Genomic DNA, 57,671 nt, shown 5'->3' with positions numbered 1-57,671 from the left:
CAGCGCGTCGAGCAGGATCGCGCTTCGGGTGAAATGGACGAGGAAGACGCGGGCAAGGATGAAGACACCCTGCGCGCCGATTATCGCAAGATCGCGGAACGCCGCGTGAAGCTCGGCCTTCTGCTGGCCGAAATCGGTCGCACGAAGGAAATCACGGTCTCCCGTGAAGAGCTGATGCAGGCCGTTCGTCAGGAAGCCATGCGCTATCCGGGCCAGGAACAGGCCGTGTTCGAGTTCTTCAGCAAGAATCCGCAGGCGGCCGACGGTCTTCGTGGCCCGATCCTGGAGAACAAGGTCGTCGATTATCTGATCGAGCTGGCCAAGGTGACCGACAAGGAAGTGACGCCGGAAGAGTTGGCCGAGATTCCCCCGGCTGATCTCTGATCGCTTGATTCGCACCGCGACTCTTGGAGTCCGTTCGTTTTTTGACGGACGGGCTCTAGGCGTTCATGGTGGCCATACCAAGATGGAAGAAGTCACAAACCGGCCCGTTGAGGGCCGGTGGCAGTTAGGAACGGAAATGGCCATGAGGGATCGCGATCCTGTCGAGATCTTCAACAACGCGCTCGTACCGATGGTCGTCGAGCAGACGTCACGCGGCGAACGCGCTTTCGATATCTACTCCCGTCTCCTTCAGGAGCGGATCATTTTCCTGACCGGCCCGGTTTACGACCAGGTGGCCGCCGTCATCTCGGCGCAGCTTCTCTATCTTGAGAGCGTCAATCCGAGCAAGGAAATCTCTTTCTACATCAATAGCCCTGGCGGCGTTGTTTCAGCCGGTCTCGCGATGTACGACACCATGCAGTATATCCGCTGCCCGGTGAGCACCGTTTGCATCGGTCAGGCGGCTTCGATGGGGTCGCTGCTTCTCGCTGCGGGCGAAAAGGGTCGTCGCTTCTGCCTTCCAAATGCACGCGTGATGGTGCATCAGCCTTCAGGCGGCGCCCAGGGGCAGGCTTCGGATATCGAAATCCAGGCACGCGAGATTCTGGAAATCCGCAAGCGCCTGAACGAGATCTATCGTGGCCATACGGGCCGCACGCTCGAAGAGATCGAGCAGAAGCTCGAGCGCGATACCTATCTCTCGGCTGACGAAGCCAAGGAATTCGGTCTGGTCGACGAAGTCGTGCAGGCGCGTCCCAAGAGCATTTCCGAGCAGGGCTGAGCCTGCTCCCGGTTGTGAGGTCCGGCCCTCCTGCCGGACTTCACGCGGAGCAGGGGTGTTCCTGTCCCGCGAATGCCTTCAGGTATCTAATCATTGCCTCTTGCCGGAGGGGCTTGCCGGGCTCTCATCGCCTGGCTTAAGTTTGGAATTCCCCCTGTCGTGTCAGGTCGCATGGCCCAGCCGATCGGGGAGGAGGAGCAACGATGAATAACAAGACCGGCGATTCGAAAAACACCCTGTATTGCTCGTTCTGCGGTAAGTCGCAGCACGAGGTGCGCAAGCTCATTGCCGGTCCTACCGTCTTCATCTGCGATGAATGCGTCGAGCTGTGCATGGATATCATCCGCGAAGAACACAAGACGCATCTTGTGAAGTCGCGAGACGGGGTGCCGACTCCCAAGGAGATCTGCAAGGTTCTCGATGATTACGTGATTGGCCAGTTCATCGCCAAGCGCGCGCTCTCGGTGGCTGTGCACAATCATTACAAGCGTCTCGCCCATTCCCAGAAGAGCAACGATATCGAGATTGCAAAGTCCAATATCATGCTGATCGGGCCGACAGGTACGGGCAAGACCCTGCTTGCCCAGACGCTGGCGCGCATTCTCGATGTGCCCTTCACCATGGCCGACGCAACGACCCTGACCGAAGCCGGTTATGTGGGTGAGGACGTCGAAAACATCATTCTCAAGCTGCTGCAGGCGGCCGATTACAATGTCGAACGTGCCCAGCGCGGCATTGTCTATATTGATGAGATCGACAAGATTTCCCGCAAGTCAGACAACCCGTCGATCACGCGTGATGTCAGTGGCGAAGGCGTGCAGCAGGCCCTGCTCAAGCTGATGGAGGGCACGGTTGCTTCCGTTCCGCCTCAGGGTGGGCGCAAGCATCCGCAGCAGGAGTTTCTGCAGGTGGATACCACCAACATGCTGTTCATCTGTGGTGGGGCCTTTGCGGGGCTCGACAAGATCATTTCGGCACGTGGCAAGGGCTCGGGCATCGGTTTCGGTGCTGATGTGCAGAATCCCGATGACCGTCGCCTCGGCGCGGTGTTGCATGACGTCGAGCCGGAAGATCTGCTCAAATTCGGTCTGATCCCTGAGTTCATCGGTCGTCTGCCCGTCGTGGCGACACTTGAGGATCTGGATGAGGAGACACTGGTCGCCATTCTCTCCAAGCCCAAGAACGCTCTGGTGAAGCAGTATCAGCGTCTCTTCCAGATGGAAGGCGTGGCCCTGACGTTTACGGATGATGCGCTCACCCAGATTGCCCAGCGCGCCATTGCCCGCAAGACGGGCGCGCGTGGTCTACGTTCGATCATGGAGGCCATCCTGCTTGGCACGATGTTCGATCTGCCGGTCTCGATGGGGTCGAAGAGGTCGTCATCAACAAGGACGTGGCCGAGAACCGTGCAGCACCCGTCTATGTTTATGGCAACGGCAAGGCCAGTGAGCCTGCCGAGCAATCTGCCTGAGGGGCATGACGTAAAAACGAAGGACCGGCTTGCTGCCCCGGTCCTTCGTTCTCATATGAAAAGAAGCTGCCTTTCCCGGCAGTAAAGACGCGGCGTCGTTCACGCCAAATTTCGGGTGACATTGCCGAGATCGTCCTTAAGGAGATCAGAGTTTCATGAGTGAAAAAAAGAGGAAGACTGCGGCGAGCAAGCTCAACACCGCAGCAAAGGCGGAAGAGGCCAAGGCGAAGCCAGTCGAGACGATTGCCGTCCTGCCGCTGCGCGATATCGTTGTCTTCCCGCATATGATTGTGCCGCTTTTTGTCGGTCGCGAAAAATCCGTTCGTGCTCTCGAAGCGGTAACGCGCGACAACAAGCAGATCCTGCTCGTTGCTCAAAAGAATGCATCGCAGGACGATCCGCCAGCAGACGACATCTATCGCTTCGGCACGATCTCCACGATCCTCCAGTTGCTCAAGCTGCCTGACGGCACCGTAAAGGTGCTTGTCGAGGGCATCCGTCGTGCGCGCATCAAAGAATTCCACGATATCGACGGCCATTTCGAGGCCGAGATCGAGGAAGTCGCCGATGCACCCGAGACGGGTAGCGAAGTCGAGGCGCTCGGCCGCACAGCGATCTCCCAGTTCGAGCAGTATATCAAGCTCAACAAGAAGATCGCGCCCGAAGTCATGGTGTCGCTCAACCAGATCGAGGATCTCTCTAAACTGGCCGATACCATTGCGAGCCATCTGAATCTCAAGATCGCCGAGAAGCAAGATATCCTCGAGGGCGGCTCCGTCAGCCATCGTCTGGAGCAGGTCTTTGCCCATATGGAGCAGGAGATCGGCGTTCTTCAGGTCGAGAAGAAGATCCGTAACCGCGTCAAGCGGCAGATGGAAAAGACGCAGCGCGAATATTATCTGAACGAGCAGCTCAAGGCGATCCAGAAGGAACTGGGCGAGGGCGAGGATGGTCGTGACGAAACGGCCGAGATCGAAGAGCGCATCGTCAAGACGAAGCTGAGCAAGGAAGCGCGAGAGAAAGCCCTGGGCGAACTGCGCAAGCTGCGCGGCATGAGCCCGATGTCGGCGGAATCCACCGTCGTGCGTAACTATCTCGACTGGATCCTGAGTATCCCCTGGAAGAAGCGCTCGAAGGTCTCTCGCGATTTCGCGGCGGCGGAAGAAGTGCTTGAATCCGAGCATTACGGTCTGGAGAAGGTCAAGGAACGTATCCTTGAATATCTCGCCGTGCAGACGCGCTCACAGAAGCTCAAGGGGCCGATTCTGTGCCTTGTCGGCCCTCCGGGCGTCGGCAAGACCTCGCTGGCGCGGTCGATCGCTAAGGCAACAGGGCGTCAATATGTGCGCATGTCGCTGGGCGGCGTGCATGACGAGTCCGAAATTCGCGGACATCGCCGCACCTATATCGGCTCGATGCCGGGCAAGATCGTTCAGGGCATGAAAAAGGCCAAGACGTCCAACCCTCTTTTCCTGCTCGATGAGATCGACAAGCTCGGTTCCGACTGGCGCGGCGATCCGTCTTCGGCGCTGCTCGAGGTGCTGGATCCGGAGCAGAACAGCACGTTCAACGATCATTATCTCGAAGTCGACTATGATCTTTCGGACGTGATGTTCGTCACCACGGCGAACAGTCTGAACATGCCTCAGCCCTTGCTGGACCGCATGGAAATCATCCGTCTGTCGGGCTACACCGAAGACGAGAAGGTCGAGATTGCGCGCCGTCATCTGGTGGGCAAGCAGGCCGAGGCACATAACCTCAAGCCGCATGAATGGTCCATCAGCGATGCAGCGCTGCGCAGCCTGATCCAGCATTACACGCGTGAGGCCGGTGTGCGCAGCCTTGAGCGTGAAATTGCCAAGATTGCCCGTCGTGTCGTCAAGCGTCTCGTGACCTCATCGGTCGGGACCATTGCCGTGACGCCGGAAAATCTGGGTGAGTTCTCGGGTGTGCGCCGCTTTAAGCATGGCGAGACCGAAACCGAAGATCTGGTCGGTATGGTGTCCGGCCTCGCCTGGACCGAAGTGGGCGGGGAGATCCTGACCATCGAGAGCGTGATCCTGCCTGGCAAGGGGCACGTGAAGGCGACCGGCAAGCTGGGTGAGGTGATGCAGGAGAGTGTTTCTGCTGCTGTCTCCTACGTCCGCTCACGCGCGCAGTCTTTCGGTATCAAGCCTTCGATTTTCGAAAAGCGCGACATTCATGTGCATGTGCCGGAAGGGGCGACGCCAAAGGATGGTCCGTCTGCCGGTGTTGCCATGGCGACATCGATCGTCAGCGTCATGACCGGCATTCCCATCCGCCGCGATGTGGCGATGACGGGCGAAATCACGCTGCGCGGCCGTGTGCTCGAAATCGGTGGTCTCAAGGAAAAACTCCTCGCCGCGACACGCGCCGGTATCGCGACGGTCTTCATTCCGAAGGATAATGAGAAGGATCTCGCCGAGATTCCGAACAACGTCAAAGAGGCGTTGACGATCATTCCTGTTTCTCATGTTGATCAGGTTCTGGCGGCAGCTCTTGTTCGTCCGCCAGAGGCAATCGAATGGGATGAGGAAGAGGAAGTGCCTGCCGGTCGCGCTACTGGGGCAGTTTCCAGTCAGCTGCCGCACTGAGGTTTTTAAAATCGCCCTCGATCTGCTGTGCGTCTCGCCTGGCGGGTCGGGGCGAAGGTAAAGAATGGTTGCTGCTCTCACCTCCAGCTACCGACGCCAGGTGTCGAGCTGGAAACACGGTTATGCAAGATGGTCGCCCTGAAAGGGGCGGCCATTTTGTTTGGCATGGCATGAAAGACGCAGCCTCGACTAAAGCGTTAAATAGCGCCGCCCAGTCGTGATCTGCGCGGTTGACGTAACAAAAAACGCCTTCATAGTGCCCAGCAAGACAAGCCGAGCGATCCATCAAGGGTCGGATTTTCAGGGATTCTGTAAGGGAACGAGATGGAAAAGCCGCTGAACAAACAGGAGCTCATTGCAGCGGTCGCCGAAAAGACCGATCTGCCGAAGGCAAAGGCGGGTGACGTGGTCGAGGCCCTGTTCGCCAGTATCGAAGAAGCTCTGGCTCGCAAGCAGGAAGTGCGTCTGGTCGGGTTCGGCTCTTTCGCCACCGCTACGCGCAAGGCCGCCAAGGGCCGCAACCCGCGCACGGGTGAAGAAATCGACATCCCCGCGTCGGTTTCTGTACGTTTCCGTCCGGGCAAGGGCTTGAAGGATGCCGTAAGTTAACGTATCCCGACTTCCACGACAGGCGGCGATTCGACGCTTCCTGTCCTGAGGGCGATTAGCTCAGCGGTAGAGCGTCTCGTTTACACCGAGAGGGTCGGCGGTTCAATCCCGTCATCGCCCACCATTCCTCAGCATCAGGAAGAGTTATGAGCTTCCCCTGGTCCCTGACGTGCTATGAATCACTCGGGTCGACCTCCGATTTCTGCAAAAATCAGGCCGAAGAAGGCGCCCCAAACGGCCTCGCTGTGCTTGCGCGTCGTCAGACAGCGGGCAGGGGCACACGCGGTCGCGCCTGGACCGCGCCTGAAGGTAATCTTTCACTCTCCTTTCTGCTTCGCCATGAGGCGATAGAGACGCTTGTCCGGGTCATGCCGTTTTTGGTAGCGGTGGCGGTGCATGAGGCGCTCAGATCCTGTCTGCCTCAAGCGCGTTTGCAGCTCAAATGGCCCAATGACATCATCTGCGATGGTGCCAAGCTTTGTGGGGTGCTGATCGAACGGGGTGGAGAGCCGGGTTCTGCCTGGATCGTCACCGGTATCGGCGCCAATCTCATGACCGCCCCGGAGATCGAAGGCGGAAAACGGTCTCTGTTGCAGCTCTTGGCGCCCGGATTGCCCCTGAAGATCTGGCCACGCGTATTCTCGAACAATTCAGCCTCTGGCTCGATCGTTGGGAGCGCGATGGCTTCGAGCCGGTTCGCATGGCCTGGCTTGATCGGGCGCATGAGCCGGGCTCGCGGCTTGCGGTTCAGAGGGGTGCCGATTATATAGAGGGTTTCTTCGCGGGTCTCGACGCGAGCGGTCGGTTACTTCTCCAAACTGACCGGGACGAGATTCAGACGTTCGCGGCGGGGGATATTCTACTGCTTGGGTGAAGGAAGGTCTGTGCTCCTCGTTGTCGACGCCGGTAATACCAATATTGTTTTTGCCGTGCATGATGGCAGGGAATGGCGCGGCACCTGGCGTATTTCGACCAATGACCAGCGCACCTCAGACGATTATGCCGTCTGGCTTCTGAGCCTGATCGAACGCTCAGGTCTGCGCCCTCAGGCGATTTCCCGCGCGATTATCGGCACGGTGGTGCCCGCTGCGCTCTATCATCTCCGACGTCTGTGTCGCGAATGGCTGGATATCGAGCCCCTGATTGCCAATACCGCGCTCGACTGGGGTTATCCTCTCAAGGTCGATACGCCATCGGAAGTCGGAGTTGATCGTCGTCTCAACGGGCTCGCAGCGCAGCATTTTTACGGTGGGCCGCTCGTCGTGGTCGATTTCGGCACGGCCACGACCTTCGATGTGGTGGATGAGGACGGCGCATTTTGCGGCGGCGCTATCGCTCCAGGCGTCAATCTGTCGCTCGAGGCCCTGCATCAGGCCGCAGCGCGCCTGCCACGCATCAGTGTCGGTCGACCCTCCTCTGCCATCGGACGCAGCACAACCGTTGCCATGCGTTCGGGTCTTTTCTGGGGTTATGTCGGCCTTGTCGAGGGGATCGTCTCGCGTATCGCGCTTGAGATGGCCACCCCGATCAAGGTGATCGCCACGGGCGGTCTGGCCCCGCTTTTCTCTGAGGGAACAAACCTGTTCCAGCATGTTGCTCCAACTCTCACGCTTGATGGTTTGCGCCTGTTGGCTGCGCGCAATTCGACGAGTGAATTCATTCCGGCACCAGGATGACGGTGCATTTCTTTTGTTTGTTTTTAGGAATTTTGAATGTCAGTGACTGAAAAGGGTCTCGCATTCCTGCCGTTGGGCGGGACAGGTGAGATCGGCATGAATTTCAACCTTTACTGCCTCAATGGCAAATGGCTGGCCATTGATTGCGGTATCGGGTTTTCGGGCAACGATACGCCTGAGGCTGAAATTCTCATGCCTGACCCGCTTTTTATAGCGGAGCGCCACAAGAGCCTTTGTGGCCTCGTGATCACCCACGCGCATGAAGATCATCTAGGCGCCGTCGCCCATCTCTGGCCGCAACTGCGTTGCCCGATCTACGCAACACCTTTCGCCGCGGCGGTGCTGCGACGTAAACTGGGTGAGGCACATCTGCTGCCGCAGGTGACCATCCATACCATACCGATGGGCTCGCGCTTCGAGGTTGGCCCGTTCGATCTGCAATTCATCAATGTCACCCATTCGGTGCCCGAAGCGCAGTCTCTGGTGCTACGCACGCCCTATGGCACGATCGTGCATACGGGTGACCTCAAGCTCGATAACGAGCCCGTGGTTGGCCCTCTGACCGATCTCGATGCCTTTCGCAGGCTGGGAGATGAGGCGTGTTGGCCATGGTGTGCGACAGCACCAACGTGTTTCGTGAGGGGATCTCGGGGACAGAAGGGCAGGTTCGCGATTCCATGGCCGGTCTGATCAAGACCTTGCATGGTCGTGTCGCCGTCACCTGCTTTGCCTCCAACGTTGCCCGCGTCGAGAGCATCGCGCGTGCCGCGAAGGCAGCAGGACGCCAGGTCATGGTTGTCGGGCGCTCGCTGCGCAATCTCGAAGTGGCGGCGCGTGAGTGCGGTTATCTGCAGGACATCCCGGCTTTCCTCGATGAGCGTGAAGCCAATTCGGTCCCCGATAACCGCCTGCTGATGATCATCACGGGCAGCCAGGGTGAACCGCGCTCGGCGCTTTCGCGTATCGCCTCAGATGTGCACCCGAACATCTCGCTCGGCGAAGGTGACACGGTCATTTACTCGTCGCGCATGATCCCCGGCAATGAGCAGGCGGTCATGGCGGTGCAGGATAACCTGACCCGTCGTGGCGCTACTGTCCTCACCGACAAGGACCATCTGGTCCATGTGTCCGGTCATGCGACATCCGACGATCTGCGCCATCTCTACAGCCTCGTGCGCCCAAAGCTGAGCGTACCGACCCATGGGGAATGGCGTCACCTGACGGCTCACGCCGCGCTGGCGCGCGAAACCGGTGCGGAAGCGATCCTGCTGGAAGACGGTGATCTGCTGCGCCTCGGCCCCGATCATGCCGAAGTGGTCGATACAGCCCCCACCGGGCGTCTGGCGCTCGATGGCGGTCGTCTGCTGCCCATGACGGGTGGCGTTCTGGCGGCACGTCGCAAGATGCTGTTCAACGGCATGGTGATTGCAAGCTTCGCCGTCGATGACGAGGGCTACGTGATTGGCATGCCCAAGATCAGCGCACCGGGCCTGCTTGAGTCGGAAGACCCCGAGAGCACGCGTATCTCCGAAGAGTTCGCCGATGCGATCGACGAAATTCCCGATGATCTGCGCCGCGACGATTCAGCTTTCCGTGACGCTGCAAAGACCGCGCTGCGCCGCGCCTTGGGGCGCAAGCTGCAGAAGCGTCCGCTGGTCGATGTTCATCTGCTGCGGGTCTGACCCCGCAGCCACTGCTCCTGAACGCGCCGTAAGAGGCGCGCGCTTTTTCTACAGAATGGTTTAGCCCGATGCGTCTCTCCCGCGGTTTTCTGCCCACCCTCAAAGAAGTGCCCGCCGAGGCCCAGATCGCCTCGCATCGTCTGATGTTGCGCGCCGGTCTGGTGCGTCAGACATCAGCCGGTATTTATGCATGGCTGCCTGCGGGTCTTCGTGTTCTGCGCAATATCGAGCAGATCGTGCGTGAAGAGCAGAATGCCATCGGCGCTCAGGAACTGCTGATGCCGACCGTGCAGTCTTCCGAGCTGTGGAAGCGCTCAGGTCGCTATGACGCATACGGGCCGGAGATGCTGCGCATCCGTGACCGTCAGGATCGTGAGCTGCTTTATGGGCCGACCAATGAGGAAATGATCACCGATCTTTTCGGTCAGGTGATCAAGTCCTATCGCGAGCTGCCCCAGGCGCTCTACCATGTGCAGTGGAAATTCCGCGATGAACTGCGCCCGCGTTTCGGCGTGATGCGTGGCCGCGAGTTCTTCATGAAGGACGCCTATTCCTTCGACGCATCCTACGACGCCGCCGTTGCAGCCTATCGCCGCATGATGCTGGCCTATCTGCGCACTTTCCAGCGTCTGGGCGTGCGCGCCGTACCGATGAAGGCCGATACGGGGCCGATAGGTGGTGATCTGAGCCATGAATTCCTGGTTCTGGCGCCCACGGGTGAGAGCGGCGTATTTTTCGACGCAGCCCTTGAGGAGCAGGACTGGCTGCATGAAGCGGTCGATATCGCCGATCACGCCAGCCTTGAGTCTTTCTTCAGCGGCGTCACGAAATTCTATGCCGCGACCGACGAAATGCATGACGAAAAGGCATGGGAGGATGTTCCTGCCGATCGCCGTCGCGAAGGCCGTGGTATCGAAGTCGGGCATATTTTCTATTTCGGCACGAAATATACGGAATCCATGGGGATTTCGGTCAGCGGCGCCGATGGCAACCAGTTCTTTCCCGAGATGGGCTCATACGGGATCGGCGTCTCGCGTCTCGTGGGCGCGATTATCGAAGCCAGCCATGACGAAGCAGGTATCATCTGGCCTGACTCCGTTGCACCTTCCGCGCGGCCATCCTCAGCCTCAAGCCGGGTGACGAGGCGGTCGATGCGCTGTGCGAAAAGCTCTACGCCGCTGCCCCCGATGCCTTCCTTTACGATGATAGAGGCGAGCGTGCGGGCGTGAAGTTCAACGATGCCGATCTGATGGGCCATCCCTGGCAGATGATCGTCGGCCCGCGTGGCGCGAAAGAGGGCAAGGTCGAGCTCAAGCGCCGTGCGACTGGCGAGCGTTTCGAGTTGTCGGTTGAAGAGGCACTCGCCAAGGTTCTGGGTGCCGATGCCGCAGGCAAGGACGCCGCCTGATCATGTTCAACCGCTTCGAGCGCGTGGTGGCGGGGCGCTATCTGCGCGCCCGTCGCGGAGAACGCTTCGTTTCCATCATCGCCATTTTCTCACTGATCGGTATTGCACTCGGCGTTGCGACGCTCATTATCGTCATGGCTGTAATGAATGGCTTTCGCGCCGATCTGATGGGTCGCGTGCTCGGGCTGAATGGCGATCTGAACATCTTCAGCTCCGGTCACAGCATCAGCAATTACCAGGATGATGTCGTCGCCATCAGAGGCGTGAAGAATGTCACGCGTGTCACGCCAATGGCAGAGGGCACGGTGCTGATCGACGCGGGCAATTATTCGACGGGCGGCGTCGTGCGTGGCATCGCACTGGCCGATCTGCGCGACCTTCATGCGCTGAGTGATTCGGTTATCGACGGCAAGCTGTCGGATTTCCAGGGTGATGATGCCATTGCCGTCGGCACCACTCTGGCGGCTCGCGCCGGGTTGAGCGTTGGCAGTAAGGTCACGCTGCTTTCGCCCAATGGTCGGGCCACGCCTTTTGGCACCATGCCGCGCATACGCGCTTATCATGTGGCAATGGTGTTCGACGCGGGCGTCAATGACTACGATACGAGCGTCATCCTCATGCCGCTTGAATCGGCCCAGCGTTTTCTCATGATGCCGGGGGCCGTCTCGCTTATTCAGGTGGCGACAAAGGACGCGCTCGAGGTCGCCCCTGTGACCCGTGCGATTGCCGAGCGTCTGGACGATCCCAGACTGCGAGTCATGGACTGGACGCAGAGTAATAACGCGTTTCTGGGCGCATTGACCGTGCAGCAGAACGTGATGTTCCTGATCCTCACGCTCATTATTCTGGTGGCGGCCTTTAACGTCATTTCGTCCATGATCATGATGGTCAAGGACAAGACGCGTGATATCGCTGTCTTGCGCACGCTCGGGGCGAGCCGCGGGGCAATCATGCGCATCTTCCTGATGTGCGGCGCCTCGGTGGGGGTCTCGGGCACACTGATAGGTTTCGGGATCGGTGTGGTGTTCTGCCTCAATATCGAGCGTATCCAGCATGGTGTGGAGCACCTGACGCATACCAGTCTGTTCAACCCGGAATTCTATTATCTCGAACACCTGCCTGCGAAGCTGATCTGGTCTCAGGTCATTGAGGTTATGGTCATGTCGCTGGCCCTGTCTTTCATCGCGACGCTCTATCCTTCATGGCGCGCGGCCAAAACCGATCCGATCGAGGCGCTGCGCATGAGTGAAACTTCTGTCCTCAGCCTAGAGGGTGTCACGAGGCGGTTTCGCTCAGGCGACGAGACGCTGGAAATTCTCAAGGGGGCGAGTTTCGACCTGTTCCCCGGCGAAATCGTGGCGCTGGTTGCGCCGAGCGGCACAGGCAAGTCGACATTGCTGCATATAGCGGGGCTTCTCGAATCCCCGCAGGAAGGCGCCGTGCGTATCGCAGGGCGCGAGACACGCACGCTCAGCGACACGCTGCGTACGCAGATCCGCCGTGACGAGATCGGCTTCGTCTATCAGTTCCACCATCTGCTGGCCGAGTTCTCGGCGTTGGAGAACGTGGTTCTGCCTCAGCATGTGGCGGGGTGTTGCCCCGCGTGATGCGAAAGCGCGGGCAACCGATCTGTTGACGCGGTTTGGGCTGGCGCATCGTCTGCAGAACCTGCCCGGCAAGCTCTCTGGCGGTGAAAAACAGCGTGTGGCCATTGCGCGCGCCCTGGCGAACCGCCCCAGATTGCTTCTGGCCGATGAGCCGACCGGCAATCTCGACGTGCACACGTCCGACGCCGTATTCGACGAGTTGCTTCACGCTGTGCGGAGCGAGAAAGTCGGCGCGCTGATCGCGACCCATAACGAAGAGCTTGCCTCGCGCATGGACCGCGTCGTGACGCTGCGCGACGGTGAGATCGTCGCGAAATAAAGAAAGGGATGAAGCCAGGAGGCGGGTCTGATACATCCTGCTTCATGTCCCATGCCCGCTTCGTTCACCTCCGTAATCACTCCGCCTATTCGCTGAGCCAGGGGGCGATACGCATCCCCGATCTGGTGGCGCTGGCAGCCGAATCGGCCATGCCTGCGGTGGGGCTGACCGATACGGGCAATCTCTTCGGCGCGCTAGAATTTTCGCAATATTGCACCGGCAAGGGCGTGCAGCCGGTTGTCGGCTGTCAGCTCGCGCTGCCTTCACGCAGCGACAAGCCGGGCGCGCCTTCCGAACCAATGGTGGCGCTTGCGCGCAACGAGATCGGTCTCGCCAATCTGCAATTCCTGTCTTCCGAAGGGTTCCTTAAGGGCGACCCTTCCGATCCGGCCATTCTGCTCGAGACGCTTTGCGGTCATGCCGATGGGCTGTTCCTGCTCACAGGGGGTACGCGAGGGCCGCTCTTTCGTCTTCTGGCCGAAGGGCAGGAAGATCAGGCCATGGCCTTGCTGCGCCGCTTGCAGGAGAGCTTCGGCGAGCACATGGCCGTCGAACTCCACCGCCACGGTCTGCCTGAGGAAAAAGCTGTAGAGCCAGGGATGATCGCGGCGGCTGATCGTCTCGGCCTGCCGCTGGTCGCGACCAATGAGTGCTTCTATGCCAAACCGGCGATGCATGAGGCACATGATGCGCTGCTCTGCATTGCGCAGGGCCGTACCATGGCCGAGCAGGAGCGTTGGCGGGTGACACCCGAGCACTGGTTCAAGACGCCGGATGCCATGCGGGCTCTTTTCGCTGATCTGCCTGAAGCCTGCGACAATACGCTCATGATCGCGCAGCGATGCGCGGTCAAGGTGTCGACGCGTCCACCGCTTCTGCCCGTCTGTCCCAAGGTCCATGAAGGCGAGACCGAAGAAGAGACGCTTCGGTCGATGTCTCGAGATGGATTGCGGCTGCGCCTTGAGTGCATGAATGCCGATGAGGAGACGCGAACGCGCTATGAGGCGCGTCTCGAAATGGAGCTGGGCATCATCGCCCGTATGGGCTTTCCCGGTTACTTCCTGATCGTTGCTGACTTCATCCAATGGGCCAAGGAACACGATATTCCGGTCGGGCCGGGGCGCGGTTCGGGCGCAGGCTCACTTGTCGCCTGGGCACTGACCATTACCGATATCGACCCGCTGCCATTCAATCTCCTGTTTGAACGCTTTCTCAATCCAGAGCGCGTGTCGATGCCCGATTTTGATATCGATTTCTGTCAGGACCGGCGCGACGAGGTGATCCGTTATGTCCGCACCGAATATGGTGGCGAGCGTGTCGCGCAGATCATCACGTTCGGTAAGCTTCAGGCACGCGCTGCCGTGCGCGATGTCGGGCGTGTGCTGGGCCTGCCCTTCGGCATGGTCAACCGGGTTGCGGAACTGATTCCGAACAATCCGGCCAAGCCCGTGACGCTCAAACAGGCGATCGATGGCGAACCGCGCTTGCAGGAAATGCGCGATAATGACGAGGCGCTACGCCGTCTCATGGAAATCGCGTTGCAGCTCGAGGGCCTATATCGACACGCGTCGACTCATGCTGCCGGCGTTGTGATCGGCGATCGTGAACTGGTCGAGCTCGTGCCGCTCTATCGCGATCCCAAGAGCGATATGCTGGTCACGCAGTATAACATGAAGTTTGTCGAGCAGGCGGGGCTGGTGAAGTTCGACTTCCTCGGCCTGACCACGCTCACCATTCTCAAACGCGGAATCAATTTCATCGCGCAGCAGGGCATCGAGGTCGATCTTGCAACGCTGCCGCTCGACGATGCGCCAACCTATGACATGCTGGCCCGCGGCGATGCGGGCGGTGTGTTCCAGTTTGAAGGCGCGGGCATGCGTGACGTGCTCAAGCAGATGCGCCCGACACGGCTTGAGGATCTGATTGCGGCAGTGGCGCTCTACCGGCCGGGGCCGATGGCGAATATCCCCGATTACTGCGCGCGCAAGCACGGGGCGGATTGGGAGCCGCCCCATGAAGAGATCCGCGATATCCTGTCAGAGACCTATGGTATCATGGTCTATCAGGAACAGGTCATGCAGATCGCCCAGAAAATGGCCGGGTACAGTCTCGGCGGCGCCGATCTGCTGCGTCGCGCCATGGGCAAGAAAATCCGTGCGGAGATGGACACGCAGCGCGAGATTTTCGTCAAGGGCGCGACCGGACGCGGCATCACGCCGGAAAAAGCGGCCGAAGTGTTCGACCTCATGGCGCGCTTTGCCGATTACGGCTTCAATAAATCCCACGCCGCCGCTTATGCATTGGTCTCGTATCAGACGGCCTGGATGAAGGCGAACCACCCGGTGGCCTTCCTGGCCGGATGCATGTCGCTGGCACGAGAAAAGACCGACAAGCTTGCCTCGCTCTGTCAGGAGGCGCGTCGGATGAAAATCAAGGTGCTTCCGGTCGATATCAACCGTTCGAAAGCCGATTTCTCGCTTGAGAAGCAGGAAGACGGTAGCTGGGCTATTCGCTATGCGCTCGCTGCCATCAAACGCGTGGGTTTTTCGGCCATGGAGCCATTGTCGAGGCGCGCGGCGACAAGCCATTTACCAGCCTTGCCGATCTCGCTTCACGCTGCGATGCCAAACAGCTCAACAAGATCCAGATCGAAAATCTGGCCAAGGCAGGGGGGTTCGACTCCCTCGACAAGCCCCGTCACATCGTTTTCGCGAGTTCGGAGATCATTATGCGTCGGGCGCAATCCCAGGCGCAGGAGGCTGCATCGGGACAGATCGGCCTTTTTGGCGAGGCTGCCGAGCCGGAGGAACTCCGCCTTGCCGAAGCCCCGTACTGGCCTGAATTCGAGCGTCTTGCGGCTGAGGCGGAAGCGATAGGCTTTCACATGTCGGCCCATCCGCTTGATGCCTATCGCTCGGTGCTCAAGCGCGCCAATGTTCTGACATCGCAAAATCTCATGACAGCCGCCGAAAACGGGTCGTATCGCGTCCGTATCGCCGGTTGCGTGGTCGACAAGAAGGAGCGCCCGACCAAGAGCGGCAGCAAGATGGCCTGGGTTCGTCTCTCTGACGCAACGGGCGGTTGCGAGGTGACGCTGTTCTCCGAAGTGCTCTCACGCTGCCGCGATCTGCTTGTGGCCGGGCAGGCCGTAATGGTGACGGCGGATCTGAAGCTTGAGGGCGATGCTCTGCGTATCACGGCCAGTGATGTGACGGATCTGGAAAAAGCTGCCGCGCAGGAAAGCTCGGAAATGCGCGTCTGGATCAGCGACGCCTCAGCCGTGACGAAGGTGCGGGACCTTCTGGGAAGCAAGGGCAGGGGACGCGGCAAGATCGTGCTGGTGCCAGCCGTCGATGAAACCAAGGCTATAGAGGTGACGCTCAGCGGGCACTTCCCGGTTACGCCGCGCTTGGCCGAGCAATTGCGGACAATTGAGGGCGTCTCACGTATCGATCATCTCTGATGCGCTCATGAATTATCCCTAAGCCAGCGCTATTGCTCATGACGCCGACGTCAGTTTGGGTGAATGCCACCGTCATTCTGCGCGTCTGGTCCCGACGCTCCGTTTGCGGAGTTGTCCTTCCAGTCGGCTTTGAAAGCCAGGTATCAGCGCCGCGATAAGGGGGCGCAGGAATGCCGCTTCCGGAACCAGCATCGGGAAAACACTGAGTATATGCGCAGCGTACCTGGTAATACGTCTCGATAATGGCGTGCGCCGGAAGGGCCGCTCCGCGCCTTGGGGTGGCGTTTTGGTCGGTTCGGATACCCGTTCCTCCTGAGAGAGGGGCAGGCTTTCGAGATCCGCGCTTGCGGCGACGCTGCTATCGCGCATGTCTCCCCGGAATTCCGGGGAGAGCGGTTTGACATCGAGCCACCGTGTTATGGGCTGCCGGGAACGGGACGGTGAGAGAAAGCCTGAGCGTGATCGTGTTGGTATCATACGAAGCGAAGTCCCCTCATGGGAGCGGCGGTGCCGTTCAGTTTTCTCGAACATGGCGCAGGAGGGCGACGGCTTGAGAACAGCGCGCCCAAATGTCTCGTTTGCAGCAGCGCGCCATGCGGCCAACAGACCGTATTCGAGCCCAGACGCAGCGATGGAAAGGTTCGGCGTTTTCCGAAATGCGACACGCTTCTTTCGCTCGGGGATTACGGCTTCGGAAAGCACGAGAACTGGACTCTCCAGGCGCATCCGATGAAAGGTGACAAGCTCTCATCGTCTTGAACGCCATGCGGTTCGGCGGGATCGTGCTTGAGTGCATCATCGCAGTCTTGCCTCGTGGCCGGGGCTGACGACAACGGCGTCGTCAGGAGGATCGGCATTTGAGAGCCTAGAGCACCGACATTGCAGGAGCCTGACGACGTAATCCTGCGATGAAGTTTACCTCCGGCATTCGCATTATCAGCATGGGGAAAACGTTGCAGGGCCCATAGGGAGCACCACCCTGAAACTCGCGCCGCCCCCTGGGGTCTGGTCGATCTGGATACTGCCGCCGTGCAGCGTCACGATATCTCTGGCGGCCGCGAGGCCGAGACCGGTTCCCGGCTCGTGATGGTCCTTGCGCCAGAATGGCTCGAACACGTGTTGGCGATCTTCCTCCGCAATCCCTGCGCCATGATCGGAAACCGTGATGGTAGTATGGGAGGGCTCAGCGTCGAGCTTGACGAAGATCGTTCCCCCCTCTGGCTCGGCCTTCGTGGCGTTGTCGATGAGATTTGTCAGGAGGCTTCCAAGCGCCTGACGATCGCCCTTGATGTCCCATCGTGGAACGCTGCATTGCAGATCGATCGAGCGGCGACTGCGCAGGACATAAGGGGCACAGTCAGCCACGACTTCCTGCAGGAGATCCACCATCTCGAGGGTTGTGAAGGAGGTCGTCTGCTGTCGGTCCAGACGAGCGATGATCAGGAGTTGATCGACCAGACGACGCAGTCGATGCACGTCTCGTCCCAGACTGACCCGGCTTTCGCTATCGAGCTTGACCTGGTCGATGCGTGCCTGGAGTATGGCAACAGGCGTTCGCAATTCATGAGCCGCATTCGCCATAAAGAAATGCTGCTGCTGCCAGCCCACTGCAATACGCGCCAGGGCAGCGTTGATCGCTTGGACGGCAGGGCGAAGTTCGTTGGGCAATCCGTCTGTAGGCAGGGGATGATCGATATTATGAAGATCGATCGAGGCTGCAGCGCGTTTGACAAGACTGAGCGGGCGCAGTGCCCAGACGATCAGAAGAGGCAGTGAGATGAACACCCCGATCATCAGCGGACTGTAAAAGAGCACGATGGGTTTGAATAACTCGAAGAAACTCGGGATGTCCGCAATCCCGAACGATTCTCCTGTGACCGCTATGCTGACCTCGCCGAAACGGGTCGTGAGCTTATCGAAATAGATCGGTTCCTTGCCTGGCTGCCTTGTGTCGTAGCCTTCGGAATCTTCCAGTCGGACAGGGGCAATCTGTGTTAGCAGATCGCTGAGATATCTGTTCGAGCCACGGACGATCCGTCCATCGGCGCTGGCGATGGCGTAAATCAGAGCGGGCCGAGAGGAGGCATATCGGCGCAGGGACGGTGTGGGCACGATCGCCAGCGTGCCCGAGGCGTCGATGACTAGCGAGTCCTTGATCAGATCTTGCGTCGTGATGTCTGCGATATCGGTATAGCTCGTATCAGGTAGTAGAAACGGGTGCAGAAAGACGACGAACAGTACGCAGACGAGTTGAAAACCCAGTAATAGGGCGGTGATACGTATGCGTAACGAGGTGAAGCGGGGGATCGACATTCAGCATTGATCCAGAAGATAGCCGACCCCGCGGATCGGATGAATCACGATACCAGCCTTTAAGGCGGTGAGACGGACGCGCAGGCGCGAGATATGCGCATCCAGCGTGTTGGACTGGATCTCGTCATCAAAACCATAGACTTCCTCGATCAGGGTCTCGCGCCTGACAACGCGTCCGGCCCGCCGTATGAGTGTCTCGAGGACAGCAAGTTCGCGCCGTTTGAACAGCATCGGGGCTCCGTCGATCGTGATCTCACGCGTGGATGGGTGGAAGCCGAGCCGACCGCAGATTATGGGTGGCGTATCCTCTGCGCCAGGGCGGCGCAGCGCGGCTCGCGTTCTTGCTAGAAGCTCAGCCATGTCGAAAGGTTTGGCGAGATAGTCGTCCGCCCCCTCATCCAGCCCCAACACCCTGTCCGGTACCGCATCTAGTGCCGAGAGAACGATGATGGGTGCACCGGGCTGAAGCGCACGCAAGGGCCGGATCAGGCTGAGACCGTCTCCGTCAGGTAGCCGACGGTCAAGAAGCACAAGTGCATAGGACGCAAGTGCTGCCATTTCTCGTGCATCGGCCACAGAACGCGCGGAATCGATTGCAAATCCGGCATCCTGAACGCTTCGGGCAATCAGGCTCGCCATGTCCAGTTCGTCTTCAATCAACAGGATGCGCATGAACCAACTTCCGTAGACAGGAGCAGCGCCTAGGCGACCCTGGTCAAGAGACGGGGCACAAGTGAAAGAAGGCCTGTGCACGGCGTTGCGCATAACAGACCTACATTGCGTGAACATGACACGCCCGCCGAATATTCGCAGGGTTTTTCTTGCGGAACCGAACTGAATTCGCGGGGCATATCGCATTTATGGCGTGTGCAATCGGGCATCGTCGCTTCCACCCTGCTCGGCTTTAGCAGCTGTAAATGCCGGTCGACCTGTCGTGTCGACGCATTCGGACCTAGAAGGGAGGCTAGCCTTCTGTCGCCCATGGCCCATGCAAGACGCATGTTTTCTGCCGTGATAACGTGCTTCCTTCTTGTATTTTGTGGCGAAAAAGGCGATACCGCGCCCGTCTCACTTTCTCGGCGGCGTTATCGTCAAGGGAGAGGGGCAATTCGCACGTATGACGACAGACACTCTGGTGTCGGCCCGCAAGGCTGGCGAAGTCATACGGAGGCACAACCAGAAGATTAGGAATTTGCATCATGGCGATGCCAGAATTCACCATGCGTCAGCTGCTCGAAGCCGGCGTTCACTTCGGTCACCACACGCGTCGCTGGAACCCGGCAATGGCGCCGTATCTGTTCGGCATCCGCAACCAGGTCCATATCATCGACCTGCAGCAGACCGTTCCGATGCTCGACCGCGCCCTGCAGGCCGTTCGCAACACGGTTGCCGGTGGTGGTCGCGTTCTGTTCGTCGGCACGAAGCGCGCCGCAGCCGAGCACGTTGCTGAAGCCGCCACGCGTTGCGGCCAGTACTACGTCAACCATCGCTGGCTCGGTGGCATGCTGACCAACTGGAAGACCATCACGGGTTCGATCAAGCGTCTGCGCCAGATCGACGAGATGCTTTCGGGCGACACGCATGGTCTGACGAAGAAGGAAATTCTCGACATCACCCGTGACCGCGAGAAGCTCGAGCGTTCGCTCGGCGGCATCAAGGAAATGGGCGGCCTGCCGGACATCCTGTTCGTGATCGACACGAACAAGGAAAAGCTGGCGGTTGAAGAAGCAACAAGCTCGGTATCCCGGTTATTGCTGTGCTCGACAGCAACTCCGATCCGGCTGGCGTGACCTACCCGATCCCCGGCAATGACGACGCGATCCGCGCCATCACCACCTATTGCGACCTCGTGGCGCAGTCGGTTCTGGACGGCATTTCGGCTGAAATGGCTGCTTCGGGCGTCGATTTCGGCGCATCTGAAGAGCTGCCGGTCGAAACCGTGGTCGAAGAGACGACGACCGAAGCGCCGGCAGAAGAAGCTGCAGCAGTTCCGGCCGAGGCCTGATCTGCACGTGGAGAGCCCCTGGGCTTTCCCGGCACTGACTATATATGGGCGTGCCCGGCTGAAAGGCTGCGGCACGCCGTTTCATTCCTGAAGGAGTATGGAACATGGCGGAAATCACAGCTGCCCTCGTTCGTGACCTGCGCGAAAAGACCGGCGCCGGCATGATGGACTGCAAGAAGGCTCTCACCGAAGCCGCTGGCGACATGGACGCTGCCATCGACTGGCTGCGTGCGAAGGGCCTTTCGCAGGCTGCCAAGAAGTCTGGCCGCACGACGGCTGAAGGCCTCGTGGCCGTTGCTTCCGGCAAGAACAAGGCCGCCATGGTCGAAGTCAACGCCGAGACCGATTTCGTGGGTCGTAACGAAGCGTTCCAGGCTTTCGTCGAATCCGTGGCTCATGCTGCTCTCGAAGCCGGTGACGACCTCGACACCCTGTCGCAGGCGAAGCTTGCTTCGGGCCGCACGGTTGCCGAAGAACTGACCCACCTGATCGCCACGATCGGCGAGAACATGTCGCTGCGTCGCGCCAAGGTTCTGACCGTTCCTTCGGGCATCGTTGCTTCCTACGTTCACGGCGCTCTGCGTCCGGGCGTTGGCAAGATCGGCGTTCTGGCTGCTGTCGAAGCCGCTTCGGAATCAGAAGCCCTGCTCACGCTGGGTCGCCAGATTGGCATGCACGTTGCCGCAACCCGTCCGGCCGCTCTTGAAGTCGCCAGCGTTGACCCGGATGCCCTGGAGCGTGAGCGTCAGGTTCTGATCGAGCAGGCTCGTGAGTCCGGCAAGCCCGAAGCCATCATCGAAAAGATGATCGAAGGCCGCATCCGCAAGTTCTATGAAGAAGTGGTTCTTCTGGAGCAGGTCTGGGTGCATGACGCGAAACGCGCGTTGCCAAGGTTGTCGAGAAGGCTGGTGCCAAGCTCGTTGCTTTCGAGCGCTTCCAGCTCGGCGAAGGTATCGAGAAGGAAACCAGCGATTTCGCTGCTGAAGTGGCGGCTGCTGCTGGCGGCTGATCGTCTGATCGAGCCTCAATCAGGTCGCGGCGCATGAATTTCGAATGTGCCGCGATCGTCCTCTCTGCCCGCCGCTACGGCGAGGGCGGGGCGGTGGTCCATCTCTTCACCGAAGAGTATGGCCGCATTGCCGGTCTGGTGCGTGGCGGCTCGTCGAGACGCCAGGCTGCGCTCTGGCAACCGGGCAACCTCATTCTTGCCCGCTATACCTCACGCCTTTCCGACCAGCTTGGCCAGGTGGCTGGCGAAATGGTGCAGGAAACAGCTGTCAGGCTTCTTGATCGTCCCCTGCAACTGGCCCTTGTTCAGTCTGCGGCAGAACTTGCCGATTCTGCTCTGCCGGATCGTGAGCCTCATCCTGAGTTCTTTTTGCAGACCGTACGCGATTTGACGGCATTCTGCGTACTCGCCGATCCTGCGCCTGTGGTTGATTATGTGCGCTGGGAAACAGCCCTTCTGGCGACCCTCGGTTACGGGTTGACTCTCGATAGCTGCGCCATCTCCGGGGATAAGAGTGATCTTGCTTATGTCTCTCCGAGGACAGGACGTGCGGTGAGCCGTGCCGCAGCCGGTGTGTGGGTCGATCGTTTGCTGTCTTTGCCCCACTATCTGACTCCGCAGGGCACAGAGGATGCGGGAGATGATCCGGCCTCCTGGGCCGAAGGACTTGTTCTGACCCGGTATTTTCTTTCACGTCACCTCTTCGGTGCTCGGCATAAACCCATTCCCGGAGCGCGTGAGCGTCTCGAAATGCGCGTGATGACTCTTGCGGGCGCGCAGGCTGACCTTGCACAGGACGATGGCAACACCTCCACGCCGATGTAGAATGATTGCGGCCTGACGCACCTGTCATCAGGCACGGAGAGGCATCTTCTGGCGTCCTATAAAAAGATCGAAGATCATGTGTGGCAGGGTGAGCGCAGCAAGGAGCTGAAAGGTTATTGTCAGCAAGCGCTCGGAAACTGTGCCAGTGTGAAGTGGGAAAAGCGCAGCCCCCAGGATGAGCGTTGCGATTGTCAGTGGCAGAGCATGACGCAGGGCCGACCCTTCCGAAACAAGCCGGGGCCAGCGAGGATCGTCGATCAAGGCTGCCACATGAGCTGGTGCGTGCTGGAAAACGAAATAGCACATGAACGCGTCAAGCGGGGGGAGCAGAGAAAACAGGGCGAGGAAACCGACAAGCTGAAGCAGTTTCTGAGGCCGCTCTGTTGCCCGGCAGGCACCCAGCCAGGCACTCGCAGTGGCACACCAAAAGGGAAACAGCCAGATGAGCCATGAAGGCGGTGCAGCTATGCGCGCCGGGTGTGCATGGCACCTAGAAGAGCGGCGGTCTCCTCCGGCCGGAAGATGCAGGGCAGGATCAGGGGCGCGCCACCAAGAACGAGAATAGCGGGTAAGGATTTGCGCTCCACTTGCGTCTCATTGCCGAAGTGCCATAGCGAGAGGGCGAGAAAGATGCTGAGCGTGACCAAGGGGTAAAGCCGCCATGAAGCCAGCATGAGCAGGATCAACACGACATAGGGAAGGGCGAATAGGGGAAACCAGATGCGCCCAAAGCGTGGGCTGAGCACCTGTCGCGCCATTTCACCGTCGAGCGCGCCATGCGGCAGACCGAAAGCGATGATCGTCAAAAGGGCTACGAGGACGCTGCCGCTCCAGAGCGAGATCACACAGCAGAATGTGGCGCTACCCCAATAGAGTGGATTGAACAGGCTGCGTGGCCCGGCGGTAGTCATGAGAGCTATGCCGGGTCCGACGCGTTCAGACCGTGGTCAGTTCGCGGTCATCGGAAAGGCCGAGGAAGCCGAACCCGACTTTCGCGAGAACATCAGTAACCGCGATGATCAGAACGCTGGCAGCGTCCGATACAAGGCCCAGGCCATCGGGAGAAAGGGCAAGAATGACAGGGTATACCATCCAGAGCACGGAGAGGATAGCGGCGCTACGGATATAGGCGCTCTGCACTTCGGGGCGTTCCAGCCGGTTCGCCTGAAGCTGCGATACCCAGATGACATAGTAGACCCCGAGAAACGCGACGCAGGACAGTATGAACCAGATCCAGCGATCCACCAGGTTCTCGGATGCGCTGAAAGCGAAGGCGGTGATGACCATGATGACATCGGCCGCCACAGCGCCTAGCAGAAGATCGGTGCGTTTGCGCCCGCGGAACATGCCTAGAAAACCGAGGCCGACCAGCAGAAGCGGCGTTGTGAAAAGCCAGTCGATATAACGGCCGAACCAGAAAATACGGGTTGTATTGGCGGCGCCCGCCAGGGTGGCATCGGTGGGGAGGAGCAAAGCGCCCTGTCCGGTTGCCATGGCGACATAGAGGCACCCTGCGATGATAGGTACGATGCCATGGGCGAGGCTCATCACCCCTTCGGTTTCCGTACGCCGCTTGCCCAGCAGCAGCAACGCCGTACCGCCGGCAAACATGATCAGGGCTGTTACCCAGAGAACCGTCAGGGTCATTATCGCAGTCTTTCACGAGGAGAGGAGAGCGTTGAACGGTACCTGACACATAAAGTTGTCAGCTGATCATCTTGACATCACTTTTTGCTCCTTGTGCGTTGCGGGCCATATCGCGGCGTGCCGCCATGTCGAGGTGGCGCATTCTACCGGCAAACCAGAACAGGACGGGGAACAAAAACGGGGTATTTGCACTGGACAGCGCGCGTTCCCCCGCCTTATCTGCCCTGAAACGAAAGGGCGCGGCATGAGTCAGGATCTGGCAGGACATATCGAGGATACGAAACTCGCCGACGCATTGAGCGAGCGCTATATCGCCTATGCGATGTCGACCATCATGGCACGCTCCCTGCCGGATGTGCGTGACGGCATGAAGCCGGTCCATAGGCGCATTCTCTACGCCATGCAGCAATTGAAGCTGGACCCGAGTTCCGGCTTCAAGAAATGCGCCCGCGTGGTGGGTGATGTCATCGGTAAGTTCCATCCGCATGGTGATGCTGCCGTCTATGAGGCGCTGGTGCGGCTGGCGCAGGATTTTGCCGTGCGCTACCCGCTGGTCGAGGGCCAAGGCAATTTCGGCTCCATCGACGGCGATAACGCAGCTGCCATGCGTTATACGGAGTCGCGTCTGACCGAAGTTGCCAAGGCGCTGCTGGAAGGCATCGAGGACGATGCCGTCGATTTCCGCCCGACCTATGATAATGAAGACGCCGAGCCCGTTGTGCTTCCTGGCGCATTCCCCAATTTGCTGGCCAATGGCGCCGCCGGTATCGCGGTCGGCATGGCGACGAGTATTCCGCCCCATAACGCTGCTGAAATCTGTCGTGCCGCACGCCATCTGATCGACGACCCTCAGGCATCGGTCGAAACGCTCATGCAATATATGCCGGGGCCGGATTTCCCGACGGGAGGCGTGCTGATCGAAGAAGCGCAGAGCATGCGCACGGCCTATGAGACCGGGCGCGGCAGCTTCCGTACACGGGCGCGATGGGAGGTGGAGCAGGGGCGTTTTGGCACCTGGACCGTCATCGTGACCGAAATCCCCTATCAGGTGCAGAAATCGCGTCTGATCGAGCAGATTGCCGAGCTGATGGAGCAGAAGAAGCTGCCTCTGCTTGCTGACATCCGCGATGAGAGCACGACCGATATCCGTCTCGTTCTTGAGCCGAAAGCCAAGGGTATCGAGCCTGAAGTCCTCATGGAGACGCTGTTTCGTATCACGGCGCTCGAGAGCCGCTTCAGCCTGAATATGAATGTGCTGGACGCCAATCGCGTGCCGCGGGTCATGGGGCTGCGTGAAGTCATCCAGTCCTGGCTCGACCATCGCGAGATCGTCCTGGTGCGCCGTTCGAATCATCGCCTGAGCGCGGTCGAACGCCGCCTCGAAATTCTCGAAGGGTTTCTGGCGGTCTATCTCAATCTTGATGAGGTCATTCGCATCATTCGTGAAGGCGATGAGCCCAAACCCGAACTGATGCTTGCCTTCAGCCTGACCGATCTGCAGGCCGAATATGTGCTGAACATGCGTCTGCGCTCGCTGCGCAGGCTCGAGGAAATCGAAATCCGCAAGGAGCGCGACGCGCTGCTCAAGGAGAAAGCGGGGCTCGAAGGATTGCTCGGTAGCGAGCGCAAGCGCTGGACGCGTATCGGCAAGGAACTCGAGGCGACGGCAACGCGGTTCGGTGATGGCGCGCTCGGCGCCCGACGCACGCAAATCGCAGCCCCTCCGGCACCGATCGATCTGAGTGCCGCCATTCAGGTGGATCGCGAACCGCTCACGGTTCTGCTGTCCCGCGAAGGCTGGGTGCGGGCGATCAAGGGCCATGGGATCGATCCGAGAGCCATAAATTCAAGGAAGGAGACGCTTTCGGCCTCTCGCTCGAATGCCAGAGCACCGAGCGTCTCTGCCTTCTGGTGAGCGGCGGGCGGGTCTTTACGCTCAAGGCCGCCGATCTGCCCCGTGGTCGCGGCTTTGGCCAGCCTATCCGTGTTCTGGCCGATCTGCCTCAGGAAGAAGAGATCGTCACCTTCTTCGTGCTCGACGAGCATGGGCGTCGTATTCTGGCGAGTGAGAGCGGGCGCGGTATGGTGGTGCGCGATGTCGACATGGCGGCAGAAAAACGCACGGGCAAGCAGGTGCTGACCCTGCGTGACGGTGATCGCGCCTCATTTTGCGAGGCTGTGACGGGCGATCAGGTCGTGACCATGGGTAGCAATCGCAAGGCGCTTTCTTTCGCTGTTTCAGCTTTGCCGGAAATGACCAAGGGCATGGGGGTGACGATTCAGAAGCTGCCGCCAGGTCAGCGTCTGGTCGATCTGCGTGTCTTCTCCAGCGAAGAGGGGCTGGTCTGGCATGAGGGGCAGAAGCCTCGCAGCGATGCTGATCTTGCGTCCATTGCGGGCAAGCGCGCCGATCAGGGCAAGGCTGCGCCCCAGTGGATGACGCGCAAACCCGCATCGCGCGGGTAGGCCTTCTTCCCGCACTCAGCTTTTTTCGATGGCGAGGCGTTGCCACTGCCCGGCCTTGAGAATTTCTGCCGGGCGGAAGCGCGCTTTATACCCCATCTTGGCGCTGCCCGGCACCCAGTAGCCGAGATAGAGATAGGGCTTGCCGCGTCGGACGGTCTCATCGATTAGCCATAGAATTGACGCCGTGCCGTATGAGCGTTGCGGGTCATCGACGCAGTAGAAGGTATAGACGGCAGAGAGCCCATCAGAGAGCATGTCGACCAGGGAGACGCAAACAAGCCGCCCTTCTCTGGTGCGGAACTCGAAAACACTCGTTTCGATCGGGCTGGTTTCGATCATGGCCTGGTAATCGTCGAGCCCCATAAGCGCCATGTCGCCATCAATATGGCGCTGCTCCTGATAGGCGCGGAACAGTTCATATTGTTCGATGGTTGCGACAATGGGACGCTCTACCACGGTCAGATCGCCGAGGCTGCGCTTGATGCGGCGCATGGTACGATCGGGCGCGAACTCGAAAACCGGTAGCCGGATGGGGATGCAGGACTGGCAGTTATGGCAGACCGGTGCATAGACGATGCCGTGGCTGCGTCTGAAACCGGCGCGTGAGAGACGGTCATGAAGCAGATCGGCATCGATCCCAACGAGCTCGGTCATGACCTTTCGCTCCAGAAGACCGGGCAGATAAGGGCATGGCGAGGGTTCGGTCGTGTAGAAGAGCTGGGGACGGTGTGCAGACATGACCATCCTCTCATTCCCCTCTACGTTATCCGGTGCATCTGAGCGATGATCCTCCATCCTTCCATATTTTACGATGAATTTTATCGTTGCAAGATGGAGGCCTTTGAATTTCGGTCGAATACGTTAACGTTATGAATGATGAGTTGGCCTATCACGCTTTTCGACTACTTCATGATCGTCCTGCGGATCTGTCTCGCCGTGGCCGTCACGCTGCATGTTCTGAGAACCAAACAGAACACGGCGGCCTGTGCAGGCTGGATCGGGGTGAGCTGGCTCATGCCCATTTGCGGGACGTTGCTCTATCTCATGTTCGGCATCAATCGCGTCAGGCGTCTGGCCCGCCGTCTGGTCAGTGACCATCACTGGCGGGGCAGAGGACTGGCGTTTCACGCACGCTACCGCCTGAAGGGCGATTTTGCGCCGCTGGCACGAATGGTGGGCAAACTGACCGAGCGTCCCCTACTGGGTGGCAACTCCATTACCTGCCTGCATGACGGCGATAATATCTACCCGCGTATGCTGCAGGATATTGCCTCCGCGCGGGTGTCGATCCTTCTTTGTTCCTATATCTTCAGAGCTGATCGGATTGGCGACCAGTTTGTCGAGGCCCTTGCCCTCGCGCATGCGCGAGGCGTTGCCGTGCATGTTTTGGTCGATGGCATCGGGGGCGGTTACTTCTTTTCCGGCATCGCAAGGCATTGAGGGGCAGGGGTATACCTTGCCATCGATTCATGCATTCGCTTCTGCCGTGGAAGATGCCGTTCATCAATCTGCGCAATCACCGCAAGATGCTGATCATTGACGGGCGGGTCGGCTTCATGGGCGGCCTCAATATCGGCGAGGAAAACCTACGCCGTCTGAGGACAAAACATCCGGTGGCCGATACGCATTTCCGTCTCGAAGGGCCGGTGGTGCATCAGCTGACAGAGGCCTTTGCACGCGACTGGTCCTTTACCTGCGGCGAGCAGCTCGATGGCGAGATCTATTTTCCCGAGCCTGAGCGGCAGGGCGACATCCCGATGCGCGTCGTGACCTCGGGGCCGGATAACGATCTGGAAAAGATCGAATTTTCGATGCTGCAGGCTATCGCGCTTTCACGACGTTCCGTGTGCCTCATGACACCGTATTTTCTGCCCAATGAGCGTCTGGTTTCGGAGCTTTGTCTTGCCGCCCTGCGCGGGGTCGAGATCGATATCATTCTGCCCAAGCGCAGCAATCACCGTCTGATCGACTATGCTCGTGATGCCAGTCTGGCGCCTTTCCTGACAGCCGGATGCCGTGTCTGGATGAGCCGCCCGCCATTCAATCATGCCAAGTTGCTGGTGGTGGATGAGGCCTGGTCGTTTGTCGGTAGCAGCAATATCGATGCGCGCAGCCTGAGGCTCAATTTCGAGATCAATCTCGAAATCTACAGCGAGTCCGTAGCGCAGGAGCTCAACGCTTTCATGGGGCGTCATCGCACGCGGCGCCTGACCCATCACGCGCTCGACAGCATGAGCGACGTCCGGAAGATCCGGAACGCCTCAGTAAGGCTATTCAGCCTTATCTTTGAGCTGCTGTCTGTCCTTGAGCCTTTGGAAGAAGCTCCGATGCCTGTCGGGTGCTTCGAGCCGCAGCGTCACGCGGATCGGGTGATGGTCTGAGCTCTGATTGGGCAAAACCGCAGTTTCGAGCGGTGTCATGCCGCGTACCATGCAGCGATCAATACGAATGGGCAGCACATCGGCCATGCGATGCGTCGCTTCCCGTGGGCCGACATCGCGAAAGCCGGGCATGAGAGTAGGGCCAACAAGATTGAAATCGCCCATGACGAGAGCGTGATGCCGCAGCATGGGGGCGATGCGGCGAAGTTGACGCCGGTTGAGAATCTGGCCGTGCGATAAATGAACATTGGCGATCGAAAACGAGCCGAAATCGATCAGCTGCGCGGTACGTCGCACCATGAGCCCCGAAGGCAAGGCGCAGGAAATAGCGCGCGCGCGAAGGGAAAGCGGCTCCAGCATGCCGTGCCGTGAATGCGGTCGGGCAGGGGGATACGCGCATAATGCCCGCCCAGTATCTCAGGCAGGCGGTCGAACGTGCCGATAGCTCCTGCATCAGAAAGATATCCGGCTTCACGCTGCGCGCAACCGCGACGACCTCCTCGAGAGGGGCGCCAACAGCGCGCAAAAGGTTCCAGCTGAGTATGGTAAAACTCTGCCCGATCCGTGGGGCGTCGGCGTCTTCGGTGGAAGAGGCAGGATCTTCCTGAAGTAAAGAGAGGCTCATCGCAGCATTTTCTTTTCGGTCTGATAGGCGCCACGAGCGAATTCGGTCGTCAATGTATAGCCGACCCCAAGCAGTACTGGACCCAGGAAAATGCCCAGTCCGCCTAATGTGACCACACCGCCCAGAACGCCGAGTACGGTCAGTAGATAGGGAAGCTGGGCGCCGCGCGCGATGAAGGCGGGTCGGATGATATGATCGGCGCCTGAAATGAAGATGATACCGTAACCGGCAAGAAACAGCCCCCAGCCGAGATGGTGATGCAGGGCCAGCCAGATGGCCGCTGGCGCCCAGACAAGTGGGGCGCCCACGGGAAACACCGCAACGAAGGCGGCGACACCGCCCAGAAGCACAGGTGCGGGAACGCCCGAGATGAACAATCCGATGGCCGTCAGCACACCCTGCACGATGGCCGTGCCAAGTATGCCGTAGACGGTGCCGCGTATCACGCCGCCAATGATGGTAATGAGCCGGTCAGCATAGCTGCCTGTGATGCGGGTGAGGACCGCGTGGATGACACGCCCCAGAGAATCCCCGCTGATCCAGAAAAACAGGGCGATGAAAAGCGCCATGACCAGTTCGGCCAGGCCGCTCGCCATCTGCATCAGGGCTTTAAGTGCATAATGAGCAATCTGTCCGGCATAGGGGTGCAGTGCCTCGCCGAGACCCCTGACATCGTGATTCCAGTGAAGATAGGCAGTGGAAAGCTGGGGGCCGACCGCAGGAAGAGAGGCTAGCCAGTTCGGCGCGGGATGGGTGCGACCCAGCGCTTCGATTTCGGCGTTGATGCCCCCGATGATGAGCGGCAGGTCGGCGATGCCTGTCGAGGTGAGCAGCGCGAGTGGCATCACAATGGCGATGGCGCTGCAGACCATCATGACCACAGCGGCGAGGGGGGGGCGCATGTGGCGGCGCAGACGCTTGAAGAGTGGCCATGTCGTGAAGGTGAGAATGGCGCCCCAGAGAATGGCTGAAAGGAAGGGCCATAGAACGACGCCGCAGCCATAGGCCACACCGACAAGCAGCAATCCCAGCATGATGCGTTCAGTCGTCACAAAATCTCCCGTGCCCGTCAGCCGCACCAGTTGACCAGATCGTGCTTCTGGCTGCTATCGTGCGGTTCTCAACCCGTTCTCGCAAGGTCCGTTCATGACGCTGGCACCCCTCATCGATGTGCAGACCCTGATGGCGCTTCCTGCGCGCCGCTATCGCTATCTCGACGCTCGATACTTCTCCCCGGTCAGGCGGGCGATCCCGACGCCGCGTTTCATGAACTAGCGTTTCCCAAGGCCGATCGTTTCCGTATCAACGAGATATGCGAGAAGGCGGACTCCCTGCCGCATATGGTGCCGGGTCCGGCTGTTTTCGCCGCTTTCATGACGGATCTGGGGATCAGCCGCGAAACAGCTGATTTTTTACGATCAGAAAGGGAGCGTCGGGGCCTGCCGCGCTCATTGGATGGCGTCGCTCTTCGGTCATGACTCCGTGCATGTGCTCGATGGCGGGCTGGACGCATTCATTCAAGCCGGGCGCAGTCTTGACGAGGCCCCAGAGCCTGCGGCGCGGACTCAGGAAAATTATGTGACACGTGCGCGCTACACGCTGCTTGCGGGCAAGGGGGACGTTTTTGCGGCGCTCAATGACCCGAACGTGGTCATTCTGGACGCGCGGAGCCGTGCACGGTTTCATGCGATAGTGCCGGAACCGAGGCCCAATACGCGTGGCGGCCATATGCCGGGGGCCGTGAACCTGCCCTATAGCGAGCTGCTGGATGAACGGGGCTGCTTTCTGCAGCCCGAGATGCTTGTGGCGCGTTTGAGGGGCTGTGACATCGGGAACCGGCGGGTCATCACCAGTTGTGGGTCGGGGCTGACGGCAGCCACGCTCACCATGGCGCTTCGAGCCGCCGGGTTTGCACCGGGGCAGCTCTATGATGGGTCATGGGCCGAGTGGGGCGGCGACGCTGCAGCACCAATAGAGTCTTCTTAGGAGAAAAGAGAGAGTGGAAAACGCCGCAAAGCAGGTTACTTCCGGGTGGATGCGCCTGTCGTCCCTTCTGGTGCAGGGTGGTCGCCCCGAGCCGACACATGAAGAGGGAAGTTTCGTCAATGCGCCCGTGACAAGGGGCTCTACGGTTCTGTTTCCTTCTCTCGCTGCCATGAAGGAACAGGGGCTGCGCAGCCACGAGCACGAACTGATTTACGGCGCCATGGGATCGCCGATTCAGCACGAACTCGAAAAATTGATCGCGCTGATCGAAGGGGGCACGCATAGCCAGGTGGTGTCATCTGGGCTGGCGGCCTGCACCCTGCCGCTACTGGCTTTCCTGAATGCCGGTGATCACCTGCTTTTGCCGGATTCCGTATATGGGCCGACACGTCGCTTTGCGAGCACGATGCTTGCACGCCTTGGGATAGAGACGAGCTACTACGCGCCGCTCGCCGATGAGGCGACGCTTATCGGGATGATGCGCGAGAACACGCGTGTCGTCTTTGCCGAAAGCCCCGGCAGTCACACTTTTGAGGTGCAGGACGTGCCCATGCTGGCGCGCGTGGCACATGAACGCAATGCGCTCCTCATGCTCGACAATACCTGGGGGATCGGCATTTTCCAGCCGTTCCGCCACGGGGTCGATGTGTCGATTCAGGCACTCACGAAATACCCGGCCGGTCATTCCGACGTTATCGCAGGGGCCATCACCGTGGCCGATGGCGCGCTCTGGAAAGATCTGCGCGATGCGGCCATCCAGATCGGTCAGCTCGCCGGGCCGGATGAGTGCTGGCTGACCTTGCGTGGGCTCCGGACGATGGCCGTGCGTCTCGAGCGTCAGGCGCAATCGGCCCTGCTTGTCGCGCAATGGCTGCGTGGACGACCGGAAGTGGCCCGCGTGCTGCATCCCGCATTCGAGGAGTGCCCCGGCCATGAATTCTGGCAGCGTGATTTCGAGGGGGCAAGTTCGCTCTTTGGCGTCGAATTGCGCGCCGATCTCTCGGTAGCGGCCATGCGCGACATGATTGACGCACTGGCGCTGTTCGGTATCGGCGCCTCGTGGGGGGGATATGAAAGTCTCGTCCTGCCCACCACTGGCGGTGTGCGGCGTTCTCTGCCCGGCGCGATGCCGGAAGGACCGAGCTTCAGGCTTCATATCGGGCTGGAAGACCCCAATGATCTGATCGCGGATCTTGAAGGTGGCCTGGAGGTGCTGCGTGCTTCCCTGGCTGGATGAATGGCTGTCTAACGCACTCTGAAACCGAGTGCTTCGCGGATATGCGGGGCGCTCACTTCTTCCGAGGCATCCAGATCGGCGATGCTGCGGCTGACACGGAGCAGGCGTGTCAGCCCACGGGCCGATAGACGCAGTTTCTCGCCTGCTTGTGTCACAAGGCTGCGTGCCTCTTCGCTCAGTGCGATGACCGTGGCGCTGACCTGTGCGTTGGGCACACCCTGACGAGCGATCTGTCTCGCTCTGGCAGCGCAGACCCGTGCGCGGACCAGCGCGCTCGCCTCTCCCGGCGGTGCGGTGATCATGTCTATCGGGGAAACCGGGGTGATGAAGAGCGAGAGATCCATGCGGTCAAGCATCGGGCCGGAGAGGCGCGACAGATAATCCTCGCCGCATTGGGGCGCTTTTCGGCACGCGCGGCTGGCATCGCCCAGATAGCCGCAGCGGCACGGATTCATCGCAGCGATGAATTGAAAGCGCGACGGGTAGAGCACGGTCTGTTTGGCGCGAGCGACCGCGATTGTGCCGGTTTCAAGCGGCTGGCGCAGGGATTCGAGACAGGCGCGTGAGAATTCGGGCAGTTCATCCAGAAACAGCACGCCATTATGGGCGAGGCTGACCTCGCCCGGCCGCGACCGCGAGCCGCCACCGACAAGGGCGGGCAAGGTGGTCGAATGATGCGGCGCCCGAAAGGGTGGCTGGGTAACCAGCAGACTGCCGGTCGCCTGCCCGCCCAGACTATGAATGCGGCTGCATTCCAGAATCTGCTCATGGGTCAGATCGGGCAGGATCGACGGCAGGCACTGGGCGAGCATGGATTTCCCCGCGCCCGGTGGCCCGCTCATGAGCAGGGAGTGACCGCCACTGGCTGCGATCTCCAGCGCGCGTCTTCCCATATCGAGACCTCTGATTTCTGACAGATCGGCCAGACAGGGTGGCGCCGTGACGCGCTCGAGTTCAGGGGGCGACAAGACATGATCGCCGTTGAAATGCGCCAGAAGGGCGCGGAGCGTATCGGGGGCGAGAATATCGAGCGTCTCGCTTGCCCAGCGGGCCTCCTGCGCCTGCGGCTTGGGGCAGATCAGGCCAAGTTGTGCCCTGACAGCCTCCAGCGCGGCAGACAATACGCCGCCCGTGGCCTGAAGCCGGCCATCGAGAGAAAGCTCGCCAATCGCGGCATAGGCGCTGATCGCTTCGTGGGACAGAATGCCCATGGCGGTCATGATCGCAAGCGCTATGGGCAGATCGAAGTGAGAGCCTTCCTTGGGCAGGTCAGCCGGGACCAGATTGATCAGAATGCGCTTGGGCGGCAAAGCGAGGCCAAGAGCCGCCAGAGCAGCACGAACGCGCTCGCGGCTTCGCCGACGGTCTTGTCCGGCAGACCCACGATGATGAAGGCGGGCAGGCCAGAAGAGATCTGGATCTCTACAGTGACCGGTATCGCATCGATTCCCGCAAAGGCGAAGCTCTGGATACGGGCGATCGATGAAGAAAAAGAGGTCACGGCACCCATCAATGTCAGGAACAGATTTCTCTGTTCCTAGCGATTACCGGTGCCGCGTCAATAATTCATTAATAATTATTCAGCGCTGATAGATCAGTCGGGCGCGCATCGTGCCCTTGAGATCGCGCAGTCGACCGAGCAGGCGGGTGTCGAGTTCGCTGTCCGGGCTTGCATCGATCTCGACCACGACATAGCCGACCTCGCCATCGGTCTGCAGATATTGCGCGACGATATTGCATTCCTCGCTTGAAAAGATCTCGTTGATCTGACGCAGGATGCCGGGGCGGTTTTCATGCACATGCATGAATCGCGTGCCACGCGGGCGCTCTGGCAGCTGAACGGGCGGGAAATTCACGGCGCCCAGTGTCGAACCCACATCGGAATATTCGACGAAACGCTTGGCGACTTCAACGCCGATGCGCTCCTGCGCCTCCATGGTCGAGCCACCGATATGCGGGGTCAGGATGACATTGGGCAGACCCTGCAACGGGGAGACGAAACTCTCACCAGCGCCCTTGGGCTCCTTCGGGAAAACGTCTACGCCAGCCCCCATCAGATGGCCGTCGCGCAAAGCTGCGGCGAGGGCGTCGATATCGACGACCGTGCCGCGCGCGTTATTGAGCAGGATCGAATTCGGCTTCATGGCCCGGATCTCGGCCTCGCCGATCATGTCCTTGGTCTGATCGGTCTGCGGTACGTGAAGGCTCACGATATCCGACTGGGCGAGAAGCTCCTGGAGGGTCGCTACCGGGGTCGCATTGCCATGCGGGAGTTTGTCGATGGTGTCATAGAAGATCACGCGCAGACCGAAGGCCTCGGCCAGAACAGAAAGCTGCGATCCGATCGAGCCATAGCCCACGATGCCCAGCGTCTTGCCGCGTACTTCCCAGGCGTTGATGGCCGATTTGTCCCAGCCGCCGGCATGACACTGCTCGGAGCGCGACGGAATGCGACGCAGCAGCATGACGATCTCGCCCATGACGAGTTCGGCCACCGAGCGCGTATTGCTGAAGGGAGCGTTGAAAACCGGAATGCCTGCCATACGTGCCGCGTTGAGATCGACCTGATTGGTCCCGATGCAGAAGCAGCCGATGGCCATGAGACGGTCTGCCGCCTCGATCACCGGTGCGGTAAGCTGGGTGCGTGAGCGGATGCCCACCATGTGCACGCCCTTGAGCGCCTCTGTCAGAGCCTCGCCTTCGAGCGCTGTCTTGAGGCAGGTGACCTGCCTGTACCCCTGCGCAGCGAGGTGCTGTGCGGCGCTCTCATGAATGCCTTCGAGCAAGAGAATGCGAATGCGGTCTTTGGGGAGAGAAAACGAGGCTTCCATGTCTGGCTCCTGTCAGCGGCGCAAATCCGAAGAGCGGTGCTAGCCTATAGTCTTGTCAGGGGGAAGGGCGAAGGCGTGCCACCGCATCCTGCAGCAGGGCCTTGTCGCCGCAGGCGAGAACCGTCCCGTCACTTTCCAGCGTCAGGGGCGCGCCCTGCCAGTCGGTCATGACACCGCCTGCACCCGTGACCACCGGGACCAGAGCCCCCCAATCCCAGGGCTTCATGGTGCATTCGGCGATCACGTCGATCTGACCGAGCGCCAGCAACCCGTAGCCATAGGCATCGCCGCCCCAGCTCGTGCGCCTCGTTGCAGTCTTGAGCCCGGCGAAACGGCTGTCGTATGGAGCGATCAGCATCTCCGGCGAGGTGCAGGAGAGTTCAGCCTCCGCAAGCCTCGCACAGGGACGCGCGCCGATATGTCCGGGCATCGCAGCGGAGTCGAAACGGGTCGGCGTGCCCTCGACGCCAATCCAGCGTTCCTGGGTGAAGGGCTGGTCGATGATGCCGATAACCGGCTTGCCCTTATGAAAGAGAGCGATGAGCGTTGCGAAGCTCGGGCGGCCGGTGATGAAGGCCCTCGTGCCGTCGATCGGATCGAGCACCCAGACCCAGTCACCCTTAACCCCTGAAAAGCCGAATTCCTCGCCCAGTATTGCCTGGTCAGGGTGACGCCCGGCGATCAGGCCCCGCATGGCAGTCTCTGCCTCGCGGTCGGCACGGGTGACCGGGCTCTCATCGCTCTTGTCGTCCACTGCGAGCCCGGCCCGGAAATAAGGCGTGACGGCCTCGCGTGCGAGATCGGCGCAGAGAAGGGCGGTGTCGAGGCAGGCGGCGAGATCGGGCTTGGGGGACATGGCGGCAATCCGGGGCAAGAGGGAGCGGAGGCAGAGCGGGCGATTGACGCATCAAGGGGGGTGCGGCATGTCTGACCATGCGCTGCAGCCCTCACAAGACAAGCGGAAAGCCTGCTTCTACCCTATGAAACCGATTATCGTCATCCCATCGCGTCTGGCATCGACGCGCCTGCCCAACAAACCTCTGGCCGAGATCGATGGCAAGCCCATGATCCTGCAAGTGGCGCTACGTGCGCTTGCTGCCGGGATCGGGCCGGTACTCGTGGCTTCCGGAGACGTAGCCATTCTCGATGTGCTGGCCGGTCATGGCATCGAAGGTGTATTGACCGATCCGGCGCTGCCGAGCGGGTCGGATCGGGTTCACGCGGCGCTGGAAAGCCATGATCCTGAGGGGCATCATGATGTCGTGATCAACCTGCAAGGCGATCTGCCCTGATAGCCCCATCCTGCCTCGCTTCGGCGCTGCTTCCCGTTTCGCAGGGCGGGTTCGATATCGGTACGCTAGTGGCCGCCGTCGAAACTGAAGAAGAAGCCGGTCGGGATTCTGTGGTGAAAGCCGCCTGTTCTTTCGGCGAAGGGCAAGCGATTGCCCGCGCGCTTTACTTCTCGCGTCGAGCCATTCCCTGGGGTGCTGGACCGCTGTGGCATCATGTCGGGGTCTATGCCTGGCGTCGTGAGGCGCTGGCGCGTTTCGTTTCCCTGACGCCTTCGGGATTGGAGAAGCGGGAATCGCTGGAGCAGCTCCGTGCGCTCGAAGCGGGCATGAGTATCGGTTGCGTGGCAATTGACGAGGCGCCGCTTGGCGTGGATACGCCTGAAGACCTCATTCGTGTTCGCCAGGCGCTTCGCTCATGACCCCGATCATTGCTTTCCAGGGGCGCCCCGGCGCCTATTCCGACCTGGCCTGTCGCACGGCGCGCCCAGGCTGGGAAACCCTGCCTTGCCCCAGTTTCCAGTCGGCAATCGACGCGGTGCGCGAGGGGAGGGCAACGCTCGGCATGCTGGCCTGCGAGAACTCCCTGGCAGGGCGTGTGCCGGAGATTCATGCGCTTCTGCCAGAAGCCGGGTTGCCTATCATTGGCGAGCATTTTCAGCGCGTCGAGCATTGCCTGTTGGGCCTGCCGGGCACACGCATCGAAGATCTGCGTCGTATCCACACCCACCCCGTGGCACTCGGTCAGATACGCGATCTGGTTCGTGAACTCGGTGTGGAGCCATGCTCGGCTTTCGATACGGCTGGCGCGGCCGAGATGGTCGTTCAATGGCAGTCGCGTGAAGATGGCGCGGTCGCCTCATCTCTCGCCGCCGAATTGAACGGGCTGGAAATCCTGCGCGCCAATGTGGAAGATGCGGCCCATAACACGACCCGCTTCTATCTTGTGGCGCGTGAGGCCGTGTGGCCCTCTGCCGACTCTGAGCGTGTCATGACCACGTTGGTCTTTCGTGTGCTCAATCGCCCCGGCGCTCTTTATCAGGCGCTGGGCGGTTTTGCTGAAAACGGCGTCAACATGACCCGGCTCGAGAGCTATATGAGTCCCGGTACCTGACCGCGACGGGATTTCTGCTTGATGTGGAAGGCCATCCGGAGCAGGCGGGTTTGAAAGAGGCTCTTTCCGTTCTGCGTGAATGCAGCGAAAATATAGCGATACTGGGCGTCTATCCGGCCAGCCGATCACGCTATCCTGAATAGGGGACGTTGCGGCGATATCCATTTGACAGCGCCGTTTAGAGTTCTATTTAGCAGCAGGTTTGTTTAACGCGGCAGGTGAGGGCTCATGGCACGGAACAAGGATTTCAAAGGGTCTCTGACCGCGCTGCTGACGCCTTTTCGCGATGATGGCACGGTCGATCTCGCCGCTCTCGGCCGCTTTATCGACTGGCAGATCGATCAGGGTACGGCGGGGCTCATTCCCGCAGGCACCACGGGTGAAAGCCCGACGCTCACCCATGACGAACATGCTTTGGTCGTGGCGCATACGGTCAAGGTGTCCGGCGGTCGCGTGCCTGTCATGGCCGGGGCCGGGTCGAACAGCACCCATGAGGCGATCGGCATGGCGCGCCATGCCAAAGCCGTGGGTGCCGACGCTTTGCTGGTCGTAGCCCCTTATTATAACAAGCCGACGCAGGAAGGGCTGTATCAGCATTTCATGCTCGTGGCCGATGCAACCGATCTGCCGGTCTATGTCTATAATGTGCCGGGCCGGTCGGTGGTTGAAGTGCTGCCTGAAACGATGGCGCGTCTTGCCGAGCATCCCAATATCGTCGGCACGAAAGACGCGACGGCCAATCTCTCCCGTCCGCTGCAGCTTCGTCACCTTCTTGGCGACAAGCCTTTCACCCTGCTGACTGGCGATGATGGCACCACTGTGTCGTTCCTTGCCGCAGGGGGGACGGGTTGCATCAGCGTTACGGCCAATATCGCCCCGCGTCTGTGTGCTGACATGCACGAGGCCTGGCAAAATGGTGATTTGTCCCGTGCGATGGAGATTCAGCAGGTCCTGACGCCGCTTCATGATGCGATGTTCTGTGAAAGCAATCCAGGCCCGGTGAAATATGCGGCCTCGCGTCTTGGGCTGTGCACGCCGACCGTGCGCCTGCCTCTTTGTGAACCCGGCGCCGCGTCTTGCGCTGTCATCGATGAGGCCCTCAAGAAGACGGGTCTGTCAGGATGAATTGTGGCTGAAAAGAAGAAATCCGGTCTGATCTCGCATGGCATCGCCTCGCAGAACAGAAAAGGCCGGTTCAATTATACCATTCTCGAAACCGTTGAGGCGGGGATCGTTCTCAAGGGCCCTGAGGTGAAGAGCCTTCGCATGGGCCGTGCGATGATCAATGAAGCCTATGCCGGTGAGCGCAATGGCGAAATCTGGCTGCTGAACTCCTATATTCCCGAGTATCAGGGAGGCGTGCTGTCGCGCTTTGACACACGCGCGCCGCGCAAGCTGCTTTTGCACAGGAAGCAGGTCGATCATCTGCTCGGTGCCGTCTCGCGATCCGGGGCATCGCTTGTGCCGCTCGATATTCATTTCAATGCGCGCGGCGTCGCCAAGCTGACACTGGGACTGGGCCAGGGGCGCAAGAAGGAAGACAAGCGTCATGCCATAGCCGAGCGTGACTGGCAGCGCGATAAGGCGCGGCTGCTGCGGAGCAAAGGCAAGGATTACTGAGCCAGCTCATGCTGCCGGCGGTGCTTTTCGGGGCGCTACTGGGCCAGCCTTGATCGCCTGATGAAAGCCACGCCGTGTTCGAGCGTGGTTTTTTCATGCCCTTTCGCTGATTCTATACTGCCCGGATGATGGGATGGACTGGACCTAGAAGTATAGAATCTGGCTTTTTGCCAGTCGTCAGGCACAAAAAAACCCGGCACGAAGGCCGGGTTTCTTTGAAAAGCAAAGCCGATCAGGCAATGTTGATGTCAGCAGCCTCAGGACCTTCTGGCCCTGAACGACCTTGACGTCGACTGCCTGGCCTTCATTCAGGCTCGACAGGCCCGAGCGCTCCAGAGCGGAGGCGTGAATGAAGATGTCCTTGCCGCCGTTTTCCGGCGTGATGAAGCCGAAGCCCTTGGTGGCGTTGTACCACTTCACGATGCCGCGCAGTTCCTGAGCCTGCGACAGGTCAGGCGCCGGACGGGCCGGACGGCCACCGCCACCGAAAGCCGGACGCGGGCCAGCCGGATTGAAAGCAGCGCGCGGGCGCGGAGCTTCTTCCGTGCTGGTGTCGACAGTAAGGACTTCAGCAACCTGACGGCCCTTGGGACCCTGGCCAATGCGGACGTTCAGTGTGGTGCCCGGATTGACGCTGGTGTGGCCAGCGCTGGACAGGGCGTTAGCGTGAAGGAAAACGTCGCCTGATCCATCAGCCAGCTCGACAAAGCCGAAGCCCTTTTCGCTGTTGAACCACTTAACGCTGGCGCCTACTTCAGGGCCCGATGCCAGAACCTGGGGGCCGCCCGAAGGGGGACGACGATTTTGCATCCCACCACGGTCACCACCGAAGGAGGGGGGGGCCATAAAATCGTCATCGAATCCGCCGCGGCGCGGGGAACGTGGGCTGCGGTCGGTACGGTTGCTTCTCAACGGTCTAATCCCGAGATCTGTACGGTGATCCATCTTCGTGAGAATCACCAATGTTGTAAGTCGAAACGCTGTGCACGGGCCTGCCCACACTTGAATGCAACGGGCGATGTCCACAGGGGGTTTCGGGGGAACCCTAACACGGTTTTTTCAAACTATGCCACTGGAAAACGTGGCTCGATTACCACGATTTTCTTTATATCGCGTTTTTATGAGCAGATCGTCTTTTCGTTCCCGCCGACCACTGTTTCCTGATACGGGGAATGAGATAAGGTAGTAACCTATTATTTCAGAAAGGGATGGATTTGCGCTGTTCAAAGTCGCGCTGGCCGAAAGCCAGGCAGGTCACGACTGGATCGCTCTCGGCTCTCGGTCTCGTGCTGGTCGGTGCTTCTGCTGCCCAGGCTACACCAAAGCAGGATCCTTACGGTACCTGGACTCTTCAGGGTGAAAACGACGCCGTTTCAACCTTGAAGGGAACATCGGACCAGTATTACACCTCTGGTCTTCGCTTCAACTGGACGTCGGGCACCGACAACCTGCCCAAGCCTTTTGCCGATGTGAATCGCTTTCTGCTCGGCAACGGCACGCAGCGTGTCAGTCTTGGCGTGCAGCAGCTGATCTATACGCCGCGCGACACGCAGCTCGCGCAGCCGCCCTCAGGCGATCGTCCCTATTCGAGCCTGCTGCTCGGTACGGTCAATTTCATCAATGATACTGATCTGTCGCGCAGTGTTGCCGGCATTCAGTTCGGTGTGATGGGCCCTGCCGGTCTCGGTCGCCAGCTTCAGAACGGTTTTCATGGCGCGATTGGCGACACGAAGAATCGTGGCTGGCACACCCAGCTCCAGAACCAGCCGATCTTCCAGATCCAGGCCGGTCGCATCTGGCGTCTGCCCGTTGTCAATCTCTATGGCATCAGCGCCGACGTGCTGCCGGCAGTCTCCGGCGCTGCGGGCGACTATCGCACTTATGCCGATGCCGCAGGCACCTTCCGCATCGGTCAGGGGCTGGACAGCGATTTCGGCAATGCGACGATCGGGCCGGGCTTGATGGCACCGATGCCTTTGTCGCGACGCGTCCGGTCGCCTGGTATGTCTATGGCGGGGTAGAGGGGCAGGCTGTAGCCTACGATTCGACGCTTCAGGGCAATACACTTCGCGACAACTCGCCTCATGTCAGCAAGACCTGGGATGTCGGGATGATTCATGCCGGTGTAGCCGTCATGTGGCATGGTGTCCGACTGTCCTACAGCCAGAACTGGCAGACAGCCCAGTTCAAGACGGCCAAGGCTGGTCTTTTCAACTACGGATCGCTCAAGCTTTCGGTCAAGTTCTGATCCGAGACAGGGCAGGGCAGGGCCGGCTCGGGCCGGCCCCAAAAAAGCCATGACGCCGCAAGGCACCATGCTTTTTTGTGCCGCGACAAGTAAGCCGGGCGACGGTCAGAGATAACCTGTGGTGGGTACGCCCAGCAGATAGCCCTGCACCTCTTCGCAACCATAAGAGTCGAGAAAGGCCATCTGTCTTTCGGTCTCGACGCCCTTGGCGCAGCAGGAAATGCCAAGACGCCGCGCCATCTGAATGGTCTGCCCCATGACTTCGTTTACACGACGGTCATCATTGAGCCGCAACATGAAAGAGCGGTCGAATTTTATCTGATCGACAGGAAAATTGGCCAGACGTTCGAGCGAAGAATAGCCAGCGCCAAAATCGTCGAGGGCTACATGAACGCCCAGAGCGCGTAAGCGGGACAGTTCCTGATAAGCGATATCGCGTGGTCCGAATGAGCGCTTTTCCGATAGCTCGATCTGAAGCCGTTCGGGGGCAAGGCCGGTCTCCTGCAAGACACTTTCTACCATGCCAGAGAGATGCTGCTTTGCGAGCCAGGTGGGCGAGATATTGACGCAGACTCTCAGGGGGTGGCTCCATGAAGCTGCGGCCCTGCAGGCAGTCTCCAGACTCCACTGATCGATTTTCTCGATCAATCCACCGTTCTCGGCGCATTGAATAAAGATGTCCGGGGGAACCTGACCGGTTCCGGGGCGCTCCCAGCGCAGCAGGGCTTCGAGAGCCACAACGGTTTGCGAGCCGGAGGCGATAATCGGCATCCAGTTGAGCGATAATTCACCGCGCTCGGTGGCATGAATCAGATCGCGCTCCAGCCCGGAAGTACCAATCAGCGCAGCAATGCTTGTCGAGCTTGCGCGGCGCTCATGAGCGCCTCCATGCTGACGCACATCGGCCATGGCGGCATCGACAGCCTGAAGCAGGGCTGCCGAATTTGCACCATCTTCAGGGTGCAGCGCCCAACCGATCGAGAAGGAAGCCTGAATTTCGTGCTCTCCCACGACGATCATGGGAGAAAGGGTCTGGCGGATGGCGGCGACAAGCGTGCGCGAGGTCACGAGAGAGAGCCCGGGAGGAGACACAACGAGAATACTGCCGCCGCCAGCATAGCTCAGAAAGCCATGAGGGGGCAGCATGGCCTGCACCCGGCCGATCGCCACGTCGATGATCTGGTTGGAGGTTTCCCAACCATACCGGAGATTAAGGGTGTTCAGATGATCGAGGTCGATTTCGATCACGGAAAAGCTGACTTTGCGGGCCTCTGAGGTTGTTGTTTCGATCAGTCGCTCGATATGGGCGGCGCAGAGGCCGCGATCGGGGAGATCGGGACGACGCGTTTGCAGCGTCTGGTTACGCAGAATGGTCCTGGCGCAGACGGCAAGATAGGGTGCGAGCTCCCGCAGTTCGGCTTCATCGATTGTCGGGGGAATGCGCGCCAGCAGACTGAGGTCGGTATCGAGCCCCAGACCGAGTTCGTATCCGTCTTCGTTTCTGATGAGATAAAGTTCGTCTCGGCTGGCACAGACTGTCTTGACGCGATCTACCGTGATGGCTTTTGTATCTGCGCCACCACTGGCAATTTCAACAAGATCGTCTTCGGCATCGTAGCCGCATATGCAGATTGACGAGGCGTTCAGCAACCGTCGCGCGATTTCAAGTATCGCTGTTTGCGGTTGAAGCTGTTTCTTCGATGACATGACGCCTCTCTCTCACAAGAAACCCGCTCATGAAAGACAATGCAGGTTCTAACGAGTATGACGAAATCGCAATGGAAAAGCTATCCGCCTCATTATTTCAAATCTTTAAATAAGTAATGAACTTTGTCCAGATCATCGCTCTAGCCTGAGCGATTGATGCGGTTCATATCATCGCGATCAAATAGCTTGAGTAGTGCTTGATATTCTGTTTCCAGCATCTTCATCTCGAGCGATTTTCCTGAAATAATCACTGCGTCGCGATGCGCTTCATTCAATAGAGATTCGGCATCTACGCCCTCGGTCAGGCGGAAGAAGGGGAGGCCGGACTGGCGATTCCCAGCCATATCGCCCCCACCACGCAGTCTGAAATCCCTTTCGGCAATCACAAACCCGTCTTCGGTCTCGCGCAGCAGGGCAAGGCGCTCCTTGCCGTTGGCGCCGGTCGCATCGTCATAGATCAATAGACAGTAAGAGGCTGCGGCGCCACGGCCAACGCGCCCGCGTAGCTGATGAAGCTGCGCAAGGCCGAAGCGTTCGGCATGTTCGATCACCATCACGGAGGCGTTGGGGATATCGACTCCAACCTCAATAACCGTCGTGGCGACCAGAAGGCGTGTCTCGCCCAGCCTGAACCGGTCCAGCTCCGTCTGTCTCTGAGCAATTTCCTGCCTTCCATGGGCCAGCCCGACCGGCACGGACAGGCGCAGGGAGAGGTCACCCCAGCGCGCCTCGGCAGCCGCCACATCGAGCACTTCGCTTTCCTCCACCAAAGGGCATACCCAGAAGATCTGGGCGCCACGGTGCAGAATGCGCGTGATGCCGCCGATCACCTCATCCAGCGTTGAAAGCGGGTGAAGCGAGGTCTGGATCGCTTGCGCCCGGGTGGTTTTTCATCGAGGCGGCTCACGCTCAGATCGCCCCATTGAGTCAGCAGCAGCGTGCGTGGAATGGGGGTGGCCGTCATAACCAGAATATCGGTCTGTGCGCCTTTGGCGCCGAGCATCGAGCGTTGTTGCACGCCAAAGCGATGCTGTTCGTCGATGACGGCCAGAGCGAGATCGTGAAACACGACCTTTTCCTGAAAGAGAGCATGGGTGCCGATCACCAGTCTGGCCGAGCCGTTTGCGATGGCTTCAAGGGCCAGTCGGCGCGCCTTGCCTTTCACGCTGCCGGAAAGATAGACGCATGGCACGCTTGTCAGGCGCGAAACTGTCTCGAAATGCTGACTGGCGAGAATTTCGGTCGGCGCCATGAGCGCCGCCTGGGCGCCGGATTCGACCGCGCGCAGCATGGCCAGCAGCGCCACCAGGGTCTTGCCCGCGCCAACATCGCCCTGCAGCAGGCGCATCATTGGAGCGGGGGCGGCGAGATCGGCGTCGATTTCTGCCAGCGCCCGGATCTGTGCGCCCGTCGGTCGATGACCGAAGCGGGTCAGGGTTTCGGTGCGCAGAGTGTCATCGCCTCTGATCACACGACCTGTCTGGCCGCGCGCTTCGAGCCGCGCCATGGCGATGGACAACTGATCGGCGAGGCACTCGTCATAGGCCAGACGCTCGCGCGCCAGCAGGGCGAGGCTCGACCAGTTCTGCCCGGTATCGGGTGTGGGCCGATGCAGCGTTTCCAGCGCCTGGGCGAAGCCTGGCCAGTTGCGCCTGGCAAGGTGATCGGGAGCAATCCACTCAGGCAGAGGCGGTATCAGGTCGAGCGCCTTGTGCACCGCCCGCCTCATGACAGAGGTGAACAGACCTGCCGTAAGCGGCCAGACCGGATCTATGGGCGGAATTGTGTCCCGCCGTGCCCAGCCCAGCATATAGTCGGGGTGAGGCATGGTGAGCGAGAGCCCGTAACGTTCGAGCCGCCCCGAGACGGCCAGTTCGTCACCCACCGCGACAGAGCGGATGAAAGCCCGATGAAAAAACAGGATCTCGATTTCGTCCGTATCATCGCAGGCGCGAATGCGAAAAGGCTGACGTGGGCGTGAGGGTGTCGCGATATCGAGCACGCGCAGCCTCGCCGTCAGCGTCGCGCCGGGCATCAGCTGGTCTCGTGCCTCGCGCAGTGTCAGCACGCTGCGCCGGTCCGTGTAGCTTGTAGGCAGGGTGAAAAGAAGATCGATCACGCGTGGGCCGCAAGCAACCTTGCGCAGCAGATCGGCGTAACGAGGGCCGATGCCAGGCAGGGTTGCCAGCGGGGCGAGCAGGGGCGAAATCCTTGATGACTCTGGGTGCATGGCCTTCGCGGAACATGGGCTGACAGCGGGAAACGCACAGGCTATAGGATAGAATTGTCATGGAACAAAACGAAACCATCGCCTGGCAGCCTGCCTGCATCGTGGCGCGCGTGCTTTGGATTTCTGAATGACCGATATCCCCAACTGGCCGATCCTCTGGGGCGTGCCGGAAGCCTATACCGCGTTCCTCCTGCGCCGCCGCTTGGGCGAGCATGATGGCCCGCTGATCCATGTTGCGCGTGATGACGCCGCCGTGGCAGCTCTTGCCGACATGCTGGCCTATGTCGAGCCTGATGTGACCGTGCTCCGCTTTCCCGCTTGGGACTGCCTGCCTTACGATCGCGTTTCGCCCAATCCGGCCATCACGGCCGAGCGCGCGGCCACCCTGACACGATTGCTCGAACCATCGGGTAAAACGCGTCGCATCGTGCTGACGACGGTTCACGCCCTGGTGCAGCGCGTGCCGCCCCGTGACGCGTTTCGCAATCAGGCCATAGCGGTCAGGAAAGGCGAGGCGCTCGATCAGGCGATGCTCATCGAGCTTCTCGTCGCAAGCGGCTACACGCGCACAGATACAGTTATGGAAGCCGGAGAATTCGCCACGCGAGGCGGTATTTTCGACCTCTATCCGGCGGGTGAAAGCGAGCCGATCCGCCTCGATCTGTTCGGCGATGAGGTGGATAATATCCGTCGCTTCGACGTGGCGAGCCAGCGTTCGACGGAAACACTCGACGCGTTCAAGCTGCGTCCCGTCTCGGAATATGCGCTCAGCCCTGATGCGATCAGTCGTTTTCGCTCTTCATGGCGTGACCTGTTCGGTCCTTCTTCGGCATCCGATGTCGTCTACGAGCATGTCAGCGAGGGCCGGCGCTTCCCTGGACTGGAGCACTATATCCCGCTCTTTCACGAGCATATGGATACGCTGATCGATTATCTGCCCGAGGCTTCGGTTAGTATCGATCATCAGGTGCCCGATATTCTCAAGGCCCGGCTCGAGATGATTGCCGATCATTTCGAAGCCAGAAAAGCCCCGGCGCGCGAAGCGAGGCCATTTATCGCGCCCTGCCGTCTCATCTGCTTTATCTCAACCGCACGGGCTGGGACGCCATGCTGGCGCGCGTGCCCTGCATCGCGCTCAATCCTTTTGCCAAGCCCGATGCCACGCAGGGCCTTGATGCGGGCGGGCGTCCCGGCCCGATTTTCGTTCGTGGCAAGGATGGCACGCGTGAGGGGGCGTTCGACGCGTTACGCACCCAGCTTGAGTCTTGGGAGAAAGCCGGTCGTCGCTGCTACGTGACGGCCTGGACCAAAGGCTCGCGCGAGCGCATCGCCTCGCTGCTCAAGGAGCATCGCTTCACGACCGAATTGCACGATAGCTGGGCCTCTGCCGCCGGCATCGCGCCCGGGACAGTGGGGCTCGTTGTGCTCGGGCTCGAACGAGGCTTTGTGGGTGAGCGCATGGCGTTCATCTCGGAGCAGGATCTGCTAGGTGAGCGTATCGCCCGCCCGCCCCGACGCAAGCGCCGCGCAGAGCAGTTCATTACCGAAGCGTCTGAAATTGCCGAGGGCGATCTGGTCGTTCATGCCGATTATGGCATCGGGCGCTATGAGGGGCTGGAGACCGTCAGCGATGGCGTGGCGCCGCATGATTGCCTGAGACTGCTTTATGATGGCGCGCAGAAGCTGTTTCTGCCGGTTGAAAATATCGAGCTGCTAAGCCGTTTCGGCTCCGATCAGGGGGGCGTTGCGCTCGACAAGTTGGGCGGTCAGGCCTGGCAGGCGCGCAAGGCCAAGATGAAGGAGCGCATTCGCGACATGGCGGGCGAACTGATACGCACCGCCGCCGGTCGCGCCATGAAAGAGGCGCCGTCGCTCATGCCTGCCGAAGGGCTATGGGACGAGTTCTGTGCGCGTTTCCCCTTTGTCGAGACAGAGGACCAGTCGCGTGCCATTGCCGATGTGCTGGAAGACCTGACCTCAGGGCGCCCGATGGACCGTCTGGTTTGCGGTGATGTGGGTTTTGGAAAGACGGAAGTGGCCCTGCGCGCCGCCTTTGTTGCCGCGCTATCCGGGGTTCAGGTGGCCGTGGTCGTGCCGACCACGCTTCTGGCGCGTCAGCATTTCCGCAGCTTTTCGACGCGTTTCGAGGGTTTCCCGGTGCGTATCGCTCAGCTCTCGCGTCTTGTGACGGCAAAGGAAGCCGCCGAGACCCGTCGCGGTCTGGAAGCGGGCGAGGTCGATATCGTGGTCGGCACGCACGCGCTGATCGCCAAATCGGTGGCTTTTGCCAATCTTGGCCTGCTTATTATCGATGAGGAGCAGCATTTCGGCGTCGCGCACAAGGAGCGTCTCAAGTCGCTGCGTGAAGACGTGCATGTTCTGACCCTCTCGGCCACACCGCTTCCCCGCACGCTTCAGCTCTCCCTGAGTGGCGTGCGAGAAATGAGCCTGATTGCGACGCCGCCCACAGACAGGCTGGCGGTGCGCACCTTCATCACGCCTTTCGACAGCGTGATGATTCGTGAAGCTATCCAGCGCGAGCGTTTTCGCGGCGGCCAGATTTTCTGCGTCGTGCCGCGCATTGAGGATATGGATCGTATGGCGGAACGCCTGCGAGACATTGTGCCCGACGCAAAGACCGTTCAGGCCCATGGGCGTCTGACACCCGCCGAACTCGAACGCGTCATGACCGAGTTTTCCGACGGGCGCTACGATGTTCTGCTGTCGACCAATATTGTGGAAAGCGGGCTCGACATGCCTGCCGTCAATACGCTCATCATTCATCGCGCCGATATGTTCGGTCTCGGTCAGCTTTACCAGCTTCGCGGGCGTGTAGGCCGAGGCAAGCAGCGTGGTTATGCCTATCTGACCTGGCCGCAGAGTCATCGCCTGTCGGTCGCTTCTGAAAAGCGGCTGGAGATCATGCAGACGCTCGACACGCTCGGCGCCGGTTTTACTCTTGCCTCGCACGATCTCGATCTGCGTGGTGCAGGCAACCTGCTTGGCGATGAGCAATCCGGTCATATCAAGGAAGTCGGTATCGAGCTTTATCAGCAGATGCTCGAAGATGCCGTCACCACCATGCGTCTTCAGCGCGACCAGAAGCGCGCGGAAGACAAGGACTGGACGCCCAACATCATTCTCGGACTGCCGGTTCTGATTCCCGAAACCTATGTGCGCGATCTGCCTGTGCGTCTGGGCCTCTATCGCCGCATCGCAGGGCTTGAGGGTGAGGCAGAACTCGATGCCATGCGTGCCGAGATGGTCGACCGCTTCGGCTCTCTGCCGCAAGAGGTCGAAAATCTGCTCGACGTCGTGATCATCAAGCGGCTTTGCAGTGCCGCCGGGGTGGATCGTCTCGAGGCAGGGCCGAAGGGTATGGTCATCCAGTTCCGTAACCGCAAGTTCCGCAACCCGATGGGTCTGCTCAAATGGGTCGAACGTCACAAGGATCAGGGCGTGAAACTTCGCCCCGATCAGAAGCTTGCCGTGGTGCGTGAGATGACCAATGCCCAGCGTATTACCATGGCACGCAAGGTTATGGGCGCCATGAAGAAGCTGGCCGAAAAGGCCGATAGCTGAGGCGGGGCGTGATGCGGGGCTTTGCCCCGCTCCCCGGATAGGCGCGCGCCTACCGACACATCGTGTGAAAGCGGTTCCAAAGGGTGATGGTCTTCTGACAGGGGATGGGGCAGGCGTTCCGTGAAGGCAACTTATCACGGTCTTATTTGTTCGATAGATATCGAACAAATGGAGAGACTCATGCTGACACTCGATCTTTCAGGCCAGAAAGCGCTTGTTACCGGCTCGACCGGCGGAATCGGTCTGGCGATTGCCGAGCGTCTGGCTCAGGCTGGCGCCCATGTGATTGTGAACGGGCGTGGCGAGGAACGGACGCAAGCGGCGACCGATACGATCCGCAAGAAGCTGCCTGAAGCACAGGTAACCGGCTTTGCCGGTGACGTGGCGCAGCCCGAGATTATCGCCAGGCTGCAAGAGGCGCATCCTGAGCTCGATGTTCTGGTCAATAATCTCGGCATCTTCGAGGAAGTGCCTTTTGCCGAAATCTCTGACGACGACTGGCTGCGTTTTTTCGATATCAATGTGATGAGCGGGGTGCGTCTTTCGCGTGCCTATCTGCCGGGCATGGTGACAAAGAAGCGTGGGCGGATCGTTTTCATCTCAAGTGAGTCGGGGCTGAATATTCCGGCCGAAATGATCCATTACGGGTTCAGTAAGGCGGCTCAGATTGCGATTGCACGTGGTCTTGCTGAAAGCGTTGCGGGTAGTGGGGTGACGGTCAACAGTGTGCTGCCGGGCCCGACCCGCACAGAGGGCGTGATGACCATGATCCGGAAAGCTGCGGAGAAATCGGGCCATACGCCGGAGGAAACCGAGGCGAATTTTCTGAAAAACAATCGCCCGACCTCGCTGTTGCAGAGGCTGGAAGAGCCGGAAGAAGTGGCGAACATGGTTGCTATATCTGTTCGCCGCTCGCCTCGGCAACGTCAGGCGCTGCGCTACGTGTTGAAGGCGGATTGCTGCGCCATCCGGGCTGAGCAGCCTAACTTTGTAAGAGGCGCGTGAAGCGCCCCTTACAGGTCTTAATTGACGGGAATGGGGATCGAATTCACTTTTAGAATGCCGCCATCGAGGGCCAGATCCCAGATTACCTGATTGCCGTTGTGATGGCCCATGAACTGAGCGACCGAAAGCGCGGTCGTGACGCCTGTCGGCAGGACAGGGCGAATGGTGGCAAGCAGATCGTTAAGATCGGTGATGGTGATATGCAGGCGCCGGTGCTGGTGGCGGCATTATGGCCCGGGGTGATCCAGCCTGAGCCGTCGAGACGACCCTTGGCCCAAAGAGCCTGAAGCGACGAGATCGTGATTCTGCCGGAGGGCGTGCTCGTGTTTTCGAGCATCTGCTCGGGAATGGTCAGGGTGGTGTTGACGCTGCCGGGCAGGGCCGAGCCTCCGGGTGCCGATAGCCCGGACGAAGCGACGACGACATCGATGCCGCCAGATGTCTGACTTGCCCGCAGCGTCACAGTGATCTGTTCGGCTGAATAATGCGTATCGCCATCTGACAGGGCGACCTTGTTCCAGATCATTTCCGCCACTGCACCCTGATGCAGAGCCTCGCGCAGGTTGCGCAGGGCGGGACGCCCGTCGACGCCATGACAGCTCGCGGGCGAGGCATTATGGATCAACTTCAGAAGCCCCAGAGAAACGAGGCCGTTGGCGTCGCGCAGATTGGGCAAGGTCAGATGCCCCTGGCGATCTCTCACCGTGACCTGTTGTACCTGAACCGATGCCGCGGCTCCGGTAAGGCGCGCGGAATAGCCTGTCATGCCGAGCGAGGCAGCTCCCATCGTTCGTGTGGCCGAATCGGTGCTCATACACGCGGCGGGAACAGCGTCGGCTCTGGCCGAGTGGGGCAGAGCGCCGATGGCGAGCAAAGTCAGAAGTGAGGCGGTGGCGTATTTCATGGGCATCACGATGGGGTTGTTCATGATGCCAGACAACCGGAATTTTGCGGCAGGAGTGCGGCATCCCGCTTTCATCGCGCCGGATGTGTTCGCGGGTGCTCTGGCCGGAACCGCCCTAAGGCAAGCTGAGTGCGTGCAGCCTCTTGCTGCGTCAGGGGCAGGGCTCGATAAGAGGGGCGCGGGCACGGTCGGCAATCGGCTGGCGGAATGCAGGCTGGCAAGAGGGATGTAAGCGATGAGTGGATTGGACCCGGAAGATTTCGCACCGCTGCGAGCGCTCGCCCATCGAATGCTCGACGACGTGTTCGATCGTGCCGAGCATATGGGCGAGGGGCCGGTCTGGCAGCCCATGCCGGAGAACGCGCGTGAGGCCTTCAGGCAAGATCTGCCGCAGGAAGGCAAGGCGGCAGAGACTATTTACAATCAGTTTCTCGAGCAGATACGCCCCTATTCCAATGGCAATCCTCATCCCGGTTTCATGGGTTGGGTGCAGGGGGCAGGCACGCCGATCGGCATTCTGGCCGAGTTGCTCGCTGCCAGTCTGAACGATAATTGCGGTGGGCGCGACCATGCGGCCATTGAAGTCGAGCGTCAGGTGATTCGCTGGGCAGCAGAGATGGTCGGGATGCCGGCAGATTCGTCGGGCTGCCTGGTCACCGGGTCTTCACTGGCCAATTTCATCGGTATCATCACGGCAAGTCGCGCGGTCGATCCCACCATACGCCAGCATGGCGTAGCGGCGCGCAGGCTTGTGGGCTACGCCGCTGAAACGGCGCATGGCTGTGTCAGCCGTGCTTTCGATCTGGCCGGGCTCGGCAGCGAGGCGCTGCGACTGATCCCGGTGGACGAACTCCATCGCATGGACGATGGGGCGCTTGCGGCGCGCATCCGGGAAGATCGTGCGGCAGGCTATCATCCTTTCATCATTATCGGCACGGCGGGCAGCGTCGATTGCGGGGCGGTCGATCCGCTGGAGGCCCTCGCCGATATCGCGCAGGCAGAGAAATGCTGGTTTCATGTCGATGGCGCTTTTGGGGCCTTCGCCCGTCTGTCGCCCGTGCACGCGATCATGCTCGACGGTATTGAGAGAGCCGATAGTCTGGCGCTCGATTTCCATAAATGGGGGCAGGTGCCCTACGACGCCGGATGCGTTCTGGTGCGCGATCGGGCAGCCCATGCGCAGGCGTTTGCTCAGTCGCTCAGCTATCTGACGCGTGCCGATCGCGGGCTCGCGGGCAATGCGCCTTGGCCCTGCGATTTCGGGCCTGATCTGTCTCGCGGGTTTCGCGCGTTGAAGGTATGGATGACGCTCGCGCATTACGGGGCGCCGCGCATGGGCGAAATGGTGGCCGAATGCTGCGACGTGGCCCGTTATCTGGCCGAATGCGTCGAGAGCAACGAACGCTACCTGCTTATGGCGCCAGTCGCCCTCAATATCGTGTGCTTCACTCTGGTCGATTTCGACGATGACGCGATCGACGAACTGGTCAAGGATCTGCATGAGAGCGGTGTTGCCGCCCCCTCGACGACACGCATAGAGGGGCGATTGGTGATCAGGGCGGCGATTGTGAACCATCGCACCACGCGGGCGACGATCGACGCTATGCTCAAACAGATCGGTGAGTTAGCTGAAAAATACGGGCAGCTGCTCGGATAACTTCGCTACTCTCTCTCCCAATGACGGATAGCCTGAGGCAACGCTCAGGCCGGGTCGGGGTGGCACCATCCAGCCTCCCGAAGGAGCACGATGCATCGATCGTCTTCGAAAACGAGCAACCTGGAGAAAACGTGGGGTTGCTAAAATCCATCTGGCAGGAAGAACTCGCTCGCCGCCCGTTGTGCAACGAGATGGGCCGTTACCGGAACCCGGCAGCGTGTGCTGACCGCCAAGATGGGCTCGTAAGAAGCGCTTTTCAAAACAGACGGCAGCTCGCCTGAGCAGGGGAGTGAGTCAGGCGATCTCGGCGCAGTTAACCCCGCGTTGAGGCTCCCCTAACAAAGGCGTCTGACGATGTGTGTGTGTGAGGGCGGCCCACAGAATCCGCCCCAAGCGTTCCGCCCGGTCGATGCAGCCCGGAGGCGCGACACCGGCCACGAACCGCCTCTATCGGGCGACGAACAGGTCCGAAAGCTGTTTGATCATCGTGCCACCGAGTTCCTCGGCATTGGTGAGCGTGACCGAATTGCGATAATAGCGCGTCACGTCATGGCCGATACCTATGGCCAAAAGCTCGGTTTCCGGCGAGGATTCGATACGGGCGATGACCGAACGTAGATGGTCTTCGAGATAGGAACTCGGATTGGTCGAGAACGTGCTGTCATCGACAGGCGCCCCGTCGGAAATGACCATTAGAATGCGACGATGTTCTGGCCTGCGACGCAGGCGCTTCCAGGCCCAGAGCAGGGCCTCACCATCGATGTTTTCCTTGAGCAGCCCCTCGCGCAGCATGAGGCCTAGATTGTTGCGGGCGCGACGCAGCGGCGTGTCGGCGTCCTTGTAGATGATGTGACGCAGATCGTTCAGACGTCCCGGCTCCGGGGGGCGACCGGCGGCGACCCAGCGTTCACGACTCTGGCCACCCTTCCATGCGCGAGTGGTGAAGCCGAGAACCTCCGTCTTGACGCCGCAGCGTTCGAGCGTGCGTGCCAATATGTCGCCGCACATGGCAGCGACAGAAATGGGGCGCCCGCGCATCGAGCCGGAATTATCGATCAACAGGGTCACGACCGTATCGCGGAATTCGGCCTGACGCTCCGTCTTGTAGGAAAGCGATAGAGTCGGATTGGCGACCACGCGGGCCAGACGGGCCGCGTCGAGAATGCCTTCTTCCTGATCGAAGGCCCATGAGCGCTGTTGTTGCGCCATGAGCTTGCGTTGCAGCCGATGTGCGAGGCGTGAGACCACACCTTGCAAGCTGCTCAGCTGCTGATCGAGTTGCTGGCGCAGTCGCGCGAGTTCATCCGGGTCGCAGAGTTCGGCGGCATCGGCTTCCTCATCGAAAGCCGCGGTGAACATTTTATAGGCTGGCGGGGCGCTGCTGGCCTCGCTCTCCTTCCCCTCGTCATCTTCGAGGTCCCGGCAGGCTGCTCGGCGCCTTCGTCCTGAAGCTCTGAATCGCTCGCTTCCCGACTGTCAGGCTGCTCGGTGGGTTCGGGCTGGAAGCCGTGCGTGTCGCTGTCATCCTGGTCCTGCGGCGAGGGCTCGTCGTCAGGCTGGTCCGACTCCGTCTGACTGTCATCGTCCTGATCCGGGTCGTCTGCCTGGCTCTCGTCATTCGGCTCAGGTTCTTCGGTCAGATCGAAAGCCTTGAACAGACCTGAACACGCTTCGGCAAAGCGCTGCTGGTCCATCTGCGACGAGGCAAGTTTCTTCAGGGCGCGTTGAGCATCTGGCGAGAGTGTCTCGCGCCAGGCATTCAGGGCAGGGCCAGCCTGCGACGGGGAGGCCTCGCCCGAGAGCGCCTCGCGCACCAGAAGCGGAAGGGCCACAGAGGTGGGCATATCGTCGCGCGCTGCCATGCGACCGTAACCGCTTTCGTGACAGTCTAACGCAAGTTTCTGGCGCAGATTGGCCTGCACGCCGGCCATATGTCGCGCGCCGAACACCTCGCAGCGTACCTGCTCGAGCGTGTCATAAAGCGGGCGTGTTTCCGGCGTGTCGCTGTTTTGCGGCAGGGGGGAGAGCGCATTGTCGTGATGCTTCAGTCGCAGGGCTGCGGCGTCGGCCGCGCCGCGCACGCGTTGCATTTCCTGCGGGGTGAGGGCACGCGACACATAGGGAAGCTGGATGCCCGTCGCTTGCTTTGACGTTGCGGAGGCGGCAAAGCTGATTTCGGTCTCGGCCTCACCCGACATGGCGCGCAGGGCAGCAGTCGTGGCGCGCCGAAAGGCATCGGTGCGCTCACTGCCGGGCAGGGCGAGATCGGTCGTATTGCGGTCTGGCGTCTTCGGCCTGGGGGAAGCCATGAACCGGCCCCTTCAGGTATTCAGTGGGGACTGGTTGAAGCAACGCTGATAATATTCAGCAACGATCCCTCGCTCGGCCTCATCACATTTGTTCAGGAAAGTGAGACGGAACGCGAAAGCCAGATCGCCAAAGATACGCTCGTTCTCGGCCCAAGTGATGACAGCGCGTGGCGACATGACTGTCGAGATATCCCCCGCCATGAACCCGGCGCGGGTCAGATTGGCAAGCGCGACCATGCTTTCGAGGCGCTTGGTAATGGCAGGCTCGTCACCCAGACCGAGCTTGGCGCGCACAATACCGACTTCCTGATCGAGCGGCAGGTAGTTGAGCGAGGCCACGATGTTCCAGCGGTCCATCTGGCCCTGATTGATCTGCTGCGTGCCATGATAAAGCCCGGTCGTGTCGCCAAGTCCGACTGTGTTGGCTGTGGCGAAAAGGCGGAAGCCGGAATGGGGGCGGATAACGCGGTTCTGGTCGAGAAGGGTCAGGTGACCCTCTGCCTCGAGCACGCGCTGGATGACGAACATCACATCGGGGCGACCGGCATCGTATTCGTCGAAAATCAGAGCGACAGGGTGTTGCAGGCACCAGGCAGCAGACCTTCGCGGAACTCCGTGATCTGCTTGCCGTCACGCAAAACGATAGCGTCCTTGCCGATCAGATCGATACGCGAAATATGGCTGTCGAGATTGATACGAACCGTCGGCCAGTTCAGCCGGGCCGCGATCTGTTCGATATGAGACGATTTGCCGGTGCCATGAAAGCCCTGCACCATGACGCGACGATTATTGGCAAAGCCTGCCAGAATAGCGCGCGTGGTGTCGCAGTCGAACTGATAGCTGGGGTCGATATCGGGCACATGCTCGGTGCGGATAGAGAAGGCAGGCACCTCCATATCGCAATCGATTCCGAAAACGTCACGGGCGGAGACGATCCGATCGGGCGCGCCAAGTACATGGGTGGGCACCGCGTTCTGTTCAGCGGTGACAACCGTTTCCGGTGCGTCGATGGAGGCGAGATCGCTCATGGGTTCAATCCGTCTTTCACTCTGTCTTGCGACAGTCTGTCTTGTCAGGTTCTGGTCGAGGATATGGTCATGTTTCCCCCGATGGCCAGAGGGAAAAGCGCAATAAACCGGTCTAGAGACTGACCAGATGTGCGCGAATCGCACTATAGGCGACGCTGACCGTCTTGAAACGGTCTTCGGCGGCAGGATCTCCCGCATTGGCGTCGGGGTGATGCTTGCGGGCCAGTTCCTTGTAGCGCTGTTTGAGCGCTTCTACTGTCACCGGCCAGTCGAGTGCGAGGGCGCGAAGATGTTCGCGCAGTGCCGGTGGGGCAGCATCACGGGCCTGCTGGTGGCGCTGTTTGGCGGCCTGGGCCCGTCTGGCGCGGGTCGATGAGAGGATATCGAGCGGGTCGAGAACCTCTTCCTCATCGAAATGCTGCCCGCCTCGTGTGCCCAGTTTCCATGACGGGCGCTGCCAGGAAATATCGGCCCTGAGCTGGGACTCGATCTGACCGGGCGTCATACCTTTGTAGAAATCCCAGCGAGCGTTGTATTGACGGACATGGTCCAGACAGAACCAGAAATATTGCCGTAGTTGCGTGCGGTCCTTTGGCGCACGATATCCCGCATGCTCGGTGCAGCCGGGCATGTCGCAATAGCGCTCCGGTGCATCGGGATCAGGGTCAAATGCCCTGTGTTTGGTAGATTTGCGCTGCATGATCGGGTTTATGTGCGTTGTTAGAGACGCCGATGCAAGAAGGGAGTGTTCATGAGTGACCTCAAGGAACGTGCAGCACGCATGCAAGCCATCCTCGATGCTGCATTGCAGCCTGTCGAGATGACAATACGAGACGACAGCAAGCGTCACGCCCATCATGCCGGGCGTAACGGGGTTGAAGGTGACGAGACCCATTTCACCATGACAATCGTGAGCGATCGCTTCGGGGGCGTTAATCGCGTGGCGCGTCACAGGTTGGTGAACGAGCTGCTCAAGCCGGAATTCGCCTCCGGGCTACATGCACTTTCCCTTACCCTGTCGGCACCGGGTGAACGATGAGGGTCGCAACGCGCCTGCTCTCGGGCCTGACGCTTGCGGGCGTGCTCGCGGGCTGTGCCGTGAACGGCATGGAGGGACTCTCCGCCCAGCAGCAGTATGAGGCGCATCGTGTCGAGGCGGCGCTCAACCGCCCGTTAACGCTCGAAGGGCATTTCGTTCAGGTCGGGCCAGGGCAGAATGGCGGTGCAGGGCATTTCTCCTATCGTCCCGGTACCCTTGCTCTGGATTATGTGTCTCCGCATGCCATGACGCTCCGGGCTTCCGGCACGCATCTGGTGGTCGACGATTCCCAGACGGGGGCAGTGACCAGAGTCAGTCTGGCGCGTAACCCGCTGGGACTTCTGCTGCATGTGCCAGTACGTTTTGCAGGCGCCATAAGAGTTACGGACATACGCACCACGACCGGGGCGGCGCAGATTTCACTCGCGGAAGCCGATAATCCGTCACAGGGTCTGTTGACCCTGCAACTGATCGAGGCTGAAGGTCGGCTTCAGCTTTCCAGGCTCGATGGCGTCGATGCGCGAGGAAACCGAATTGTCCTGTCGCTCTCTGACGTGACCGAGACCGGAGCCGCCGCGAAGAATTGAGGCCAGGTGGCG

33 protein-coding genes, 1 tRNA gene and 18 pseudogenes (2 of these 52 cut by a window edge) are annotated in these 57,671 nt (G+C 60.2%); 33 read left to right on the top strand and 19 right to left on the bottom strand.

The window, feature by feature from the left end; genetic code table 11:
* The 14 genes and pseudogenes from tig to dnaE form a co-directional block, all read left to right on the top strand.
* Positions 1–384, top strand: partial view of a trigger factor gene (gene tig, locus JCM25414_RS04075; RefSeq protein ID WP_025840808.1) — the 3' portion only. It extends 948 nt beyond the left edge of the window; only the last 384 of its 1,332 coding nucleotides appear in the window; its start codon lies off the left edge, out of view; its stop codon occupies positions 382–384.
* A gap of 142 nt (positions 385–526) precedes the next feature.
* Positions 527–1,165, top strand: coding sequence for an ATP-dependent Clp protease proteolytic subunit (locus JCM25414_RS04070; protein WP_035442620.1), 639 nt, complete (start codon positions 527–529; stop codon positions 1,163–1,165).
* Positions 1,166–1,368: 203 nt separating this feature from the next.
* A pseudogene (clpX, locus tag JCM25414_RS16945) lies at positions 1,369–2,636 on the top strand (ATP-dependent Clp protease ATP-binding subunit ClpX).
* Between the two features lie 155 nt (positions 2,637–2,791).
* Positions 2,792–5,251, top strand: coding sequence for an endopeptidase La (lon, locus tag JCM25414_RS16940; RefSeq protein WP_081775788.1), 2,460 nt, complete (start codon positions 2,792–2,794; stop codon positions 5,249–5,251).
* Between the two features lie 324 nt (positions 5,252–5,575).
* Positions 5,576–5,860 (top strand): HU family DNA-binding protein, encoded by a 285-nt coding sequence (locus JCM25414_RS04055; RefSeq protein ID WP_023977491.1) that lies wholly within the window; start codon positions 5,576–5,578, stop codon positions 5,858–5,860.
* Positions 5,861–5,909: 49 nt separating this feature from the next.
* A tRNA-Val gene (locus JCM25414_RS04050) sits at positions 5,910–5,984 on the top strand.
* A gap of 22 nt (positions 5,985–6,006) precedes the next feature.
* On the top strand, positions 6,007–6,630 hold the full coding sequence (locus tag JCM25414_RS16935; RefSeq protein ID WP_081775787.1) for a biotin--[acetyl-CoA-carboxylase] ligase: 624 nt from the start codon (positions 6,007–6,009) through the stop codon (positions 6,628–6,630).
* A complete protein-coding gene (locus JCM25414_RS26465) occupies positions 6,561–6,734 on the top strand; it encodes a hypothetical protein (RefSeq protein WP_081775786.1) in 174 nt (57 codons plus the stop codon). Before JCM25414_RS16935 ends, JCM25414_RS26465 begins: the two co-directional genes overlap by 70 nt.
* A 10-nt stretch (positions 6,735–6,744) precedes the next feature.
* Positions 6,745–7,536 carry a type III pantothenate kinase gene (locus tag JCM25414_RS04040; RefSeq protein WP_025840806.1) on the top strand — a complete coding sequence of 264 codons (792 nt, stop codon included), beginning with the start codon at positions 6,745–6,747 and terminating at the stop codon, positions 7,534–7,536.
* A 36-nt stretch (positions 7,537–7,572) separates the two neighbouring features.
* A pseudogene (locus JCM25414_RS16930) lies at positions 7,573–9,218 on the top strand (ribonuclease J).
* A gap of 68 nt (positions 9,219–9,286) precedes the next feature.
* A pseudogene (gene proS, locus JCM25414_RS16925) lies at positions 9,287–10,626 on the top strand (proline--tRNA ligase).
* Between the two features lie 2 nt (positions 10,627–10,628).
* Positions 10,629–11,867 (top strand): annotated as a pseudogene (locus tag JCM25414_RS16920) (lipoprotein-releasing ABC transporter permease subunit); the annotation flags it as partial.
* Positions 11,868–12,552, top strand: a pseudogene (locus tag JCM25414_RS26460) (ABC transporter ATP-binding protein).
* Between the two features lie 44 nt (positions 12,553–12,596).
* Positions 12,597–16,015, top strand: a pseudogene (gene dnaE, locus JCM25414_RS16910) (DNA polymerase III subunit alpha).
* A 936-nt stretch (positions 16,016–16,951) separates the two neighbouring features.
* Here the strand turns inward: dnaE and JCM25414_RS04005 are convergent.
* A complete protein-coding gene (locus JCM25414_RS04005; protein WP_025840804.1) occupies positions 16,952–18,328 on the bottom strand; it encodes a HAMP domain-containing sensor histidine kinase in 1,377 nt (458 codons plus the stop codon).
* On the bottom strand, positions 18,329–19,000 hold the full coding sequence (locus JCM25414_RS04000; protein ID WP_025840803.1) for a response regulator transcription factor: 672 nt from the start codon (positions 18,998–19,000) through the stop codon (positions 18,329–18,331). It abuts the gene before it with no gap.
* 527 nt (positions 19,001–19,527) lie between these two features.
* On the opposite strand from JCM25414_RS04000, the pseudogene rpsB reads away from it, so the two are divergent.
* From rpsB to recO, 3 genes and pseudogenes are all read left to right on the top strand, one after another.
* Positions 19,528–20,333: pseudogene (rpsB, locus tag JCM25414_RS03995) on the top strand (30S ribosomal protein S2).
* A 104-nt stretch (positions 20,334–20,437) separates the two neighbouring features.
* A pseudogene (tsf, locus tag JCM25414_RS16905) lies at positions 20,438–21,342 on the top strand (translation elongation factor Ts).
* Between the two features lie 33 nt (positions 21,343–21,375).
* Positions 21,376–22,167: a DNA repair protein RecO gene (gene recO, locus JCM25414_RS03985; protein ID WP_025840801.1), complete on the top strand. Its 792-nt coding sequence runs from the start codon at positions 21,376–21,378 to the stop codon at positions 22,165–22,167.
* Positions 22,168–22,194: 27 nt separating this feature from the next.
* Here recO and JCM25414_RS25765 read toward each other — a convergent pair whose 3' ends face one another.
* The 3 genes from JCM25414_RS25765 to JCM25414_RS03975 are packed head-to-tail and all read right to left on the bottom strand — an operon-like array spanning position 22,195 to position 23,814.
* Positions 22,195–22,605 (bottom strand): Brp/Blh family beta-carotene 15,15'-dioxygenase, encoded by a 411-nt coding sequence (locus JCM25414_RS25765; RefSeq protein ID WP_277911016.1) that lies wholly within the window; start codon positions 22,603–22,605, stop codon positions 22,195–22,197.
* Between the two features lie 26 nt (positions 22,606–22,631).
* On the bottom strand, positions 22,632–23,078 hold the full coding sequence (locus tag JCM25414_RS25760) for a Brp/Blh family beta-carotene 15,15'-dioxygenase (RefSeq protein ID WP_051535673.1): 447 nt from the start codon (positions 23,076–23,078) through the stop codon (positions 22,632–22,634).
* Between the two features lie 25 nt (positions 23,079–23,103).
* Positions 23,104–23,814, bottom strand: a complete 711-nt coding sequence (locus tag JCM25414_RS03975) for a bacteriorhodopsin (RefSeq protein ID WP_025840800.1) — start codon at positions 23,812–23,814, stop codon at positions 23,104–23,106.
* Between the two features lie 244 nt (positions 23,815–24,058).
* On the opposite strand from JCM25414_RS03975, the pseudogene parC reads away from it, so the two are divergent.
* Positions 24,059–26,280: pseudogene (gene parC / locus JCM25414_RS16895) on the top strand (DNA topoisomerase IV subunit A).
* A gap of 15 nt (positions 26,281–26,295) precedes the next feature.
* Here the strand turns inward: parC and JCM25414_RS03965 are convergent.
* Entirely contained in the window at positions 26,296–27,018 is a 723-nt protein-coding gene (locus JCM25414_RS03965) for an arginyltransferase (protein ID WP_408734864.1), read from the bottom strand.
* Positions 27,019–27,153: 135 nt separating this feature from the next.
* On the opposite strand from JCM25414_RS03965, the pseudogene JCM25414_RS16890 reads away from it, so the two are divergent.
* Positions 27,154–28,556 (top strand): annotated as a pseudogene (locus JCM25414_RS16890) (phospholipase D-like domain-containing protein); the annotation flags it as partial.
* On the opposite strand, the gene JCM25414_RS26455 reads toward JCM25414_RS16890, so the two are convergent.
* On the bottom strand, positions 28,551–28,850 hold the full coding sequence (locus JCM25414_RS26455) for a hypothetical protein (protein WP_369345999.1): 300 nt from the start codon (positions 28,848–28,850) through the stop codon (positions 28,551–28,553). The pseudogene JCM25414_RS16890 and the gene JCM25414_RS26455 sit on opposite strands and share 6 nt — an antisense overlap.
* A 432-nt stretch (positions 28,851–29,282) precedes the next feature.
* Positions 29,283–30,338: an AI-2E family transporter gene (locus JCM25414_RS03950; RefSeq protein WP_025840797.1), complete on the bottom strand. Its 1,056-nt coding sequence runs from the start codon at positions 30,336–30,338 to the stop codon at positions 29,283–29,285.
* A gap of 94 nt (positions 30,339–30,432) precedes the next feature.
* Between JCM25414_RS03950 and JCM25414_RS25755 the strand changes: the two genes are divergently transcribed.
* The 3 genes from JCM25414_RS25755 to metC all read left to right on the top strand — a co-directional run bounded on the left by JCM25414_RS25755 (position 30,433) and on the right by metC (position 32,509).
* Positions 30,433–30,561 carry a hypothetical protein gene (locus JCM25414_RS25755; RefSeq protein ID WP_277910979.1) on the top strand — a complete coding sequence of 43 codons (129 nt, stop codon included), beginning with the start codon at positions 30,433–30,435 and terminating at the stop codon, positions 30,559–30,561.
* A 180-nt stretch (positions 30,562–30,741) separates the two neighbouring features.
* Positions 30,742–31,272, top strand: coding sequence for a sulfurtransferase (locus JCM25414_RS24445; RefSeq protein WP_242403329.1), 531 nt, complete (start codon positions 30,742–30,744; stop codon positions 31,270–31,272).
* A gap of 49 nt (positions 31,273–31,321) precedes the next feature.
* Complete coding sequence (metC, locus tag JCM25414_RS03940) at positions 31,322–32,509, top strand: cystathionine beta-lyase (RefSeq protein WP_051535672.1); 1,188 nt, start codon at positions 31,322–31,324, stop codon at positions 32,507–32,509.
* 8 nt (positions 32,510–32,517) lie between these two features.
* Here metC and JCM25414_RS16880 read toward each other — a convergent pair.
* From JCM25414_RS16880 to JCM25414_RS03925, 3 genes and pseudogenes are all read right to left on the bottom strand, one after another.
* Positions 32,518–34,019 (bottom strand): annotated as a pseudogene (locus JCM25414_RS16880) (YifB family Mg chelatase-like AAA ATPase).
* Positions 34,020–34,089: 70 nt separating this feature from the next.
* Positions 34,090–35,340 carry a phosphoglycerate dehydrogenase gene (gene serA / locus JCM25414_RS03930; protein WP_025840795.1) on the bottom strand — a complete coding sequence of 417 codons (1,251 nt, stop codon included), beginning with the start codon at positions 35,338–35,340 and terminating at the stop codon, positions 34,090–34,092.
* A 55-nt stretch (positions 35,341–35,395) separates the two neighbouring features.
* Positions 35,396–36,196 (bottom strand): inositol monophosphatase family protein, encoded by an 801-nt coding sequence (locus JCM25414_RS03925; RefSeq protein ID WP_025840794.1) that lies wholly within the window; start codon positions 36,194–36,196, stop codon positions 35,396–35,398.
* 124 nt (positions 36,197–36,320) lie between these two features.
* On the opposite strand from JCM25414_RS03925, the pseudogene JCM25414_RS16875 reads away from it, so the two are divergent.
* From JCM25414_RS16875 to smpB, 4 genes and pseudogenes are all read left to right on the top strand, one after another.
* Positions 36,321–37,051, top strand: a pseudogene (locus JCM25414_RS16875) (3-deoxy-manno-octulosonate cytidylyltransferase).
* Positions 37,048–37,886, top strand: a pseudogene (locus JCM25414_RS16870) (prephenate dehydratase). Before JCM25414_RS16875 ends, JCM25414_RS16870 begins: the two co-directional pseudogenes overlap by 4 nt.
* Positions 37,887–37,971: 85 nt before the next feature.
* A complete protein-coding gene (gene dapA / locus JCM25414_RS03910; protein WP_025840793.1) occupies positions 37,972–38,868 on the top strand; it encodes a 4-hydroxy-tetrahydrodipicolinate synthase in 897 nt (298 codons plus the stop codon).
* Complete coding sequence (gene smpB, locus JCM25414_RS03905; RefSeq protein WP_025840792.1) at positions 38,869–39,363, top strand: SsrA-binding protein SmpB; 495 nt, start codon at positions 38,869–38,871, stop codon at positions 39,361–39,363. It abuts the gene before it with no gap.
* A gap of 177 nt (positions 39,364–39,540) precedes the next feature.
* On the opposite strand, the gene JCM25414_RS25750 is transcribed toward smpB, so the two are convergent.
* Complete coding sequence (locus JCM25414_RS25750) at positions 39,541–40,209, bottom strand: cold-shock protein (RefSeq protein ID WP_148300935.1); 669 nt, start codon at positions 40,207–40,209, stop codon at positions 39,541–39,543.
* Between the two features lie 362 nt (positions 40,210–40,571).
* Here JCM25414_RS25750 and JCM25414_RS16860 point away from each other — a divergent pair.
* Positions 40,572–41,611 (top strand): annotated as a pseudogene (locus JCM25414_RS16860) (lipid A deacylase LpxR family protein).
* A gap of 105 nt (positions 41,612–41,716) precedes the next feature.
* Here the strand turns inward: JCM25414_RS16860 and JCM25414_RS16855 are convergent.
* Together JCM25414_RS16855 and recG are read right to left on the bottom strand one after the other, a co-directional pair.
* Positions 41,717–43,318, bottom strand: a complete 1,602-nt coding sequence (locus JCM25414_RS16855; protein ID WP_025840790.1) for a GGDEF domain-containing phosphodiesterase — start codon at positions 43,316–43,318, stop codon at positions 41,717–41,719.
* Between the two features lie 140 nt (positions 43,319–43,458).
* Positions 43,459–45,548, bottom strand: a pseudogene (gene recG, locus JCM25414_RS16850) (ATP-dependent DNA helicase RecG).
* A 127-nt stretch (positions 45,549–45,675) separates the two neighbouring features.
* On the opposite strand from recG, the pseudogene mfd reads away from it, so the two are divergent.
* Both mfd and JCM25414_RS16840 read left to right on the top strand, forming a co-directional pair.
* Positions 45,676–49,130: pseudogene (mfd, locus tag JCM25414_RS16845) on the top strand (transcription-repair coupling factor).
* A gap of 180 nt (positions 49,131–49,310) precedes the next feature.
* Positions 49,311–50,135 carry an SDR family NAD(P)-dependent oxidoreductase gene (locus JCM25414_RS16840; RefSeq protein ID WP_369345988.1) on the top strand — a complete coding sequence of 275 codons (825 nt, stop codon included), beginning with the start codon at positions 49,311–49,313 and terminating at the stop codon, positions 50,133–50,135.
* Positions 50,136–50,217: 82 nt separating this feature from the next.
* Here JCM25414_RS16840 and JCM25414_RS03865 read toward each other — a convergent pair whose 3' ends face one another.
* On the bottom strand, positions 50,218–50,901 hold the full coding sequence (locus JCM25414_RS03865) for a hypothetical protein (RefSeq protein WP_148300934.1): 684 nt from the start codon (positions 50,899–50,901) through the stop codon (positions 50,218–50,220).
* Here JCM25414_RS03865 and JCM25414_RS22835 point away from each other — a divergent pair.
* A complete protein-coding gene (locus JCM25414_RS22835) occupies positions 50,900–51,271 on the top strand; it encodes a hypothetical protein (protein ID WP_148300933.1) in 372 nt (123 codons plus the stop codon). The genes JCM25414_RS03865 and JCM25414_RS22835 overlap by 2 nt on opposite strands.
* Positions 51,272–51,274: 3 nt before the next feature.
* The gene (locus JCM25414_RS03855; protein ID WP_025840787.1) at positions 51,275–52,696 is read left to right on the top strand and encodes a pyridoxal phosphate-dependent decarboxylase family protein; all 1,422 of its coding nucleotides are present in this window, start codon (positions 51,275–51,277) and stop codon (positions 52,694–52,696) included.
* Positions 52,697–53,143: 447 nt separating this feature from the next.
* On the opposite strand, the pseudogene JCM25414_RS16835 reads toward JCM25414_RS03855, so the two are convergent.
* The 3 genes and pseudogenes from JCM25414_RS16835 to JCM25414_RS03835 form a co-directional block, all read right to left on the bottom strand.
* Positions 53,144–55,005 (bottom strand): annotated as a pseudogene (locus JCM25414_RS16835) (cobaltochelatase CobT-related protein).
* Between the two features lie 12 nt (positions 55,006–55,017).
* Positions 55,018–56,033 (bottom strand): annotated as a pseudogene (locus JCM25414_RS16830) (AAA family ATPase).
* A 112-nt stretch (positions 56,034–56,145) separates the two neighbouring features.
* Positions 56,146–56,733, bottom strand: a complete 588-nt coding sequence (locus JCM25414_RS03835; protein ID WP_035442586.1) for a DnaJ domain-containing protein — start codon at positions 56,731–56,733, stop codon at positions 56,146–56,148.
* A gap of 51 nt (positions 56,734–56,784) precedes the next feature.
* Here JCM25414_RS03835 and JCM25414_RS03830 point away from each other — a divergent pair, with 51 nt between their 5' ends.
* Together JCM25414_RS03830 and JCM25414_RS22260 are read left to right on the top strand one after the other, a co-directional pair.
* Positions 56,785–57,072 (top strand): BolA family protein, encoded by a 288-nt coding sequence (locus tag JCM25414_RS03830; RefSeq protein WP_025840784.1) that lies wholly within the window; start codon positions 56,785–56,787, stop codon positions 57,070–57,072.
* A complete protein-coding gene (locus JCM25414_RS22260; RefSeq protein ID WP_081775782.1) occupies positions 57,069–57,659 on the top strand; it encodes a LolA family protein in 591 nt (196 codons plus the stop codon). The genes JCM25414_RS03830 and JCM25414_RS22260 overlap by 4 nt, the downstream gene beginning before the upstream one ends.
* Here the strand turns inward: JCM25414_RS22260 and lipB are convergent.
* Positions 57,563–57,671: the final stretch of a lipoyl(octanoyl) transferase LipB gene (lipB, locus tag JCM25414_RS03820; protein WP_051535671.1), read on the bottom strand. The gene runs 656 nt beyond the window's last position; 109 of the gene's 765 nt are visible here — the last part of the coding sequence; its start codon lies off the right edge, out of view; the stop codon is at positions 57,563–57,565. The two genes, JCM25414_RS22260 and lipB, sit on opposite strands and share 97 nt — an antisense overlap.

Source organism: Asaia platycodi JCM 25414 (assembly GCF_000614545.1).
GTDB lineage: Bacteria > Pseudomonadota > Alphaproteobacteria > Acetobacterales > Acetobacteraceae > Asaia > Asaia platycodi.
The sequence above is the reverse complement of the archived record's forward strand: the minus strand, read 5'-3'. Positions and strand labels throughout refer to the sequence as shown.

What these genes read in the sequence shown, in the direction of transcription:
- JCM25414_RS04070 (WP_035442620.1), top strand. Translation starts at nt 527, where the DNA reads ATGAGGGATCGCGATCCTGTCGAGATCTTCAACAACGCGCTCGTACCG.
- lon (WP_081775788.1), top strand. Translation starts at nt 2,792, where the DNA reads ATGAGTGAAAAAAAGAGGAAGACTGCGGCGAGCAAGCTCAACACCGCA.
- JCM25414_RS04055 (WP_023977491.1), top strand. Translation starts at nt 5,576, where the DNA reads ATGGAAAAGCCGCTGAACAAACAGGAGCTCATTGCAGCGGTCGCCGAA.
- JCM25414_RS16935 (WP_081775787.1), top strand. Translation starts at nt 6,007, where the DNA reads ATGAGCTTCCCCTGGTCCCTGACGTGCTATGAATCACTCGGGTCGACC.
- JCM25414_RS26465 (WP_081775786.1), top strand. Translation starts at nt 6,561, where the DNA reads ATGGCCTGGCTTGATCGGGCGCATGAGCCGGGCTCGCGGCTTGCGGTT.
- JCM25414_RS04005 (WP_025840804.1), bottom strand. Translation starts at nt 18,328, where the DNA reads ATGTCGATCCCCCGCTTCACCTCGTTACGCATACGTATCACCGCCCTA.
- JCM25414_RS04000 (WP_025840803.1), bottom strand. Translation starts at nt 19,000, where the DNA reads ATGCGCATCCTGTTGATTGAAGACGAACTGGACATGGCGAGCCTGATT.
- recO (WP_025840801.1), top strand. Translation starts at nt 21,376, where the DNA reads ATGAATTTCGAATGTGCCGCGATCGTCCTCTCTGCCCGCCGCTACGGC.
- JCM25414_RS25760 (WP_051535673.1), bottom strand. Translation starts at nt 23,078, where the DNA reads ATGACTACCGCCGGGCCACGCAGCCTGTTCAATCCACTCTATTGGGGT.
- JCM25414_RS03975 (WP_025840800.1), bottom strand. Translation starts at nt 23,814, where the DNA reads ATGACCCTGACGGTTCTCTGGGTAACAGCCCTGATCATGTTTGCCGGC.
- JCM25414_RS03965 (WP_408734864.1), bottom strand. Translation starts at nt 27,018, where the DNA reads ATGTCTGCACACCGTCCCCAGCTCTTCTACACGACCGAACCCTCGCCA.
- JCM25414_RS26455 (WP_369345999.1), bottom strand. Translation starts at nt 28,850, where the DNA reads ATGCTGCGGCATCACGCTCTCGTCATGGGCGATTTCAATCTTGTTGGC.
- JCM25414_RS25755 (WP_277910979.1), top strand. Translation starts at nt 30,433, where the DNA reads ATGACGCTGGCACCCCTCATCGATGTGCAGACCCTGATGGCGCTTCCT.
- JCM25414_RS24445 (WP_242403329.1), top strand. Translation starts at nt 30,742, where the DNA reads ATGGCGTCGCTCTTCGGTCATGACTCCGTGCATGTGCTCGATGGCGGG.
- metC (WP_051535672.1), top strand. Translation starts at nt 31,322, where the DNA reads ATGCGCCTGTCGTCCCTTCTGGTGCAGGGTGGTCGCCCCGAGCCGACA.
- serA (WP_025840795.1), bottom strand. Translation starts at nt 35,340, where the DNA reads ATGGAAGCCTCGTTTTCTCTCCCCAAAGACCGCATTCGCATTCTCTTG.
- JCM25414_RS03925 (WP_025840794.1), bottom strand. Translation starts at nt 36,196, where the DNA reads ATGTCCCCCAAGCCCGATCTCGCCGCCTGCCTCGACACCGCCCTTCTC.
- dapA (WP_025840793.1), top strand. Translation starts at nt 37,972, where the DNA reads ATGGCACGGAACAAGGATTTCAAAGGGTCTCTGACCGCGCTGCTGACG.
- JCM25414_RS25750 (WP_148300935.1), bottom strand. Translation starts at nt 40,209, where the DNA reads ATGGCCCCCCCCTCCTTCGGTGGTGACCGTGGTGGGATGCAAAATCGT.
- JCM25414_RS16855 (WP_025840790.1), bottom strand. Translation starts at nt 43,318, where the DNA reads ATGTCATCGAAGAAACAGCTTCAACCGCAAACAGCGATACTTGAAATC.
- JCM25414_RS16840 (WP_369345988.1), top strand. Translation starts at nt 49,311, where the DNA reads ATGCTGACACTCGATCTTTCAGGCCAGAAAGCGCTTGTTACCGGCTCG.
- JCM25414_RS22835 (WP_148300933.1), top strand. Translation starts at nt 50,900, where the DNA reads ATGCCGAGCGAGGCAGCTCCCATCGTTCGTGTGGCCGAATCGGTGCTC.
- JCM25414_RS03865 (WP_148300934.1), bottom strand. Translation starts at nt 50,901, where the DNA reads ATGACAGGCTATTCCGCGCGCCTTACCGGAGCCGCGGCATCGGTTCAG.
- JCM25414_RS03855 (WP_025840787.1), top strand. Translation starts at nt 51,275, where the DNA reads ATGAGTGGATTGGACCCGGAAGATTTCGCACCGCTGCGAGCGCTCGCC.
- JCM25414_RS03835 (WP_035442586.1), bottom strand. Translation starts at nt 56,733, where the DNA reads ATGCAGCGCAAATCTACCAAACACAGGGCATTTGACCCTGATCCCGAT.
- JCM25414_RS03830 (WP_025840784.1), top strand. Translation starts at nt 56,785, where the DNA reads ATGAGTGACCTCAAGGAACGTGCAGCACGCATGCAAGCCATCCTCGAT.
- JCM25414_RS22260 (WP_081775782.1), top strand. Translation starts at nt 57,069, where the DNA reads ATGAGGGTCGCAACGCGCCTGCTCTCGGGCCTGACGCTTGCGGGCGTG.